The organism is Sphingomonas sp. BGYR3 (assembly GCF_025153455.1).
In the GTDB taxonomy this organism is placed as follows: domain Bacteria; phylum Pseudomonadota; class Alphaproteobacteria; order Sphingomonadales; family Sphingomonadaceae; genus Sphingomonas.
Genome location: NZ_JANZNT010000001.1, coordinates 1,673,305 through 1,730,975, shown reverse-complemented (window position 1 = coordinate 1,730,975; position 57,671 = coordinate 1,673,305). Strand labels below are relative to the sequence as shown.

Annotated in this window: 49 protein-coding genes and 1 tRNA gene (2 of these 50 only partly in view); 27 read left to right on the top strand and 23 right to left on the bottom strand. The window is 64.0% G+C overall.

The window, feature by feature from the left end; translation table 11 throughout:
• A protein-coding gene (locus NYR55_RS08135; protein ID WP_260020713.1) for an ABC transporter ATP-binding protein/permease crosses the window boundary here: on the bottom strand, positions 1 to 159 show its 5' end (the start). It extends 1,656 nt beyond the left edge of the window; the window shows 159 of its 1,815 coding nt (coding positions 1-159); its start codon is at positions 157 to 159; the stop codon falls past the left edge of the window.
• A 97-nt stretch (positions 160 to 256) separates the two neighbouring features.
• Here NYR55_RS08135 and NYR55_RS08130 point away from each other — a divergent pair, with 97 nt between their 5' ends.
• Together NYR55_RS08130 and NYR55_RS08125 are read left to right on the top strand one after the other, a co-directional pair.
• Complete coding sequence (locus NYR55_RS08130) at positions 257 to 493, top strand: hypothetical protein (protein WP_260020712.1); 237 nt, start codon at positions 257 to 259, stop codon at positions 491 to 493.
• Between the two features lie 61 nt (positions 494 to 554).
• The gene (locus NYR55_RS08125; protein WP_260020711.1) at positions 555 to 941 is read left to right on the top strand and encodes a hypothetical protein; all 387 of its coding nucleotides are present in this window, start codon (positions 555 to 557) and stop codon (positions 939 to 941) included.
• 10 nt (positions 942 to 951) lie between these two features.
• Here the strand turns inward: NYR55_RS08125 and NYR55_RS08120 are convergent, their stop codons facing one another.
• From NYR55_RS08120 to crtY, 4 genes are all read right to left on the bottom strand, one after another.
• A complete protein-coding gene (locus NYR55_RS08120) occupies positions 952 to 1,887 on the bottom strand; it encodes a phytoene/squalene synthase family protein (RefSeq protein ID WP_260021600.1) in 936 nt (311 codons plus the stop codon).
• A gap of 14 nt (positions 1,888 to 1,901) precedes the next feature.
• Positions 1,902 to 2,483: a TIGR00730 family Rossman fold protein gene (locus NYR55_RS08115; protein ID WP_260021598.1), complete on the bottom strand. Its 582-nt coding sequence runs from the start codon at positions 2,481 to 2,483 to the stop codon at positions 1,902 to 1,904.
• Between the two features lie 73 nt (positions 2,484 to 2,556).
• Positions 2,557 to 4,035, bottom strand: coding sequence for a phytoene desaturase (locus tag NYR55_RS08110; protein ID WP_260020710.1), 1,479 nt, complete (start codon positions 4,033 to 4,035; stop codon positions 2,557 to 2,559).
• A 5-nt stretch (positions 4,036 to 4,040) separates the two neighbouring features.
• Positions 4,041 to 5,228, bottom strand: a complete 1,188-nt coding sequence (gene crtY / locus NYR55_RS08105) for a lycopene beta-cyclase CrtY (protein WP_260020709.1) — start codon at positions 5,226 to 5,228, stop codon at positions 4,041 to 4,043.
• A 207-nt stretch (positions 5,229 to 5,435) separates the two neighbouring features.
• Between crtY and NYR55_RS08100 the strand changes: the two genes are divergently transcribed.
• The 7 genes from NYR55_RS08100 to NYR55_RS08070 all read left to right on the top strand — a co-directional run bounded on the left by NYR55_RS08100 (position 5,436) and on the right by NYR55_RS08070 (position 14,484).
• A complete protein-coding gene (locus NYR55_RS08100) occupies positions 5,436 to 5,981 on the top strand; it encodes a hypothetical protein (RefSeq protein ID WP_260020708.1) in 546 nt (181 codons plus the stop codon).
• Positions 5,982 to 6,042: 61 nt separating this feature from the next.
• On the top strand, positions 6,043 to 7,821 hold the full coding sequence (gene recQ / locus NYR55_RS08095; RefSeq protein ID WP_260020707.1) for a DNA helicase RecQ: 1,779 nt from the start codon (positions 6,043 to 6,045) through the stop codon (positions 7,819 to 7,821).
• A gap of 12 nt (positions 7,822 to 7,833) precedes the next feature.
• The gene (locus NYR55_RS08090) at positions 7,834 to 8,268 is read left to right on the top strand and encodes a TIGR01244 family sulfur transferase (RefSeq protein ID WP_260020706.1); all 435 of its coding nucleotides are present in this window, start codon (positions 7,834 to 7,836) and stop codon (positions 8,266 to 8,268) included.
• On the top strand, positions 8,265 to 8,630 hold the full coding sequence (locus NYR55_RS08085; protein ID WP_260020705.1) for a hypothetical protein: 366 nt from the start codon (positions 8,265 to 8,267) through the stop codon (positions 8,628 to 8,630). Before NYR55_RS08090 ends, NYR55_RS08085 begins: the two co-directional genes overlap by 4 nt.
• A 31-nt stretch (positions 8,631 to 8,661) precedes the next feature.
• Positions 8,662 to 9,642, top strand: a complete 981-nt coding sequence (locus NYR55_RS08080; RefSeq protein WP_260020704.1) for a sterol desaturase family protein — start codon at positions 8,662 to 8,664, stop codon at positions 9,640 to 9,642.
• The gene (locus NYR55_RS08075) at positions 9,576 to 11,171 is read left to right on the top strand and encodes a GMC family oxidoreductase N-terminal domain-containing protein (RefSeq protein ID WP_260020703.1); all 1,596 of its coding nucleotides are present in this window, start codon (positions 9,576 to 9,578) and stop codon (positions 11,169 to 11,171) included. The genes NYR55_RS08080 and NYR55_RS08075 overlap by 67 nt, the downstream gene beginning before the upstream one ends.
• Positions 11,172 to 11,397: 226 nt before the next feature.
• Positions 11,398 to 14,484: an autotransporter outer membrane beta-barrel domain-containing protein gene (locus tag NYR55_RS08070; protein ID WP_260020702.1), complete on the top strand. Its 3,087-nt coding sequence runs from the start codon at positions 11,398 to 11,400 to the stop codon at positions 14,482 to 14,484.
• 452 nt (positions 14,485 to 14,936) lie between these two features.
• Here the strand turns inward: NYR55_RS08070 and NYR55_RS08065 are convergent, their stop codons facing one another.
• The 6 genes from NYR55_RS08065 to NYR55_RS08040 all read right to left on the bottom strand — a co-directional run bounded on the left by NYR55_RS08065 (position 14,937) and on the right by NYR55_RS08040 (position 19,104).
• Positions 14,937 to 16,340: an ammonium transporter gene (locus tag NYR55_RS08065; RefSeq protein ID WP_260020701.1), complete on the bottom strand. Its 1,404-nt coding sequence runs from the start codon at positions 16,338 to 16,340 to the stop codon at positions 14,937 to 14,939.
• 14 nt (positions 16,341 to 16,354) lie between these two features.
• Complete coding sequence (locus NYR55_RS08060; RefSeq protein WP_260020700.1) at positions 16,355 to 16,693, bottom strand: P-II family nitrogen regulator; 339 nt, start codon at positions 16,691 to 16,693, stop codon at positions 16,355 to 16,357.
• A gap of 157 nt (positions 16,694 to 16,850) precedes the next feature.
• Positions 16,851 to 17,054, bottom strand: coding sequence for a DUF2007 domain-containing protein (locus NYR55_RS08055; protein ID WP_260020699.1), 204 nt, complete (start codon positions 17,052 to 17,054; stop codon positions 16,851 to 16,853).
• The gene (gene tldD / locus NYR55_RS08050; protein ID WP_260020698.1) at positions 17,054 to 18,484 is read right to left on the bottom strand and encodes a metalloprotease TldD; all 1,431 of its coding nucleotides are present in this window, start codon (positions 18,482 to 18,484) and stop codon (positions 17,054 to 17,056) included. The genes NYR55_RS08055 and tldD overlap by 1 nt, the downstream gene beginning before the upstream one ends.
• Before the next feature lie 19 nt (positions 18,485 to 18,503).
• Complete coding sequence (locus NYR55_RS08045) at positions 18,504 to 18,734, bottom strand: zinc-finger domain-containing protein (RefSeq protein WP_260020697.1); 231 nt, start codon at positions 18,732 to 18,734, stop codon at positions 18,504 to 18,506.
• Positions 18,735 to 18,795: 61 nt separating this feature from the next.
• Entirely contained in the window at positions 18,796 to 19,104 is a 309-nt protein-coding gene (locus NYR55_RS08040) for a hypothetical protein (RefSeq protein WP_260020696.1), read from the bottom strand.
• A gap of 122 nt (positions 19,105 to 19,226) precedes the next feature.
• Here NYR55_RS08040 and NYR55_RS08035 point away from each other — a divergent pair, with 122 nt between their 5' ends.
• Positions 19,227 to 20,144 carry an ABC transporter ATP-binding protein gene (locus NYR55_RS08035; RefSeq protein ID WP_260020694.1) on the top strand — a complete coding sequence of 306 codons (918 nt, stop codon included), beginning with the start codon at positions 19,227 to 19,229 and terminating at the stop codon, positions 20,142 to 20,144.
• A 19-nt stretch (positions 20,145 to 20,163) separates the two neighbouring features.
• Here the strand turns inward: NYR55_RS08035 and NYR55_RS08030 are convergent, their stop codons facing one another.
• Positions 20,164 to 21,060 (bottom strand): polyhydroxybutyrate depolymerase, encoded by an 897-nt coding sequence (locus NYR55_RS08030; protein WP_260020693.1) that lies wholly within the window; start codon positions 21,058 to 21,060, stop codon positions 20,164 to 20,166.
• Between the two features lie 86 nt (positions 21,061 to 21,146).
• On the opposite strand from NYR55_RS08030, the gene nadB reads away from it, so the two are divergent.
• The 4 genes from nadB to NYR55_RS08010 all read left to right on the top strand — a co-directional run bounded on the left by nadB (position 21,147) and on the right by NYR55_RS08010 (position 28,391).
• Positions 21,147 to 22,736, top strand: coding sequence for an L-aspartate oxidase (gene nadB / locus NYR55_RS08025; RefSeq protein WP_260020692.1), 1,590 nt, complete (start codon positions 21,147 to 21,149; stop codon positions 22,734 to 22,736).
• Positions 22,737 to 22,844: 108 nt separating this feature from the next.
• Positions 22,845 to 24,017, top strand: a complete 1,173-nt coding sequence (locus NYR55_RS08020) for a serine hydrolase (RefSeq protein ID WP_260020691.1) — start codon at positions 22,845 to 22,847, stop codon at positions 24,015 to 24,017.
• 47 nt (positions 24,018 to 24,064) lie between these two features.
• A complete protein-coding gene (gene polA, locus NYR55_RS08015; protein WP_260020690.1) occupies positions 24,065 to 26,878 on the top strand; it encodes a DNA polymerase I in 2,814 nt (937 codons plus the stop codon).
• A gap of 10 nt (positions 26,879 to 26,888) precedes the next feature.
• A complete protein-coding gene (locus NYR55_RS08010; protein WP_260020689.1) occupies positions 26,889 to 28,391 on the top strand; it encodes a lipopolysaccharide biosynthesis protein in 1,503 nt (500 codons plus the stop codon).
• Positions 28,392 to 28,418: 27 nt separating this feature from the next.
• Here the strand turns inward: NYR55_RS08010 and NYR55_RS08005 are convergent, their stop codons facing one another.
• Entirely contained in the window at positions 28,419 to 29,429 is a 1,011-nt protein-coding gene (locus NYR55_RS08005) for a sugar kinase (RefSeq protein WP_260020688.1), read from the bottom strand.
• Between the two features lie 278 nt (positions 29,430 to 29,707).
• On the opposite strand from NYR55_RS08005, the gene NYR55_RS08000 reads away from it, so the two are divergent.
• Genes NYR55_RS08000 through NYR55_RS07990 form a run of 3 tightly spaced genes read left to right on the top strand, consistent with a single transcriptional unit; the run spans position 29,708 to position 33,602 of the window.
• Positions 29,708 to 31,309 carry a DUF4173 domain-containing protein gene (locus NYR55_RS08000; protein ID WP_260020687.1) on the top strand — a complete coding sequence of 534 codons (1,602 nt, stop codon included), beginning with the start codon at positions 29,708 to 29,710 and terminating at the stop codon, positions 31,307 to 31,309.
• An 11-nt stretch (positions 31,310 to 31,320) separates the two neighbouring features.
• Positions 31,321 to 32,025, top strand: coding sequence for a response regulator transcription factor (locus tag NYR55_RS07995; protein ID WP_260020686.1), 705 nt, complete (start codon positions 31,321 to 31,323; stop codon positions 32,023 to 32,025).
• Positions 32,004 to 33,602, top strand: a complete 1,599-nt coding sequence (locus NYR55_RS07990) for a HAMP domain-containing sensor histidine kinase (RefSeq protein WP_260020685.1) — start codon at positions 32,004 to 32,006, stop codon at positions 33,600 to 33,602. Before NYR55_RS07995 ends, NYR55_RS07990 begins: the two co-directional genes overlap by 22 nt.
• A gap of 233 nt (positions 33,603 to 33,835) precedes the next feature.
• Here the strand turns inward: NYR55_RS07990 and NYR55_RS07985 are convergent, their stop codons facing one another.
• Positions 33,836 to 35,182: an O-antigen ligase family protein gene (locus NYR55_RS07985; RefSeq protein ID WP_260020683.1), complete on the bottom strand. Its 1,347-nt coding sequence runs from the start codon at positions 35,180 to 35,182 to the stop codon at positions 33,836 to 33,838.
• Between the two features lie 140 nt (positions 35,183 to 35,322).
• Positions 35,323 to 36,909, bottom strand: coding sequence for an exopolysaccharide biosynthesis polyprenyl glycosylphosphotransferase (locus NYR55_RS07980; RefSeq protein WP_260020682.1), 1,587 nt, complete (start codon positions 36,907 to 36,909; stop codon positions 35,323 to 35,325).
• Between the two features lie 118 nt (positions 36,910 to 37,027).
• Between NYR55_RS07980 and NYR55_RS07975 the strand changes: the two genes are divergently transcribed.
• The 7 genes from NYR55_RS07975 (at position 37,028) to NYR55_RS07945 (ending at position 47,336) form a co-directional block, all read left to right on the top strand.
• The gene (locus tag NYR55_RS07975; protein WP_260020681.1) at positions 37,028 to 38,230 is read left to right on the top strand and encodes a glycosyltransferase family 1 protein; all 1,203 of its coding nucleotides are present in this window, start codon (positions 37,028 to 37,030) and stop codon (positions 38,228 to 38,230) included.
• Positions 38,231 to 38,242: 12 nt separating this feature from the next.
• Positions 38,243 to 39,469, top strand: a complete 1,227-nt coding sequence (locus NYR55_RS07970) for a hypothetical protein (protein WP_260020680.1) — start codon at positions 38,243 to 38,245, stop codon at positions 39,467 to 39,469.
• Positions 39,470 to 40,609 carry an SDR family NAD(P)-dependent oxidoreductase gene (locus NYR55_RS07965; RefSeq protein WP_260020679.1) on the top strand — a complete coding sequence of 380 codons (1,140 nt, stop codon included), beginning with the start codon at positions 39,470 to 39,472 and terminating at the stop codon, positions 40,607 to 40,609.
• A 10-nt stretch (positions 40,610 to 40,619) separates the two neighbouring features.
• Positions 40,620 to 42,425 (top strand): acyltransferase, encoded by a 1,806-nt coding sequence (locus NYR55_RS07960; protein WP_260020678.1) that lies wholly within the window; start codon positions 40,620 to 40,622, stop codon positions 42,423 to 42,425.
• A gap of 190 nt (positions 42,426 to 42,615) precedes the next feature.
• Positions 42,616 to 43,899, top strand: a complete 1,284-nt coding sequence (locus tag NYR55_RS07955; protein WP_260020677.1) for a hypothetical protein — start codon at positions 42,616 to 42,618, stop codon at positions 43,897 to 43,899.
• Between the two features lie 97 nt (positions 43,900 to 43,996).
• Positions 43,997 to 46,246: a DUF5696 domain-containing protein gene (locus tag NYR55_RS07950; RefSeq protein WP_260020675.1), complete on the top strand. Its 2,250-nt coding sequence runs from the start codon at positions 43,997 to 43,999 to the stop codon at positions 46,244 to 46,246.
• A 118-nt stretch (positions 46,247 to 46,364) separates the two neighbouring features.
• A complete protein-coding gene (locus NYR55_RS07945; RefSeq protein ID WP_260020674.1) occupies positions 46,365 to 47,336 on the top strand; it encodes a hypothetical protein in 972 nt (323 codons plus the stop codon).
• 223 nt (positions 47,337 to 47,559) lie between these two features.
• On the opposite strand, the gene NYR55_RS07940 is transcribed toward NYR55_RS07945, so the two are convergent.
• The 3 genes from NYR55_RS07940 to NYR55_RS07930 are packed head-to-tail and all read right to left on the bottom strand — an operon-like array spanning position 47,560 to position 51,748.
• A complete protein-coding gene (locus NYR55_RS07940) occupies positions 47,560 to 48,777 on the bottom strand; it encodes a hypothetical protein (RefSeq protein ID WP_260020673.1) in 1,218 nt (405 codons plus the stop codon).
• 8 nt (positions 48,778 to 48,785) lie between these two features.
• Positions 48,786 to 51,005: a polysaccharide biosynthesis tyrosine autokinase gene (locus NYR55_RS07935; protein WP_260020672.1), complete on the bottom strand. Its 2,220-nt coding sequence runs from the start codon at positions 51,003 to 51,005 to the stop codon at positions 48,786 to 48,788.
• A gap of 26 nt (positions 51,006 to 51,031) precedes the next feature.
• Positions 51,032 to 51,748: a polysaccharide biosynthesis/export family protein gene (locus NYR55_RS07930; protein WP_260020671.1), complete on the bottom strand. Its 717-nt coding sequence runs from the start codon at positions 51,746 to 51,748 to the stop codon at positions 51,032 to 51,034.
• Between the two features lie 405 nt (positions 51,749 to 52,153).
• Here NYR55_RS07930 and NYR55_RS07925 point away from each other — a divergent pair, with 405 nt between their 5' ends.
• Positions 52,154 to 52,570 (top strand): hypothetical protein, encoded by a 417-nt coding sequence (locus tag NYR55_RS07925; RefSeq protein WP_260020670.1) that lies wholly within the window; start codon positions 52,154 to 52,156, stop codon positions 52,568 to 52,570.
• On the top strand, positions 52,567 to 52,941 hold the full coding sequence (locus tag NYR55_RS07920) for a hypothetical protein (protein WP_260020668.1): 375 nt from the start codon (positions 52,567 to 52,569) through the stop codon (positions 52,939 to 52,941). Before NYR55_RS07925 ends, NYR55_RS07920 begins: the two co-directional genes overlap by 4 nt.
• 20 nt (positions 52,942 to 52,961) lie before the next feature.
• Here the strand turns inward: NYR55_RS07920 and rfbA are convergent, their stop codons facing one another.
• From rfbA to NYR55_RS07895, 5 genes are all read right to left on the bottom strand, one after another.
• Positions 52,962 to 53,831, bottom strand: a complete 870-nt coding sequence (rfbA, locus tag NYR55_RS07915; protein ID WP_260020666.1) for a glucose-1-phosphate thymidylyltransferase RfbA — start codon at positions 53,829 to 53,831, stop codon at positions 52,962 to 52,964.
• The gene (gene rfbD, locus NYR55_RS07910) at positions 53,828 to 54,715 is read right to left on the bottom strand and encodes a dTDP-4-dehydrorhamnose reductase (RefSeq protein WP_260020664.1); all 888 of its coding nucleotides are present in this window, start codon (positions 54,713 to 54,715) and stop codon (positions 53,828 to 53,830) included. Before rfbD ends, rfbA begins: the two co-directional genes overlap by 4 nt.
• Positions 54,715 to 55,767, bottom strand: coding sequence for a dTDP-glucose 4,6-dehydratase (gene rfbB / locus NYR55_RS07905; protein ID WP_260020663.1), 1,053 nt, complete (start codon positions 55,765 to 55,767; stop codon positions 54,715 to 54,717). The genes rfbD and rfbB overlap by 1 nt, the downstream gene beginning before the upstream one ends.
• Before the next feature lie 11 nt (positions 55,768 to 55,778).
• Complete coding sequence (gene rfbC / locus NYR55_RS07900) at positions 55,779 to 56,348, bottom strand: dTDP-4-dehydrorhamnose 3,5-epimerase (protein ID WP_260020661.1); 570 nt, start codon at positions 56,346 to 56,348, stop codon at positions 55,779 to 55,781.
• Positions 56,349 to 56,795: 447 nt separating this feature from the next.
• Positions 56,796 to 56,882, bottom strand: a tRNA-Leu gene (locus NYR55_RS07895).
• Between the two features lie 177 nt (positions 56,883 to 57,059).
• Here NYR55_RS07895 and NYR55_RS07890 point away from each other — a divergent pair.
• Positions 57,060 to 57,671 carry the 5' portion of a complex I NDUFA9 subunit family protein gene (locus NYR55_RS07890; RefSeq protein WP_260020660.1) on the top strand. 321 nt of this gene lie beyond the right edge of the window, so 612 of the gene's 933 nt are visible here — the first part of the coding sequence; the start codon lies at positions 57,060 to 57,062; its stop codon lies beyond the right edge, outside the window.

The following is a 57,671-nucleotide window of genomic DNA, read 5'->3' as shown; positions in this document are numbered from 1 at the left end:
ATAGACCTGAACCAGCTTGGACAGCAGGACGAACGCCATCGCCCCGACGATGCGCAGCTTCAGTCCCGGCGCATCGGCCGGCCACAGATAGGGCAGAAACCGGCGGATGGTCGGCCAGAGCGGCCGATCGGCGCTGGAGGATTCGGATACGGGTGGCATGGTCAAGCGCCCATGTGGGACAGCCGCCGCAAGGATGCAACGGCCCGGCGGAACCGTTTGCCGCTTCGCTGCATTGATGCGGCAGGAGGACGGGACGATGGACCAGCTGATCTACGTCATGGCGATCCTGGGCTGTGCCGATGACGGCAGCCAGTGCCAGCGCCAGCGGATTGCCCCGACAGGGTATCAGACGGCAGCGTCGTGTCAGGCGCAGCTGGAGCCGGTGCTCGCCCGGTCCGGCGACATTCCCTATCCGACCATCGAAGTGCGGTGCGAGGCGATGAGCATCCGCGACGCCAGCCGCGCCATCGGCAAAATGCCCGTCATGGGCTGATCGACTCCCGGTCGTGCGCCCTTCCTGCTAGAATGGCGGCGGTTCAAGGGGGGGACAGGGGATGGTCAGGCGAATCCTGGGGGTCATTGTCGGCATCATATTGTTCGGCGTGGGCACGACGATCGTTCAGCTGATCGGCAATGCAATGTTTCCACCGGCGGTGCCGATCGACATGACCGACCCGGCGGCGGTCGCCGCAGCGGTCACCGCGATCCCGCTGGGTGCAAAGCTGTTCGTGGTGCTGGCCTATTTCGCCGGCGCCCTGCTGGGCGGCTGGGTCGGGATCCGTATCGGCCAGTGGCGGGCCATCGCCTGGTGGGTACTGGGCAGTGCGTGGATCGGCAATGTGCTCAACATCATGGCGATCCCGCATCCCGTGTGGATGATCGTCGCCTCGTTCCTGTCGCCGCTGATCGGCGCGCTGCTTGCCCTGCGCCTGAGCCGTTGAGGGCGCGGCCCTAGCGCGGGCGGGTCCATAGCTGGGCCGGGCGCGGCGTGCCGGCATACAGCGCCTCGCGCCGGGCCGCCTGACCCGCAGACCGCGCGATCCAGCCCAGTTTCTGAAGCCCGCTGGTCGTCACCCGGTGATCCCAGGCGTGATCCCCCCGTGCCGCGACCTGCCGCGCAATGTCGCCATAGATGCCGGCCGCTGCCAGCACGGCCCAGGCCGAGCGAAAGGACAGCGCAGGCGTGCCGCCGCGGGCGCTGGCCTCGTAACTTTCCGCCATCGTCGCAAGCCGCCGGGCCAGCACGGTCAGGCGCGGGCGAAAAGGGGGCTTCATGTGCTGACCGGGCGGGATGTCCATTTCGACCAGCCATTCGACCGGCAGGTAACAGCGCGCCGCACGGTCATCCTCCTCGATATCCCGCGCGATATTGGCCAGCTGAAACGCCAGGCCCAGGTCGCAGGCGCGATCGAGGGTCGCGTGATCATCGGGCCGCACGCCCATGATGACCGCCATCATGCAGCCGACGACCCCGGCCACATGATAGCAATATTGCATCAGGTCGTCGGTGGTGCGCGGGCGCCATTCCTCTGCATCCAGCGCGAATCCGGCAATCAGATCGCGGGCAAAGCGGTGCGGCATCGCGGTTTCGCCCGCCACGATGCGCAGCGCATCGAATGCCGGATCGCCCACCACTTCGCCGGCCAGCGCCTGTTCGGTGCGCCGGGTGATCAGCGCCAGCCGGTCGGCGGCATCGTCCACCACCTTCATGCCATGGCCCAGTTCCTGCCCGTCGGCCAGATCGTCGCACGCCCGGCACCAGGCATAGAGCAGCCAGGCTCGCTCCCGTGTGCGCCGGTCGAACAGCGTGCTGGCCGCGGCAAAGCTTTTCGATCCCTGTCCGATGATCTCGCCGGCGGTCGCAACGATCGCAGCGCGGGCGGGCATCGGGTGGGACAGGGTCACAGGTCCTCGCGGCGCATCTGGATGATCGGCGTCGCACCCTGCCATGCCGCCATCCGGTCCAGCAAGCCGTCCAGTTCGGTATCGACGATCAACAGGCCCTGATGCTGCGGCCGGACGAACCCGACATCGCCCATCTTGTGCCAGAATTCGATCAGCCCGTCATAATAGCCCGCGACGTTCAACAGGCCGACGGGATCGCTGTGATAGCCAAGCTGGGCCCAGCTCAGCGCCTCCCACAATTCGTCCATCGTGCCGGTGCCGCCGGGAATGGTGACGAACCCGTCGACCAGATCGGTGAACAGCGCCTTTCGTTCGTGCATGGTGCGCACGACGTGCAGTTCGGTCAGCCCCTTGTGCGCCACCTCGGCATTGACCAGTGCATCGGGGATCACGCCGATCACCTCGCCGCCCGCTGCCAGCGCGCTGTCGGCCACCGCACCCATCAGGCCCAGCTTGCCGCCGCCATAGACGAGGCCAATGCCACGTTCCGCCAATCTGCGCCCGACATCGCGGGCGCATTGCAGATATACGGGGTCGGCGGGGCTGGCGGACCCGCAATAAACGGCCAGTCGCTTCATCGTCATGCCGCCCCGATAGGCGGGAATGCCGGGGCTGGCTAGGGCCGGGACACGCGGGTCCCGGCCCGCCGGATCAGTCGCCCGTGCCCAGCATCAGCCGCGCCGTCGCCTTTGCGCTGCCGACGACGCCGGGGATGCCCGCGCCCGGATGCGTGCCCGCGCCTACGAAATACAGGTTCGGGATATGATCGTCGCGGTTGTGCGCCCGGAAATATGCGCTCTGCGTCAACAGCGGCTCCAGGCTGAACGCGCTGCCCAGATGGGCGTTCAGGTCCTGAACGAAGTCGCTGGGCATATAGCTGAACTTGGTGACGATCCGCTCGTGAATGTCCGGGATCAGGCGACGGCCCACCTCGTCCAGGATCCGCTTTTCCAGAATGGGGCCGACCTCGTCCCAGTTTGCCGGGAACTTGCCCTGATGCGGCACGGGGCACAGGGCGTAGAAGGTCGAATGACCCTCTGGCGCCATTGCGGGATCGGTGACCGTCGGATGGTGCAGATACAGGCTGAAATCCTCGGCCAGCACGCCATGGTCGTAAATGTCGGCCAGCAGGCCCTTATAGCGCGGGCCGAACAGGATCATGTGGTGCGGGATGCCGGGCCAGGTCCCTTTCAGTCCGAAATGCACCACGAACAGGCTGGGCGAAAACCGCTTCTTTTCCAGCGATCCCGCCGTCCGCCGTGCCGAACGCGATCCGGACAGCAGGTCCTTGTAGCTGTGCATCAGGTCGGCATTGCTCGCCACCGCGTCGCAATCGACGTGAAAGCCGCTTTCGGTCGTCACGCCGGTCACCCGGTCGCCCAGCGTGTCGATGGATGCGACGGGATCGGACAGGCGCAGCTTGCCGCCCAGCCGCTCGAACAGCGCAACCATGCCTGCCACCAGACGGTTGGTCCCGCCCTTGGCAAACCATACCCCGCCGTCGCGCTCCAGCTTGTGGATGAGCGCATAGATGGCGCTGGTCTTCATCGGATCGCCGCCGACCAGCAGCGTGTGGAACGACAGCGCCTGGCGCAGCTTCTCGTTCTTAACAAAGCTCGACACCATCGAATAGACGGAACGCCACGCCTGATATTTCATAAGCGCGGGCGCGGCCTTGACCATCGAGGCAAAGTCGAGAAAGGCGACATCGCCCAGCTTGACATACCCCTCTTCGTAAACGCCCTTCGAATATTCGAGGAACCGGGCGTATCCCGCGATATCGCCCGGATCGAGCTTGGCGATTTCCGCGCGCAGCACGGTGTCGTCATTGGTGTAATCGAAATTGGTGCCGTCCGGCCAGTTGAGGCGATAGAAGGGGCTGACCGGAACCAGCTCGACATCGTCGGCCATCCGGTTGCCCGACAGCGACCACAGCTCCTCCAGCGCCTCGGGCGCGGTGATGACCGTCGGCCCGGCGTCAAAGGTGAAGCCGTCCTTCACCCAGTGATAGGCGCGGCCACCCGGCTTGTCCCGCGCCTCCAGGATGGTGGTGTCGACGCCGGCCGATTGCAGGCGGATCGCCAGCGCCAGTCCGCCAAAGCCCGATCCGATCACCACTGCGGTTTTCACTTCATTCACTCCCTGATGGCGGCAATGGCCCGGCCGATGGGCACCGGCGGCTTGCCGGTCAAGATGCGAGCCTTGTCGAACAATGTCGATTGGCCCGCATAGAAGCGGCCAATCAATACCGGATTCAGCCGGTAGAAGCGTTCCATGACGCGGTATCGGTCGCCGGGATCGGCGGCTCGGAACAGCATCTTGGTCAGCATTCGGTAAAATCCGCGCGATTTCCACACGGACCGGGCGTAATTCAGGGTCAGGTCGTGCAGCCCAGCGCCGGACAGGTCGCCCGTGCGCGCCAGCAGCGCCGCCAGCCGGACGCTGTCGGGCAGGGAATAACCGGTCAGCGGATGGAACAGCCCGGCGCGCATCCCGCCCTTTGCCACGCCGATGCCGCCGGAACGCCAATAGCCATCGAAATCGCCGTCCATCGCCACGGGCAGCGCGCCCATCTCGGTCCGTGCAACGCGCTCCACCTGCCACCCCTGCGCCGCCGCATAATCGGCGATGCGCGGCATCAGCGGGTCGCCATTCGCCCCCGGCCGGTGGTCGAGCGGTGTCAGGTCAAGATCGGGCGTGTCGCTGTAATAGGTGTCCTCGACAAACATCGTGGTGGGCGAAAAGGGCAGGCAATAGACAAAGCGGTATCCGTCGATCTGCGGCACCGTGGCGTCCATGATGACCGGATCGGGCTGATCGTGCGGGGCGGCCAGCTCCAGTTCCTGTCCGATGAACTTCTGCCAGCCGAGGTCGAGCAGGCCGGTATCGCCCGGTCCGCGGCAATCGATCACGCCGCCCGCCTCGATCCGGTCACCATTGGCCAGTTCGACATGGGTTGGCGCGACTTCTGCCACCGGTGTGCCCGTCAGGATCCGGTACGCGGGCAACCGTTCCTGCACGATCCGGTCCAGCCGCGCCGATTCGATGCTGTGATATCCCTGACCGATCATGCGGCGGTGGGCGGGAAAGCGGACCGCGTGCTGTTGCCAATGATGGACGATCAGCGGATCGACCATCCACCGGTCGGCAGCATCGATGTCGCCGGTAAAGAACGACCAGAGGTGATTGCCGCCAAGCCGTGGCCCGGCCTCGATCAGCCGTAATTCCAGGTCCGGCCGTGCGCGATGCAACGCCAGCGCGATCAGCGAACCCGCAAGGCCGCCGCCGACGACGGCCAGATCGCACCGGATGATGTTCGCCATATCGATGGCCTAGCCGATCGCCCGACACAGGGGAAGGGCGCGCAGCCTGTCGCGCTGTGCTGCAATGCACAAAATAAAGAATGACGTCATGGCCGCGTTTTTCTGGACAGCCGCAGAACAGTTTTATCGATTACGCACATTTACCAATTTCTATTTGTCGAAAATCTACAATAGGGTAATAAATGTGAAACAGGAGAGGTGGTCGCAATGCGGATGCGGGTCGCAAAGGCTGATGCCGTGCACGGACAGGGGTTTCTGTCCATGGTAAAGCGGCTGTTTCTCGGTCGTCAGCCGACCGAAAGCATCGCCGACCTCTATCCTGCCACCAGTGTTACCGCGACCTGGCCGATGACGCCGCCGGTCCGCCCGGTCGCCGCGGCGCTGGACGATATTCTCTCGGCCCGCATCGCGCTCGACCTGTTTGACCTGCTGGCCGATCTGCCTGGCGGTGCCGATGCGGCAACGCTGGCGGCACGCATCAATGCGGGCGGTGAAATGGCGGTCAGCGCCGTCGAGGTTCAGGCCACGCTGGAACAGTTGTTCGATCAGGGGCAGGTTGCCGGATACGGCCCGATCTTCTGCCTGCCGGAACGCGTGACGGCGCTGCGCACGCAATGGCTGCTGCGCGCCTCGCTGGTCATGCCCGATGCCCGGCGCGACCCTGCCGCCGAACGGCGCAAGAACGAAGCGATGGGCCGGCTGTGCCAGTGGAATGGCTGGAACATGCCGATCGCGCGCGGGCTGACCAACTGATCCCGATCGGTTGATCCTGGTGCCGGTTGCCGTGGGGGTGCCTGCGGCCTAAGGGCAGGCGATGCCCGCCGATCCCATTGCCGTCCTGCAATCGCTGTTCGGCTATCCCGCCTTTCGCGGCGTCCAGCGCGATGTGATCGACCGGGTGCTGTCCGGGCGCCGGACGCTGGCCGTGATGCCGACGGGAGCCGGCAAATCGCTGACCTATCAGCTGCCATCGGTGATGCTCGACGGCACCGCGCTGGTGATTTCGCCGCTGATCGCCCTGATGCACGATCAGTTGCGCGCGGCAGAGGCGGTGGGCATCCGCGCTGCGACGCTGACCAGCGTGGATGACAACCGCGCCGAAACCATCGCCCGGTTCCGGGCGGGCGAGCTGGACCTGCTGTACGCCGCACCGGAACGGGCATCGTCCCAATCCTTTCGCGATCTGCTGGGGCAGGGCCGCATCGCCCTGTTCGCGATCGACGAGGCGCATTGCGTCAGCGAATGGGGCCATGATTTCCGCCCGGATTACCGGCTGCTCCGGCCGCTGCTGGATGCCTTTCCGTCCGTCCCGCGCCTTGCGCTGACGGCGACGGCCGATGCGCATACCCGTGCCGATATCCTGGAACAGCTCGGGATCCCCGCCGACGGGATGATCGTTGCCGGGTTCGACCGGCCCAACATCCGCTACAGCATTGCCCCGCGCGATCAGGGGACGCGTCAGATCCTGCGGGTGATCGAGGATAATCCCGGCCCCGGCATCGTCTATGCCCCCACCCGCGCCGCTGCCGAACGGCTGGCGGACAGTCTGGCGGCGTCGGGGCGGCCGACCCGTGCCTATCATGCCGGGCTGGACCCGTCGGTGCGCGCCGCCATTCAGGCCGCGTTCGTCGCCAGCGAGGACATGGTCATCTGTGCCACCGTCGCGTTCGGCATGGGCATCGACAAACCCGATGTCCGCTTTGTCGCCCATGCCGCGCTGCCCAAATCGATCGAGGGCTATTATCAGGAAACCGGCCGCGCCGGTCGTGACGGCGATCCGGCAACGGCGCATCTGTTCTGGGGCGCGGACGATTTCGCCCGTGCGCGCCAGCGGATCGGCGAGATGGATCAGGGTCGCCATGCGGGCGAGCGGGCACGGCTGGGGGCGCTTGGCGCGCTGGTGGAAACCGCAGGATGCCGGCGTCAGCTGCTGCTTGCCCATTTTGGCGAAACGCTGGCCAGCCCCTGTGGAAATTGCGACAACTGCATCGATCCGCCCCAGGCGATCGACGCAACGGTGGCGGCGCAGAAATATCTGTCCGCCGTCTATCGCACCGGCCAGAGTTTCGGCGCGGGCTATATCGAAAGCGTGCTGACCGGCAAATCGACCGAGCGTAGCCTGATGAACGGGCATGAACGGCTGTCCGTCTGGGGCATTGCCGATGCGACCGACGCGGCGCTGATGAAACCGGTGCAGCGCGCCCTGCTGGTCCGCGACGCGCTGCGCCCGACCGAGCATGGCGGCCTGATGCTCGGCCCGGCGGCCCGGCCGCTGCTGAAGGGGGAATCGGACCTGCGCCTGATCGTCCCGCCAAAGGCCGAACGGCGGTCGCGGCGCGGCGGCGGGTCCGGCGGCGGCGCGAACCCCATCGGCAATCCGCTGTTCGAGGCATTGCGCGCCCTTCGCCGCGAGATCGCCCAGGAAACCGGCCTGCCGCCCTATGTCATCTTTCACGACGCCGTGCTGCGCGACTTGGCGCTGATCCGGCCGGGCAACCGGGCGGCGATGGCGGAAATCCCGGGCATCGGCGCGCGCAAGCTGGATGCCTATGGCGATGCGTTCCTGAAGGTCATAAAGGACCACCGGGATTAAGGGAGACTGTCCATGCCGACCATCCGCCGCATCAATGACCGGATCAGCGTGGCGCCGCAGATCGACGCCGCCGATATCGCTGCCCTGAAACAGGCGGGATTTGTCGCCATCGTGAATAACCGCCCCGATGACGAGGAAACCGGCCAGCCCGCCGGAGACGCCATCCGGGCGGCGGCAGAGGCGGCGGGCATGGCCTATACCGCCATTCCGGTCACGCATGCCGGATTTTCCCTGCCGCAGGTGGAGGCGATGGCCGGCGCGCTGGCGGCGGCCGACGGCCCGGTGCTCGCCTATTGCCGGTCGGGCACGCGCAGCTGCAACCTGTGGGCACTGGCCGAAGCGCGCGGCGGAGGCGATGCCGATGCGATCATCGATGCAGGCGCAGGCGCGGGCTATGACCTGTCCGCCATCCGCCCGCTGCTGGATCAGCTGTCGCATCAGGGATGAGCTGGGCGGTCCTGGCCGGGTCGCTGGTCGCCATCCTGGCGCTGGCCGGGGTTGCCCGGCTGCTCGGCCTTGGCATCGCCCAACCGCTGACCGGGGATCAGGCGTGCCGGATCGCCGCTGAACGCGTGATCGGATTCACCGGCGACCGGGCGTTCGTCGGGGATGCCGGGCGCACCGCGCTGGTGCTGGGGCAGGGGACGGCGGTAGCCATCCGCCAGCATGGCATGGGCGTGATTGTCGTGCCGCTTGCGCTGCCGCTGGTGATGACGGGGGAACCGGACGCCATCCGTCTGGACACTGGCGATCCCCGGATCGGCACCATGTCGCTGCCCCGCGATCCGGCCTTACTGACATACTTGTAAGTTTCGCTGGAGCGATTAGGCTGATGGGGTCATGGAGAGGCTGCCTGATCCCGTCACGCTTGCGATCCCTGGGTTCGTCCTGCTGGTGCTGGCCGAAATGCTGGTCGCCCGGATGCGGGACCGGGGGCGATATTGCCCGCGCGATACGCTGACCTCGCTGATGCTCGGGCTGGGCAGCACGGTCGCATCCGCCCTGGCGGCGGGCACGGTGTTCGCCATCGCGGTCTGGGTGCATCAGTTCCGGATGTTTGACATTGGCTGGCAGTGGTACTGGTTTGTCGCGGCGTTCGTGCTGGACGACCTTGCCTATTATGCCTTTCACCGCAGCGCCCACCGCGTCCGCTGGTTCTGGGCCAGCCATGTGATCCATCACAGCAGCCAGCATTACAATCTGTCGACCGCGCTGCGTCAGAGCTGGACCGGTTTTTTCAGCCTGGCGTTCCTGTTCCGGCTGCCGCTGTTCCTGATCGGTTTTCCCCCCGCCATGGTGTTCTTCTGCGCCGGGCTGAACCTGATCTATCAGTTCTGGATTCATACGGAGATGATCGAGCGGATGCCGCGCTGGTTCGAAGCGGTGATGAACACGCCATCGCATCACCGCGTGCATCATGCGACCAATCCCCGCTATCTCGACACCAACTATGCCGGCGTGTTCATCGTGTGGGACCGGATGTTCGGCACGTTCACGCCCGAACGCGATGACGATCGCCCGCGCTATGGCATCGTCCACGATCTGGGGCGGTTCGACATTTTGTGGGCGGCGTTTCACGAATGGATCGCCATTGCCCGCGATCTGATCCGCGCGCCCGGCTGGGCCGACCGCTGGCGCTATATCGCGCGCGAACCCGGCTGGACGCATGACGCCACTCGCGAGACAAGCGGACAAATCCGTGCCCGCTGGCTGGCCGCGCAAGTCGGGCCCGATGCAACAGAAAGGGATCGCCCATGGACGAAGCCGATATCGTCGTCGTCGGGGGCGGATCCGGGGGCTGTGCCGCCACAGGCCGCCTGAGCGAGGATCCGGCGCTGACCGTCTGTCTGCTGGAGGCGGGCGGCCGTGCCGATGGCTGGCGCACGCGGATGCCCGGCATGATGCCGTTTCAGAAGCGGACGGTGAACTGGCGGTTCGAAACCGTGCCTCAGCCGGGGCTGGATGGCCGGTGCGGCTATCAGCCGCGGGGGCGGGGGCTGGGCGGGTCCAGCGCGATCAACGCCATGCTCTATGTCCGGGGTCATCCCTGGGATTATGACCATTGGGCCTCGCTTGGCTGTACCGGCTGGGGCTGGGACGATGTGCTCCCCTGGTTTCGCCGGGCAGAGGGCAATGCCCGCGGCGCCGATGCCTGGCACGGGGCCGACGGCCCGCTGCGGGTCAGCGACCAAAGCCATGCCCATCCGGCGTGCGAAGGCTTTATCCGCGCCGCCGAACGGATGCAGATCCCCCGCAACGATGATTTCAACGGCGCGCGACAGGATGGCGCCGGGCTGTATCAGGTGACGCAGCATGGCGGCGAACGCTGGAGCGCGGCGCGCGCCTATCTCGATCCCGCTCGGGGCCGGGCCAGCGTCTCGGTGCAGACGGAGACGCTGGCCGAACGCATCCTGTTTCAGGACGGACGCGCCGTCGGCGTCCGCTATCGGCAGGGTGGGCGGGTGCACACGGTCCGTGCGCGACGCGGCGTCGTGCTGGCCGGGGGCGTGTTCGGTACGCCGCAGCTGCTGATGCTGTCCGGCATCGGGCCGGCGGACCATCTGGCCGGGCACGGCATCCCCGTGCTGATCGACCGCGCGCAGGTTGGCGGCAATCTGCAGGACCATCTTGATTACACCGCCTGTTTTTCCACCCCCGGCACCGGGTTTCTGGGGCGGTCGCTGATCGGGTCGGTCAAGGGGCTGCGCGACATGGCCCGCTGGTTCGTCGCCCGCACCGGCCCTATGACGACCCCCTATGCCGAGGCGGGGGCGTTTTTCCGCACGGATCCGGCGTTGCCCGCGCCGGATATCCAGCTGCATTTCCTGATCGCGATCGTCGAGGATCATGGCCGGACCGCAGTGCCGGGCCATGGGTTCAGCTGTCATGCCTGTGTCCTGCGCCCCGAAAGCCGGGGGACGGTGCGGCTGCAATCGGGCGATCCGGCCACCCCGCCGCTGATCGACCCGGCCTTTCTGTCCGACGGGCGCGATCTCGATCGCCTGATCGCCGGGGTCCGCACCATGTACCGGATGCTGGATGCGCCGGAGGTGCGCGCCTGGGGCGGTGTGGATCGCCATCCGGTGGACCTTGAGGATGGCGCGGCGCTGGCCGCGATGATCCGGGCGCGGGCCGATACCATCTATCATCCTGTCGGCACCGCGCGCATGGGATCGGATGCCGACGCGGTCTGCGATCCTGGCCTCGCGGTGCGCGGCATGGACGGGCTGTGGATTGCCGATGCGTCGATCATGCCGACGCTGATCGGGGGCAACACCAATGCGCCCAGCGTGATGATCGGCGAGCGGTGCGCATCCTTTGTCGCGGACCATCTGCGCCGCGCCCGTTAAGGCCCCCGCGCCCCGTCGCGCAAACGTCGATTGCGCCTTGCCCGCGCCGCAATCCGTGCCTAGACCCGGCGCTTAGGCGGCACCGGCCCGCTCCTGCACCCGGCTACCCAGCGGCAGTATCTCATGGGTGGCCGGGTGGAAGAGCGGGCCGGTGCCGCTTCCGTATGGACAAACCGTGCCTTGCGGCCTGTGCCTTTGTTGCCGTGCGTATCGTGAGAGGGGAATTATGCGTTTGTTGCTCGCCTCGGCCAGTGTGGCCGCAATCGCCGTGGTCTTTGCCACTGGCGAGGCTCAGGCCCAGCGCCAGATCACGACCGCCATCACCACACCGGTGACGACGGGCTCTGCGGCCGACAATGGCGCCCCCGCCGACATTACCATCACCAGCGCGGGCAGCATCCGGCCGACGACCAGCGGCGCCGCCGTCACGGTGAACAGCGACAATGACGTCACCAATCAGGGGACGATCGGGTACAACAACGTCAACAATGCCGACGGCATCCTGATCACGACGGGCGGCACCGGGACGATCACCAATTCCGGCGCGATCACGCTGCTGGAGGATTATACGCCGACCGACACCGACACCGACGGCGATATCGACGGCGCCTTTGCCCAGGGGCAGAACCGGTTCGGCATCCGCACGACGGGCGCGTTCGTCGGCTCCATCGTCAACAGCGGCACGATCACGGTCGAGGGCAATGATTCGGGCGGCATCCGCCTGGCCGGCCCGATGACGGGTTCGCTGAACAGCAGCGGCACGATCAATGTGCTGGGCGATCGCACCATCGGCATCCGCACGGATGACGTGTCCGGCAATGTCACCGTGCGCGGCGCCGTGACGGCACAGGGGCGCGATGCCGTGGGCGTTGCGATCGACGGCGATGTCGGCGGCGCGCTGGTGTTTCAAGGGACGGTCAACGCCACCGGATACCGGTCGATCAATCGCCCCGCGATTGTCACCACGCTGGATGCCGACGACCTACTCATCGGCGGCCCGGCCATCCGCATTGCGGGCAATGTTGCGGGCGGCGTCCTGTTCGACGTCCCGCCGGTGGAAAGCAACGCCAACAGCACTGACGACGACAATGACGGCATCGCCGATGCTCAGGAAGGGACGGCGGCCATCGCCTCCTATGGCTCTGCCCCGGCGCTGGCTGTCGGTTCTGCCGACAATATCGTGATCGGCGGGGTGGCGGGCGATACCGACTCACATGGCATCGTCGTGCGCGGCTCGATCCTGGCCGCCGGTGTCTATGACAATGTCGATGCGGTCGCGATCCGGATCGGCGGTCAGGGCGGGACGGTCGACCTGACCGGCGGCATTCGTCTGGCTGGCACCGTATCGGCCACCGGCACGCGCGATGCGACGGCGGTGCAGCTTGCCTCTGGCGCGCTGGTCGACCGGGTGACGATTTCGAACCAGCTGGGCGTACAGGTGGGCGGCACCGGCACGGCGCGCGGCGTCCTGATCGAACAGGGCGCGGTGGTGCCGGTGCTGGCCAACAGCGGCGCGATCGGGGTTGCCGCCGGCGACAAGGGCAATGCCATCGCCATTCAGGATCAGTCCGGCACGCTGGCACTGGTCACCAATACCGGCCGTATCGCCGTCGGCGCGACCACCGGCACGCTGACCAACGGCACGGCCATCGATCTGGCGGCGAACACCGGCGGCGCGACGATCCGGCAACAGGCCAGCACGGCCAATGCCTCGCCCGCGATCCTGGGCAATATCCGCATGGGCAGCGGTGCCGACCTGCTGGATGTGCAGGCGGGTTCGGTCATCGGTAATGTCGATTTCGGCGGCGGAGCGGACCGACTGGTGATCGCCAACAACGCGATCCTGATCGGCAGCCTGACCAACGCCGCCGGATTGAACGCCAATCTTGCCGGGCGGCTGGAATTTGGCAGCGGTTCGGCGGCGTCCATCGGATCGCTGTCGGTCGCATCGACCGGCGTGCTGGGCATCACCATCGACGAAACCAGCACCAATGCCTCGCGCCTGAATGTCGCGGGCAACGCATCCTTTGCGCAGGGCGCGACGCTGGCCGTCAATCTGCGCAGCGTGTCGACGGCGCAGGGCAGCTATTCGATCCTCGATGCCGGCACGCTGACCGGCGGGCAGAATCTGGCACTCGGCACGGCCGGCTTGCCGTTCCTGTTCGACGGCACGCTGGTTGTCGACAATGCCAATGCCGCCATCACGCTGAACGTCGATCGCAAGACGGCGGGCGAGCTTGGTTTCAACCGCTCGCTCAGCAGCGCCTATGACGCCGTGTTCGCGGTGATCGACCGGGATGACGATATCCGCGACGTGTTCCTGGCCGCACCCGATGCGGAAACGGTGCGCGAACGGTTCGGCAGCTTTCTGCCCGAACATACCGGCGGCGTGTTCCAGAACGTCACGCTGGCCACGCGCACGGCCGCGCGCTCGCTGGAAACCGTGCCGACCGATGCCATCGCGTCGCGCGGGACGGGGGTGTTCTTCAACACCATGGTCTGGGGCACTAGCAAGGATGAAGGCGATACCCAGGCGTATCGCGTCAACGGATGGGGCGTGCAGGGCGGCGGCGAATTGTCGCTGGGTGATGCCGGCCGCATCGGCGCCTCGCTTGCCCTGTATCTGGGCCTCAACGAAACGCGCGGCAATTTCAACTCGGTTGAAACCAGCCAGTATGAAGCTGCCGTCCACTGGCGTCGCAAGGCGGGCGCCCTGACCACCTTTGCACGCGGCGCCTATTCGCTGATCGGGTTTCAAAGCCAGCGCCGGTTCGACGTCGTTTCCGAAAGCGTCAATTTCAGCCGGGTCGCCACTGCCGATTATGGTGGCGGCCTGATTTCCGGCATTGCCGGCGCGACCTATGAAGCGCGGCTGAGCGACCGGTTCCGCGTGCGCCCGCGCGTGGCGGTCGATTATTTCCGCCTGACCGAAAACGGCTTTACCGAAGAAGGCGGCGGCAACGCATTCAACCTGATTGTCGACAAGCGCGTCAGCGACGAAGCGGCGGTCGAAGGTACGGTTACGATCGGCTATGAGCTGGGCAGCCTGGACAATGCCGGCACGCCGGTGCGGGCCGAGGTCGAGGGCGGCTATCGCAAGATCGTCGGCGGATCGGTGGACAACACCACCGCCCGCTTCACCGATGGCCAGCCCTTTACGCTGGAGCCGCAGCGCCGCGTTGACGGCTGGGTCGGCCGTGGCCGCATGCTCGGCGGGTCCGAAGGGTTCCAGTTTGGGGCCGAAGGCAGTGCAGAGGATCAGGCCGGTGCGCTGAACCTTGGCCTGCGCCTGGGCGTCCAGATCGGCTGGTAACGCGCCGACGCTCCGCCGGGCCGTCTTCGGTCGGCCCGGTGCAGCGCGTGGATATTGCGGGCGCCGCCTCCGTCGGTCTTGCTGCCGATTGACGTCGGACCGCCTGCCCGATCGCGGCGACTTGCGGCGATCGTCACGGACAGCCGACCGGCCCGGACACCGGGCTGGGCTGGGGTGCTGAACCCCATCCGCGCGCCGGATTACCGGGCAGTGGTCACGCGATCGTCCGGCCCTGAACCGTACCCGTATCCGGCCTGACTGCACCCGGTGCCAGCGAACCGCTCACCCGGCCGCGCAAGCATAACTGCCTGCACCTCGCTTTCCCCGCCGTCCGGCGCATCGACCGGGCGGGGGCAAAAAAAGGGGCCGGTGGTCGAAACCACCGGCCCTTAGGGGTCCGCAGGAGGAACCTCTTGGGGGCGGGCGCTTCTGACGGCGCCCGCCCGATTGAATCACAGGTTGTAGGCGCGCTCCCCGTGCTCGCTGATGTCGAGGCCGTCATGCTCGACTTCGGCGGTGGGACGCAGGCCGATGGTGTATTTCAGCGCCAGGAAGAGCACGGTGCTGACCACGCCGGTCCATACGATGGTGGTGCCGACGGCCCAGATCTGGGTCATGATCTGCGTTGCCATGTCATAGGCGCCTGCCTTGGCGACCGGTGCGGTGTAATCGATCCAGCCCTGACCACCGAAGTCCGGGTTGGCGACGATGCCGGTGCCGATGGCGCCGATGATGCCGCCCACGGCGTGGATGCCGAACACGTCCAGCGAGTCGTCATAGTTCAGCTTGTTCTTCACCGTGGTGACGAAGAAGAAGCAGACGAGCGAGGCAACCGCGCCCAGCAGGATCGCCGTACCCGGATGGGCAAAGCCGGCGGCCGGGGTGATCGCCACCAGACCGGCGACGACGCCCGACGCCCCGCCCAGCAGCGACGGCTTCTTGTGAACGATCTGTTCGATGATCGCCCAGGTCGCACCGGCAGCGGCGGTTGCGGTGAAGGTGTTGATGAAGGCCAGCGCGCCGAACGCATTGGCTTCCAGGCCAGAGCCCGCGTTGAACCCGAACCAGCCGATCCAGAGCAGCGAGGCGCCGATCATGGTCATCACCAGGCTGTGCGGCGGCATGGGCTCGCTCTTGTAGCCGATGCGCGGGCCGATCACGATGCAGCCGATCAGACCGGCGACACCTGCATTGATGTGGACCACGGTACCGCCGGCAAAGTCCAGCGCGCCCCAGCCCCACAGGAGGCCGCTGTCATCGGGCGCGGCGTGCAGGAAGTCCGGGCCAGCCCAGTACCACACCATGTGCGCGATCGGGAAATAGGCGAGCGTCAGCCACAGCACGGTAAAGATGATCAGCGGCGTGAACTTCACGCGCTCGGCAAACGCGCCGACGATCAGCGCGGGCGTGATGCAGGCGAACGTCATTTGGAAAATGACAAACACATATTCGGGCAGGTAGACGCCGTTGGAAAACGTTGCCGCCAGCGTGGTCGGATCGACGCCCGCCAGGAACATCTTGGAAAAGCCGCCGACAAATTTGTTGAGGTCGCCGCCGCTGGTGAATGCCATGGAATAGCCCCAGGCGAACCAGACCAGCGCCGCGACGCAGACGATCGTCAGCACCTGCATCAGCACCGACAGCATGTTCTTGGCACGCACCAGGCCGCCATAGAACAGCGCCAGCGCGGGCACCGACATCATCAAAACCAGTGCAGACGAAATCAGCATCCAGGCGACATCGCCCTTGTTGACCATTTCCCCCGTCGGCGTGAACGGCGCAGGGGCCGCCATGGCGGGCAGGGCTGCGAACAGCCCCAGGCCGGCCGTCGCGGCCAGCTTGAACATGTGCTTCATCGATTCCCCCTTGCTCACAGCGCGGTCTCGTCGGTCTCGCCGGTGCGGATCCGCACGGCCTGACCCAGGTCGAGAACGAAGATCTTGCCATCGCCGATGGCGCCGGTGTTGGCCGCGGCCTGAACCGCCTCGACGACGCGGCCCGCCAGGTCGGATGCGCACGCAACCTCGACCTTCAGCTTGGGCACCATGTTCGTGCTGTATTCGGCGCCGCGATAGATTTCGGTCTGGCCCTTTTGCCGACCGAATCCCTTGACCTCGGTAACGGTCATGCCCGTCACCCCCAGTTCGGTCAGGGCTTCGCGGACTTCATCAAGCTTGAACGGCTTGATGATGGCGATGACTAGTTTCATTGCGCCCCCTTTGCGATTGTTCCGGGGGCATCGATGCAATCACCGTGCCAAAGGGGCGTTCCACCGTTTTGCGGCAGTTTCGCGACATGAAATGTTACGAAGCGGTAAAAATTTGTGCAGAAGCGACACGGTGCCTAAAAATCAGGCAGCAGACGTGTCAGACAGCGTCGGTCATCAGCGCGCGTGCGGCATCCAGATCGTCATCGTCCACCATGACGCGCACGGGGATCAGCAGGAAGCTGCCATCGGCAATGCTGGAATCCCCGTCAAACGCCACCGCGCCGATGCCATGCGATTCCAGCATGCCGACGATCAGATGCGCCTCCATCCGGTCAAATCGGCCAAGTTCAGCCAGCGCCATCAGACAGCGGTTCCGCCCACCGTCAGCCCCTCGATCAGCAGGGTCGGCTGACCGACGCCGGCGGGCACGCTCTGTCCGCCCTTGCCGCACATGCCGATCCCTTCGTCCAGGGCGAAGTCATTGCCGATACCGCGCACCTTGGTCAGGCAGCTGGGGCCATCGCCGATCAGCGTTGCGCCCTTGATCGGCGCGCCGAGCCGGCCGTCCTCGATCCGGTACGCCTCGGTACAGCTGAACACGAATTTGCCGGACACGATATCCACCTGTCCGCCACCGAAGGATTTGGCGAAAATGCCGCGTTTGACCCGCGACAGCAGTTCCGCCGGATCGTCCTTGCCGCCCCGCATGAAGGTGTTGGTCATGCGCGGCATGGGCGAATGGGCGAAACTTTCGCGCCGGCCGTTGCCGGTGGGCGCGACGCCCATCAGGCGGGCGTTCATCCGGTCCTGAATATAGCCGCGCAGGATGCCGTCCTCGATCAGGATATTTTCCTGCGTCGGCGTGCCTTCGTCATCGATGGACAGCGACCCGCGCCGCCCGCCGATCGATCCGTCATCGACCACGGTGACGCCCGGTGCGGCGACGCGGGTGCCGATGCGGCCCGAAAAGGCGCTCGTGCCCTTGCGGTTGAAATCGCCCTCCAGCCCGTGGCCGACCGCCTCGTGCAGCAGGACGCCGGGCCAGCCGGGGCCAAGCAGCACGGTCATCTCACCCGCAGGCGCATCCACGGCCTCCAGATTGACCAGCGCCTGGGCCAGCGCCTCGTCAATCGCGCGGTTCCACGTTTCCGGCGCGATCAGCCGGTCGTACAGCTCGCGCCCGCCAATGCCGAAACTGCCGGATTCGCGACGACCGTTCTGCTCGACGACGATGCTGACATTCAGCCGGGTCAGTGGCCGGATATCGGTGGCGACAAACCCGTCCGGCCGGACGATCTCGACCACGCTCCACGCGCCGGTCAGCGATACCGACACCTGCACCACGCGCGGGTCGCGCGCGCGGGCGGCCGCATCGATCGTCTGGCACAGGTTCACCTTCACATCGAAGGGGACAAGGTCGATCGGGTCGGCATCGGTATAGAGGTGCCGGTTGTTGCCGCGCGGGGCCGCCGCCTTTGGCCCCGTGGCCGGATCGATCAGGGCCAGCGTATCGCCGGCACGGGCGATGGCGGCGGCGCTGATTTCGCTGGCATGGGCGAATGCGGTCTGTTCACCCGACACGGCGCGCAGGCCGAACCCGGCATCGGTGTTGTAGCTGGCCGTTTTCAGCCGCCCGTCATCGAATCCGAACGCCTCGGTCTTTCGATATTGCAGGTACAGCTCGCCATCCTCTGCCCTGGCCAGCAGGCGCTCGGTCAGCGATCGTGCCTCGTCGGGCTCCAGCCCATGGCCATACAGAAACGAGCGGGGATCGGCAGCGGCAATCGTCATGCCACCGAATATAGGGCCCTCAGGCGCTGGCGCCAGACGCGATGTCGGGCAGGGTGGCCGGATCGACGCCATCGGCCGGTCCACCGATCAGGATGAAGCGCCGGTCGCAATAGCCGCAATCGACATAGCCATGCTCGTCGATTTCCAGGAACACGCGCGGATGGCCCAGCGCGGCGGGAATACCGTCATAGGCACCGTCACACGAAACGCGGGCGGTCGAGGTGCGGGTGATGGTCGGCGGCGTCATCATGATGTCCCCGCCGTTAGCAGCGCGCCGGGATCGCTGCAATCGCCCGCGTAACCGGCCCGCTTCATTCGAACAGCGCCTTGACCTCTGCCTCCATCCGGTTGCTGCATCCGACGCTGGCATCCGCGGCCTGTTCCGCGGTCATTTCGGCATCGATCCGTTCGAACAGCTGTTTGGTTTCGGCACCGCGGCGGGCATGAAGCTTGCCGACGAAATACATCCCGGCGGTTTCGAACCCGCCCTGCGCATCGGGTTCCACGATTTCGATCATCTTCATCAGCGCCACGGCACAGGTCGCATCGGCACGCTCTGCCTCTGCCTCTGCCTGAGCGGACACGACCATCAGGGCAGCGAGCGCGAATCCGGCGATCATTCAGTTTCTCCGACACGGGACGGAACGTCCGGTCATTGGCTGAACCGAAATTGCCGGGTTCGCAAGCGTTGGCGGGACGGCGGGGCTTGCACTGACGCGCCATGCGCCGCACATCGCGGCACATGACCGACGCCGCGATCCGCATCGACAGCCTGGCCAAGACGTACAAGGGCGGCAAGCGCGCGCTTGACGGCGTGACGTTCGACGTCCCGCGGGGCCAGATATTCGGCCTGCTGGGGCCGAACGGCGCCGGCAAATCCACGCTGATCAACATTCTGGCGGGTCTGGTGAACAAGACCGGCGGCACGGCCGAAATCTGGGGTTTCGACATCGACCGGCAACCGCGCAATGCCAAGGCGTCGATCGGCATCGTGAATCAGGAGATCATTTTCGACCCCTTTTTCACGCCTGCCGAGACGCTGGAGATCCAGGCCGGCCTGTTCGGCGTGGCCCGGGGCGAGCGGCGGACGATGGAGCTGCTGCGCGCCATGGGGCTGGAGGACAAGGCCAACGCCTATTCCCGCACCCTGTCGGGCGGCATGAAGCGGCGATTGATGGTGGCCAAGGCAATGGTGCATTCGCCGCCCGTACTGGTGCTGGACGAACCGACGGCGGGCGTGGACATTCAGCTGCGCCAGCAATTGTGGGAGTATGTGCGCGGCCTCAATGCGCGCGGCGTCACCATCGTGCTGACAACGCATTATCTGGAGGAGGCGGAGCAGCTGTGCGACCGCATCGCCATCATCAATCACGGCCGGCTGATCGCCAATGAACCGACCCGCGCGCTGGTCGGCATGGCTCAGGAAAAGCTGGTCGAGGTGACGGTGGACCGCGATCTGGCCACTCTGCCCCAGGCGCCGTGTTTCCAGAAGGTCGAGCAAAAGGGCGACCGCATCCTCGACATCACCTATCGCAAGGATCAGGCGAATGCCGGCGACGTGCTGGGCGCAGTGCAGGCAGCGGGATACGGCATCGTCGATGTCAGCACGCGTGAGGCGGATCTGGAGGACGTGTTCCTGAACCTGACGGCCGCGGCCTGACCGTCGACCCCGGCCGGCGCTATCGCCGCCGGTGGCGGGACAGGAACGCCCACAGCGCATCATTGTCCGGCGTCCAGACATGGCCAGCGCCCCGCGTGACCCGGCCGATCACGCGCGCCCCGTCCCGGCAGTCGCCATATCCCTGTTCGACGACGCCGGGTGCTGCCTCGCGCGCGGCCAGCATGGTGCGACAGCCATTGATGTCGGCCCATCGGGCCATCGCCCGCGCCATGCCATATTGCCAATAACCCGCACCGCCGCCCGCCACCGGGTTCACCGTGTCGGCATCCCCGGCAAAGGCGATGACGGGTACCGGGCGTTCCGGCGCACAGGTCGCCGGATCGGGAAAGCCGGAACCATCGCTGCGCGGGTTGCCCGCACGAAGGCCGACGACCGGCGCGATCGCCGCGATGCGATCCGACGCCACGCAGCCCAGCCATGAGGTCATTCGCCCTCCACCCGAAAAGCCGGTGGCATAGACACGCTGCCGGTCGATGCAGCCTCTTGCCGCCAGCCAGTCGATCGCGGCGCCGATGAACGCGACATCGTCGGCATCCTGTGCCGTGGGCATGGCCCCGGTCACGGTGGGCACGCCGGGGATGTTCCACACGAACCCCTGGCCCGCCGTGATGCCGCCATCGGGCGCGATCAGCAGAAATCCGTGCCGGTCGCTGGTATCCTCCAACCCCGATTCCTTCAGGATGGCCGTTCCCGATCCGCCGCTGCCATGCAGGGCGAACAGCACGGGCAGGCGACCCCGTTCATGGTTCGCGGGACGATGGATCCATGCCGACCGCCCGGTCTGGCCGATGGCCACGCGGCCGGTGGTGCCGGGGTCGGGCAGGCGGCAATCCTGCGCAGCGGCGGGGGAGACAAGCCAACCAAGGGCGATGAGCAACGCGAACAGATACCGCATGGGGCACAGCCTAGGCCGCTCTGCCTGCAACCGAAAGGTTGAACTTTCCGGCGCTTGCCCATAGCGCGAGGAAAAGGGAGTTCCGCTTGTCCAACGATCCCCATAGCGCAGACATCCTGGTCATCGGTTCCGGCGCCGCCGGGCTGACGGCCGCGCTCAACCTGGCCGACCGGTTCCGCGTCACCGTGCTGGCCAAGGGCGGGCTGGCCGAAGGGTCGACGGCCTGGGCGCAGGGCGGCATCGCGGCGGTGCTGGAGGAAGGCGACACCTTCGAAAGCCATATCGAGGATACGATGGTCGCGGGCGCCGGCCTGAATGACCGGGCGACCGTCGAGTTCGTGGTCGAGGGCGCGCCAGCGGCCATCCGGCGGCTGGAGGAACTGGGTGTGCCGTTCAACATGGACGGCAACACCCTTCACCTGACGCGCGAAGGGGGCCACAGCCACCGGCGCATCGTCCATGTCAACGACGCGACCGGATGGGCGGTGCAGGAGGCGCTGCTGAACGCGGCGCGCGCGCATCGCAACATCACGCTGGTGCCCGACATGGTGGTCATCGACCTGGCGACCAGCCGCCACGAAACCCGCTATTCCGGTGCGGGGCAGGTCTGGGGCGTCTATGCGCTCAACCGCGCCACCGGCCGGGTGGAGCTGTTCACCGCGCGGGCGACGGTGCTGGCCACGGGCGGGGCGGGCAGAACTTATCAGTTCAGCACGGCACCGCGCGGCGCGACGGGCGACGGCATCGCCATGGCCTGGCGGGCGGGCGCGCGGGTGTCGAACATGGAATTCATGCAGTTCCACCCGACCTGCCTGTTCAACCTCGACGTCAAGAATTTCCTGATCACAGAGGCGGTGCGGGGCGAGGGCGGGCATCTGCTGATCCCCGACACCGGATACCGGTTCATGCCGGATTTCGACCCCCGGCTTGAGCTGGCGCCGCGCGACGTCGTGGCCCGCGCGATCGACCATGAGATCAAGCGGCTGGGCCTGGATTATGTCCATCTGGACATCAGCCATCGCGGCCCGGAGTTCGTGAAGGAACATTTCCCGACCATCCATGCCAAGCTGCTGACGCTGGGCATCGACATGACGGTCGATCCGATCCCGGTGGTGCCGGCCCAGCATTATACCTGTGGCGGGGTGGTGATCGACCGCGACGGGCGCACCGACCTGCCCGGCCTGTATGCCGCGGGCGAGGTGACGCAGTCCGGCCTGCATGGCGCGAACCGGCTGGCCAGCAACAGCCTGCTGGAATGTTTCGTGTTCGGCGAGGCGGCGGCCCGGCACATCGATGCCAACTGGGACGAATTCCGCCCTGTGCCCGCCATCCGCCCCTGGGACGAAAGCCGGGTGACGGACAGCGACGAGGAAGTGATCATCAAGCAGAACTGGACCGAGATCCGACGGTTCATGTGGAATTATGTCGGCATCGTGCGCACCACCAAAAGGCTGGAACGCGCCGCGCACCGCATCAAGCTGCTGACCGAGGAGGTGGAGGATTATTACGGCCATTTCCGCGTCACGCCCGACCTCATCGAACTGCGTAACCTGTTGCAATCGGCCGATCTGATCGTCCGGTCGGCGCTGCACCGCAAGGAAAGCCGGGGCCTGCACTACACGCTGGATTATCCCGACCTGCTGCCACAGGCGGTGGACACCGTGCTGGTTCCGTAACCGGATTCGATTCATCGCCGCACTGCAACAGTCCGTCGCATCCCGGCATGGTTGTTGTTGGGCTGTTCAGCCGGCTGGTGTCATGAATCCGGGCATGAGCATCGGGGCATGATCGGGACGGAGCGGGATCCGCGGCAACATCCGCTGTCGAGCATCGGCGCGCTTGCGCTGCTGCTGGTCGGCTGTGTCGCGCCGTCCAGTCCGCAGGCATCCGTGCGACCCGCCATCGGCGTGCCCCAGGCGCGGGCGCAGACGACCAGCGGGCAGCGGACGATGCAGCCGTCCGTCCGCCCGGTCTATACCCCGCCGCCCATGCCCGTCCGGCGCCCCGCGCCGCCCCCGCCGCCCGTCGCGCCCGCCGCCCTGTCGGCGACGATCGACCGGCTGGGCCGCGATTTCGGCGGCAAGCTGGGCATTGCCGTGGTCAGCACCGATCAGTGTTGGTCGACGGCGTTCAACGGCGATGTGCCCATGCCGCAGCAAAGCGTCAGCAAGCTGTGGGTTGCCATCACGCTGATGGACCTGCGCGATCAGGGTCGGTTGACGCTGGACGATCCGATCACCGTCCGGCCAGAGGATATCACGCTGTTCCATTCGCCGGTATCGGCGCTGGTCAAGGGGGACGGCTATCGCACCACGGTGCGCGACCTGCTCGCCCGCGCCATGATGTCCAGCGACAATACCGCCAATGACCGGCTGCTCAATTATGTCGGCGGCCCCGAAGCGGTGCGCCGGATGGTCGCGCAAAAGGGGCTTGGATCGATCAAGTTCGGCCCTGGCGAACGATTGCTGCAATCCCAGACCGCGGGCCTCGCCTGGCGTCAGGAATATGCCGGCCGGGCATTCTATACCGCGCGGGCCAACCTGCCGCTGGTCACCCGGCAAAAGGCATTCGATGCCTATGTCGCCAATCCGATGGACGGCGCGGCGGCCAGTGCGATCGCCCATGCGCTGGTGCGGCTGCACAAGGGCGAATTGCTGTCCGAAGGATCGACGGCGCATCTGATGGGCCTGATGGAAGGATCGCGGACCGGCAAGGAACGGCTGCGCGGCGGCGTGCCCGTCGGCTGGCGGTTCGGGCACAAGACGGGCACGGGCCAGGATCTGATGGGCCGGACGGCGGGTTATAACGATGTCGGCATCCTGATCGCGCCGGACGGGCGCAGCTATGGCCTGGCCGTGCTGATCGGCGACACCCGCCGCCCGATCCGCGAACGACAGGCGCTGATGCAGGCGGTGGTGCAGGCCATCGTCGCCAGTCACGCCGCGCCGCTCGGCTGACGTCGCAGCCGCTCGCCATCCCCGTCCGCCGCTGCTAAGCCGCCGCCATGGCGAACCATCTGTATCTGGTCGACGGATCGAGCTTCATCTTCCGCGCCTATCACGTGCTGCCCAAGCTGACGAACCAGCATGGCGAGCCGGCGGGCGCGGTCTATGGCTATACCACCATGTTGTGGAAACTGGCCAAGGACCTGCACGATGCCGATGGACCCACCCATCTGGCGGTGATCCTCGACAAGTCGGAAACGACGTTTCGCAACGCATTGTACGATCAGTACAAGGCGCATCGCCCGCCTGCACCAGAGGATTTGCGGCCGCAATTCCCGATGATCCGCGATGCCACCCGGGCATTCAGCCTGCCCTGCATCGAAGAGGCGGGGTGGGAGGCGGACGACCTGATCGCCAGCTATGCCCGTGCCGCGACCGCGCGCGGATGGCAGGTGACGATCGTCAGTTCCGACAAGGATCTGATGCAGCTGCTCGATCATCCGGGCGTCGATATGCTCGACACCATGAAGGACCGGCGCATGGGGCCGGAGGCGGTGGTCGAAAAATTCGGCGTCGGCCCGGAAAAGCTGGGCGAGGTGCTGGCGCTGATGGGCGACAGCGTGGACAATGTGCCGGGCGTTCCCGGCGTGGGGCCGAAAACGGCGGCCAAGCTGATCCTGGAACATGGCGATGTGGAGGGGGTGCTGGCCGCTGCGCCGTCGATGAAGCCGGGCAAGCTGCGCGACAATCTGATCGAACATGCCGATATGGCGCGCCTGTCGCGCAAGCTGGTCGCGCTGTCCGAGGATGTGCCCCTGCCAGAGCCGCTGGACGACATGGCGCTGAACGGGATTCCCGAAGCGCCGCTGCGCAGTTTCCTTGAGCATCATGGGTTCCGTTCGCTGCTGGCCAAGCTGGCCCCGGCGAACGGCGGCGCGGCCGACGGCGCGGCGGATGCGGGTGCGGCCCCCGCCGCCGGCGGCCAGGCTGCGCCACAGCCGGCAATGCCGGTCGTTCCCGCCTATCCGCCCATCGACCGGTCGCGGTATGAAACCGTGACGACGATCGATGCGCTCGACCGCTGGGTTGCCGATGCGCGCCATATCGGCGTGGTTGCGGTCGATACCGAAACCTCGGCGCTGGACTGCATGGCCGCAGAGCTGGTCGGGATCAGCCTGTCCACCGCGCCGGGCAATGGCTGTTACATTCCGCTGGCCCATCGCGGCCATGACCTGTTGTCCGACCGGCCCGATCAGCTTGCGCTGGCCCAGGTGGTCGAACGGCTTGGTCCGCTGCTGGCCGATCCCGGCGTGCTCAAGGTGGGGCACAATCTGAAATACGACCTGATCGTGCTGGCCCGGCACGGCATGACGGTCAGCCCCTATGACGACACCATCGTGATGAGCTTTGCGCTGGATGCTGGTCGCCGCCCCGGCCATGGCATGGACGAGCTGGCGATGGACCATCTTGGCCATCAGTGCATTGCGTTCAAGGAAGTCGTCGGCACCGGCAAGGCGCAGAAAAGCTTTGGCGAGATCGATCTGGCCAGCGCCACCGCCTATGCCGCCGAAGATGCGGAGGTGACGCTGCGGCTGTGGCGCGCCTTTAAGCCGCGCCTGACGTTCGAGGGCGGCACCCGCGTCTATGAAAATGTCGATCGCGGCCTTGTTCAGGTGCTGGCCGACATGGAAATGGCGGGGGTCAAGGTCGACAGCGCCCGCCTGTCCCGGCTCAGCCACGAATTTGGCGAGCAGATGGTGGCGCTGGAGGCGCGGATCCATGACGCCGCCGGTGGCCCCTTTGCCATCGGCAGCCCGAAACAGCTGGGCGAGGTGCTGTTCGACCGGCTTGGCCTGAAGGGCGGGCGAAAGGGCAAGACGGGCACCTATTCCACGGACGTCACCGAACTGGAACGCATCGCTGCGATGAGGGACACGCCGGGGGCAGAGGTCGCCCGGCTGGTGCTCGACTGGCGACAGCTGTCCAAGCTGAAATCCACCTATACCGATGCGCTGCAGCAACAGGTGAACGCCAGCACCGGCCGCGTGCACACCAGCTATTCGCTGACCGGCGCGCAGACAGGGCGCCTGTCGTCCACTGACCCCAACCTGCAGAACATCCCGATCCGCACCGAAACCGGCCGCCAGATCCGCGATGCGTTCGTGGCGGAACCGGGCAATGTCATCCTGGCCGCCGACTATTCGCAGATCGAATTGCGGCTGGCCGCGCACATCGCCGATGTGCCTGCCCTGCGCGAAGCGTTCGCCGCCGGAGAGGATATTCACAACCGGACGGCGATGGAATTGTTCGGAGAGGTCAATCGCGACACGCGCGGCCGGGCAAAGACGATCAACTTCGCCATTCTCTACGGCATTTCCCGCTGGGGCCTGGCCGGGCGGCTGGATGTGACGCCGGACGAGGCGCAATCGATGATCGACCGCTATTTCGACCGGTTTCCGGGGATCAGCCGCTATATCGCCGACACGCTGATGATGGCCAAGGAGACGGGCTATACCGAGACGCTGTTCGGCCGGAAAACCCATTTCCCGCGCCTCAAATCGCCCAACCAGAATGAACGCGCCGGATCGGAACGCGCCGCGATCAATGCGCCCATTCAGGGGACGAGCGCCGACATCATCAAGCGCGCGATGATCCGCATGGGCCCGGCGCTTGCCGAGGCGGGGCTGCCGAACGTGCGGATGCTGATGCAGGTGCATGACGAACTGGTGTTCGAACTGCCCGCCGGCGACGTCGATGCCGCCCGGCCGGTGATCGAACGGGTCATGGCGACGGCGGCCGAACCGGCGGTGACGCTGACGGTGCCGCTGGGCGTCGAAATCGGCGTTGGCGAAAGCTGGGGCGCGGCGCATTGAGCCCAGTGCGATGAGCGCCGCCAACGAAGAAATCGCCGCGCTGGCCAAGGGCGGGCGGACCAATGTGATGGGCTTTGCCCTGCGTCTGCTCGCGCGGCTGCCCTTCCTGTTCATCGCAGGCCGGTTTTACGGGCCGGAAATTGTCGGCCGGTTTGCGGTTGCCGTACTGGTGGTAGAATTTGCGGCGCTGGTCGCGACGCTGGGCCTAAAACGCGGCCTTGCCCAGGCATTGAGCACCACCAGCCGCCCGCACACCCATGTCGTCTGGGATGCGCTGATCGTCGCACTGATCGCGTCGCTGATCGCCAGTGCGCTGCTCATCGCCTTTCCGCAGGCCATGTACCCGAACAGCCGCGTGATCGGGTTTGAACGTCTGTTGCCCTTTGTCGTCTTTGCCATTGCCTGCACCGACATCGCGCTGGCGGCGCTGGCCTATCGCCACAATGTCAAGGCTACGGTGACCGCGCGGGCGATTGTCGAGCCTTGGACGATCTCCATCGCCGCCTTTGTCCTTTATTACGCTTCCTCCCGCGATGGCCTTATACTGTCCTATGTGCTGGCGACGCTGGCAACGCTGGTAGCGGCGCTCGTGCCGTTCCTGAAAAGCTATGGCCTGCCGCGCGGATGGGTGCCGCATCCAACGCCGATGTTCGCGCTGGCCCGGCGCAACATGCCGCTGGCCGGGGCCGACACGATCGAATGGGCGACGCGCAATGTCGACCGCTTCATCCTGGGCCTGTTGTTCGGTCCTGCGGTGGTTGGCGTCTATTACATGGCGCAACAGGTCGCCTCGCTCCCGCAAAAGCTGAAGACCAGTTTCGATCCCGTGCTTGGCCCGGTGGTGACGCAGGCGCTGAAACGGGATGACAGGGCGGCGGTGGCGGCCCAGATCCGGCAGGTCGGTTTCTGGATCATGGCGGCGCAGGCGGCGCTGGCGCTGATCGGCTCCATCCCGGCCGAAGGGGTGATGGGCGTGATCGGCCCGCAATTCGTGGTCGGCGCAGGCGCGCTGTGCTTCCTCCTATGGGCAGAGGTGCTGGCCAGCCCCGGCGCGGTCGCCGAAAGCGGCCTTGTCTATGTCGCGCGTCACCGCAACCTGATGGTGTCGATCCTGATCCTGTCGGTGCAGGTTGCGCTCAGCTTTGCCTTGGTGGCCATCATGCGCCAGCTGGGCTGGCCAGAGGCGTGGCAGGCGGCTGGCCCCGCCGTTGCGCTGGCCGCAACGCTGGTGCTGGGTTCGGCGATCAAGGGGTGGCTGCTCGCCCGGCTGCTCAAGGCGCCGGTATCGCCGCTGCGCTGGGCGTTCGTCTGGGCCGTGCTGGCGACATCGCTGGTCGGATCGGCGATGACGCAGCTGCCCGAATGGGCGGAGCTGACGATCGGCATTCCGGTGATGCTGATCGTCTATGGCGTGATCCTGTGGCGCTTTGCCTTTGGGCCGGAGGATCGGGCGCTGTTTTCGCGCATCCCGGGCAATCAGGAACCGACCCTGCCGATCGACGAGCGGGTCTGACCCCGCCCGCCGCCGCGCAGGTGACCCTTACCGCCGCACGTCGCGCTCGCCCGAACGGTACGCGGCCAGCAGCGCCGGTGCGATGATCGGCATATCGCCGGGGATCGAGTGTTTCAGCACCGTCATCGCCAGGCCGGTTTCGGCAATCGTCTGCGCATCGTCGCCGTTCAGCCACGCGTGCAGGCAACCGGCGGCAAAGGCATCGCCGGTGCCGATCCGGTCGACGATCCCGCCGACCGCCTGTTCATCGGTCTGATGCGCGGCATCGGGCAGGTCGATGCGCGCGGCAATCCGGTTGGTGTCGGCATCGACCACATGGCGTGCTGTCGATGCAATCAGCTTGAGGTTGGGGCAGAGCGCAAAGGCCGCCTCTGCCGCCTCGCGCCGCCGGTCCTCGCCATCGCCGGAAAAGCTGCGCCCGGTGATCAGCGAGATGTCGCGGTGGTTGCCGAACAGGATATCGGCCTGACCGATCAGTTCGGTCAGCACGCTGCGCGGATCGCTGTCCCATGCCTGCCACAGCTGCGCCCGGTAATTGCCGTCGAAACTGACCGCGACACCGGCCGCCCGCGCCTTGCGCACCGCCGTCAGCGCGGCCGCCGCGCCCGCCGGGCCAAGCGCAGGCGTAATGCCCGACAGATGCAGCAGCCGCGCGCCCGACAGCGCGGCGTCGAAATCGAAATCGTCTGGCTGGGCCAGCGCAAAGGCCGAACCGGCGCGGTCATAGGTGATGGCGCTGGCCCGGGCGCCCTGACCCGGTTCCAGAAAATACAGGCCCATCCGGCCCGCCGTCCGGCCGATGGCATCGGTGGCGATCCCGCGCGCCGCCAGCGTGGCCATGGCAAGGTCGCCCAGCGGATTGTCCGCCACCCGGCTGATCATCGCGGTCGAATGGCCCAGCGCCGCCAGCCCGGCCAGCACATTCGCCTCGGCCCCGCCGACCTCGATGTCCAGCGACTGGCTCTGCACGATGAGCCGCTTGCCCGGCGGGGTCAGCCGCAACAGCAATTCGCCAAACCCGATGATCCTGCCCTGCATCATGCCTCCTGTCTCCCATGCCGCCGTGCGAGCGGGTGATTTGAACCCGCCCGGCCCATCGACGGCCGACCTCTATCAACCCGCCGTCCGGGCGAACACCGGCAATTTTCACGCTGCCCGTCCCGGCGTGCGCCGATCGCCCGGCCTGCACCGGATCTGCACGCCGCGTCCGCCGAAACCGGACGGAACCGACCATCCCGTGTCGATGCCGCCGCGCCATGACCCGTCGTCCAATCATGGGAGCCGGCGGAATGAAGATGCGGTGGCAGGGAAGTTTCATGGGCCGATGCGGGGCTGCGGTCCTGCTTGTGGCGCTGGGCGACTGGCTGTTCTGGCAATGGGGCGGGCTGGGGTCGAACATCGGCTGGTTCACCGGCGCGGTGGCGCTCGCGGCGCTGTCGTTCCGGCCGGGCATTGTCCGATCCGCGGCCGCACTCATCCCGGCCCTCGCCGCGCTGATCCTCGCTGCGATCCTCGCCGATCAGCCGAGCCTGCTGGGCTTTGTCCTGTTCATCGGGGCGCTGGGGATTGCCGTGCTGATCGTTCGGTATCGGGGGTTCGACAGTGCATCACGCTGGATGGCCCGGATCGCGGTGCACTGCATCCTGGCCATTGTCGGGCCATGGCGCGACCTGATCCGGCTGAGACGTCGGACCGGGCCGCTGACCGGTGCCGCATTCTGGCGGCTGGTGCCGCTGCCGCTGATCGGCGGCGCGGTGTTCCTTGCCCTGTTCGCCATGGCCAATCCGGTGATCGAGGTCTGGCTTGGCCGCCTGACCGTGCTGAACCTGGACGCGGAACTGATTGCGCGCTCGATCCTCTGGCTGATGCTCGCCACTTTTGTGTGGGGCTATCTGCGCCCGCGCAAATGGACGCTGCCTGCCGCCAAGCAGGGGATGCCGGGGACCGATGAATTGCCCGGGTTCACAACCGGGTCGGTCACGACGGCGCTGGTCACGTTCAACCTGCTGTTCGCGCTTCAGAACGGGCTCGACCTTGCCTTTCTGTGGAGCGGTGCGCCGTTGCCGGATGGCATGACGCTGGCCGAATATGCGCATCGCGGTGCCTATCCCCTGATCGCAACGGCGCTGCTGGCGGGGCTGTTCGTGCTCGTCGCGCTGCGTCCGGGCACGGCGACCGCAACCAATCCGCTGGTCCGCTGGCTGGTCATCCTGTGGACCGGGCAGAACCTGTTCCTCGTCGCGTCCACGATCGAGCGGACGATGGATTATGTCGAGGCCTATTCGCTGACCCGGCTGCGGATCGCGGCCCTGATCTGGATGGCGCTGGTCGCGGTGGGCCTGGTGCTGATCCTGTGGCGCGTGCTGCGCGGCCATGACGCCCGCTGGCTGATCAATGCCAATGCGGCGGTGGCCACCGCCGTGCTGATGACGTGCAGCCTCGTCGATCTGGGCGCGATGGCTGCGACGTGGAATGTGCGCCACGCGGCCGAAGCGGGCGGGCGGGGTGCCGAACTTGACCTGTGCTATCTGGATGAACTGGGCAGCGCGTCGCTGATCCCGCTGGTCGAGCTGGAACTGGCGCGCACCCACGATCCCGTCTTTTTGGATCGCATCGCCTGGGTCCGCAGCACCCTGTTGCGCCAGACACTGCGCCGCCAGACGACGGGCAACTGGACCTGGCGCGATCATCGCCGCATCGAAACGGTCAAGGCGATGACAATTGCCCGCGGGTTGCGGCTGCACGCATCGCCCGATGAAGGCCCGAACGGGCGTGGATGCGACGGCACGCCCAATCCGCCGTCCGTCATGGTTGAGCCGGCGGATACCCGCGCCGCCGCGCCATCCGCTCCGTCCCCCGATGACCGGACCGGCACGATGCCCGCCAATCCTTCATTGACGGCGGAGGCAGTGCAGTGATCATGTGTTCCATGCCCCGCACCATCCTGGTCGTCGATGATGATCCCCATATCCGGCAACTGCTCAGCTTTGCGTTCGGCAAGGCGGGGCTAGACACGATTGAGGCCGAACATGGCGAGGCGGCGTTGCAGATGGTCGCCCGGCATCCCGTCGATCTGGTCGTGCTCGACATCAACATGCCGCATCTGGACGGCCTGGAAACCTGTCGACGGCTGCGCGCGGCGGGCGACCTGCCGATCCTGTTCCTGTCGTCCCGCGATGACGAGATCGACCGGGTGCTGGGGATCGAACTTGGTGCCGACGATTATGTCGTAAAGCCCTTTTCCCCGCGCGAAGTGGTGGCGCGTGCCATGGCGATCCTGCGCCGGACCAGCGTCAAGCCGGTGCCGGTGGATCAGGGGCGGATGCCCACGCATGGCCGCCTGTCGCTGGATCTGGAAGGGTGGCAGAGCCGCTGGGGCGATCAGCCGGTGCAGCTGACCGTGACCGAATTCACGATCCTGCGCACCCTGGCATCAGTGCCGGGCAAGGTGTTCAGCCGCGATGCCATCATCGACCGGCTGCACGGCCCTGGCTTTGCCGTGACCGACCGCACGATCGACAGCCATATCCGCAACCTGCGCGCCAAGTTCGCCCGGCTGGGCGGGACGGACGTGGTCGAAACGCGGCCGGGCATCGGCTATTGCCTGGGACCATGCCTTGGCGGACCGGCTTGATCGGATTGGTGAAGCTGCGGCTCAAGGGCTGGCTGAAACGCCACTGGCCCTCGCTCCGGCTGCGTACCATCCTGTTCGGCACGCTGCTGTTCACCGCTGCCCTGCCGGGCGTCGGCGCGCTGTTCCTGCGCGTGTATGAAAACACTCTGGTCCGGCAGACAGAGGCAGAGTTGATCGCGCAAGGGGCGGCGCTGGGCGCGGTCGCCTCGGCCCTGTGGCCCGGCGCCGCGCCTGCCCCGCCGGTGCCCGGCACGCCGTTCCGGCCCGAGGCGTCGAACATCGACCTTCGCACCTCGCCCATCTTGCCGGAGCGTCCGGCCGCGCGGTCGGTGGCGCTGCCCATGCCCCCCGATGCCGCCGTGCTGGGCGCGCGGCTTGCCCCAATTCTCGACGGGACGCGCCGCACCACCCTTGCCTCGATCCAGGTCGTCGGTGCCGATGGCCGCATCCTGATCGGCTATCAGTCGGGGGGCAGCTATGCCGCCGTGCCGGAAGTGCGCTCGGCGCTTGCCGGGCAGGTGCGCACCGTGCTGCGCAAGAACGGCGCCTATAGCCAGCGTTACGCCTTTGAATGGCTCAGCCGCGCATCGTCGCTGCGCATCCATCATGTCCGCCCGATCCGGGTCAACGGGCAGGTGGTCGGCGCGCTGCTGCTGTCCCGCTCGCCCCGCGCGCTGTTCCGCGGCCTGTATGAAGATCGGGGCAAGATCCTGCTCGGCATCGGGCTGATCTTTGCCACGCTGGTCGGCCTGACCATCTTGTTGTCGCGGGGCATCGCCCGGCCGATCGACCAGCTGGCGCAGACCACGCGTCAGGTTGCGCTCGGCCGGGGTGTGGTGCCGGAACCACCGGTGACGGCGGCGGTCGAGATCCGCGACCTGTTCGACAATTTCCGGATCATGGCCGACGCGATCGACCGCCGCTCACGCTATCTGCGCGATTTCGCCGCAGCGGTCAGCCACGAGTTCAAGACCCCGCTGGCCGGGATATCCGGTGCGGTGGAATTGTTCGAGGATCACGGCAACAGCATGACCGCCGGAGAACGCCAGCGTTTCCTGGGCAATATCAAGGCGGATGCCGCCCGCCTGTCGCAACTCGTGTCCCGGCTGCTCGATCTGGCCCGCGCGGACATGAGCCAGTCGGGCAACCAGCCGACGCCCGACCCCATGGCTGTCGTTCGCCGGATCGCCGACGCCTATCGCGTGGCAGGGTTTCTGGTGGAAGCCGTGCCAGTGGCCCGCGCCGTGGCGGTACGGGTGCCGCCCGAAAGCATCGAGGCGGTGCTGACCACCCTGATCGACAATGCCCGCCAGGCTGGCGCGCGCCGTATCACGATCGATCAACGGGACGATGGCGATATGCTGTGCCTGTCGGTTCAGGATGACGGGCCGGGCATCAACCCTGCGGATGCCGACCGGATCTTCGAACCCTTCTACACCACCCGCCGGTCCAGCGGCGGCACCGGCATGGGCCTGACCATCGCCGCCTCCCTCCTGCGCGCGGCCGGCGGATCAATCCGACTGACCGCACATCCCGGCAACGGCGCGCGATTCGAAATGGCCCTGCCCAAGGCATAGCGGGCGGCTCGTGCACCTGCCTGATTTCCGAGGCGACCGCGGAAATGCCGGCGCGCTTCGTCGGGCCTACCGTAGTTGCGGACCGCTGCGTCCTGCTGTCGCTCGAACCGGCGACGGAGTGGGCTCGGATGGAGGATACCGTCAAACGCGGCGACAAAACCATCGGCTGGGCAACACGGCCGAGGATTCTGCGTGGCCAACAGCGTGTGGGTTTCGCCGTGTCGGCGAACGTCTCAGGCGCTCTTTCGTCCGGTGGTATCGGGATTGTAGGCAAGCCAGCAGCAAAGGATCGTGAAGACCGCTCCCAGTATCGGCGTGCGGAGCGGATAGTCGGCAAGGCTGGCCAGCATCAGGATCAGCGTCGAAAATCCCGATGCCCGCTTCAGGGCACGCCAGGGTCGGGGCGCGGTCGTGGCAATGCTGCGCCAGCATGCCTTCAGCCACCAGATCAGGAAGGCGACGAACGCGGCTATCGCCGGCAGGCCTCCTGTGATCATCAGTTCGATGAGGTCGTTATGCGCCGCGTTGAAATAGGTCGGCTTGAGCAGACTTTCCGGCTCGTAACTCGCGTAGATCGGCACGAACGACCCGAAACCAGTGCCGAACGGGAAGGTCTGGCTGATGATATGAAGCAGGGTCGGCATTGCCGCGAAACGACCCTCGGCGCTCAGGTCGTCTTCGGTGATACGCCCCAGTGTAACGGCGCGATCCGCCGCCAGTGCCAGGCCAAAGATGACTGCAATGCCCAATATCAGCCCACCCACCAGCATCAACCGCTGGCTTCGGGTCAGCTTTCGACCGAACGAAGGCTGGACCAGAAACGCGCCCATCGCCCCGACCAGCGCCAATACGAACCCAGCGCGCGAACCGAGAATGATGGTGTAAAGGATGATGACCGTGCCGGCGGAAAGCGCGACGATGTTCCGTAGGCGGCCGGCCTTCGGGCTGGATGCCGGAAACAGCGTCCATGCGCGCAGCAGAGGGAGCGTCATGGCCAGCAGGGCGCCTTGGTGATTGCGATTCGCAAGAAGGCCAATCATCTGTCCCCGGCCGCTTACCCGGTACCAGTATAATGGCGATGTGCCGCCGGTCGCGATCTGGGCAATGCCCAGCATCATGGTGAACGCAACCACGCCGAGCAAAATCAGCAACGCCAATTTCTTCTGGTCATCGTTCAGCTTAAGAAATCCGATCATCATGCCCAGCGGTACCAGCAGCGCGACCAGGCTGTTCCAGGCGCGATCCGGCGCCAGGGCAAGAGGATGCCACTGCCCTTTCCCGCCAAGCGCCTGCGCGACCGCCAGGTGCTGTTCACGACCGGCAAGGCTCGACCAGAGCGAGGGCGGCAACGGCACGAGTTGAATGGCGATCGTCAGCGCGAAGACGGCCAGCAGGATCGGAAGGGGACGAAGATCCGACCAGGGCAGGCGCTCTGGCAACAGCATGGCGACGATGGACACGACGACGATCGGCCGCAAAATCAGCAGCCAACCGATATCCACCCGCGCCGACCCACCCGTCAAAGCGATGGTGCAGGCCATGATGGCAAAGGCAATCACGGGCAGCGAAAGGCGCGGCATCGTGGTAACCGCCGAGCGGCGTCGATGCCGCTTTCCCGTGCTGACGTTGCTTGAGGACAAATGAGGATCCCGTCTAACTGATACGCAAAAGTCTGTGCCGGTCGCCGGTCAACCACATGCGACGGCAGGTGAATCGACCGTCAGAAGGCATTCCGGTGAACCAGAACGCGAAACGTCTGGAATACGATCGATATGTCACGCCAGATCGACCAGGATTCCAGATAGATCAGATCCGCGTTCAGCCGGTTGATGAGATCGTCACCGGTTTCGGTATTGCCGCGAAAGCCGCGGACCTGGGCAAGGCCGGTCAAGCCGGGCTTGACGGCGTGGCGGCTCCAATATTGCGAACTGACTTCCCAGTATAGCGCGTCGCCAGCCAGCGCACCCGTTGCGTGGGGGCGAGGGCCGACGATGCTCATATCGCCGCGCAATACGTTCAGAAGCTGGGGCAATTCGTCGATGCTGGTCTTGCGGATGATGCTACCGATACGCGTGACACGCGCATCGTTCCGGGCCGTCAGCTTGCTCGCGTTGTGATCCAGCAAGTCGTTTCGCATGCTACGGAATTTGAACATCCGAAACATCCGGTTGCCCTGGCCGATCCTCGGCTGGACGAACAAGATGGAGCCCGGCGAGTCGAGGCGAATGAGGATGGCGACCAGGATCATCAACGGCGAAAGGATGATGAGGGCAGGGATCGTGATCGCCAGGTCGAACAGTCGCTTGATCAGCCGATCGACTGCATTGAGCGGTCCGATTGCGATCGGCGTCGTTGCGATGCCGCAATAGCGGGTCGCGCTGATCGTCCCGATCGCATCGAGCTCGGGCGTCAGGACTTCGACATTCACGCCTGCGCCTTTCAGCGCGAGCGCCCATTCGGGCCGTCGTTCAGGCTGACACGCAACGATCACCCGATCGGTTTCGTGGATCACCTGGCCCAGTCGGTCCAACATGACCGGGTCGTTGATGTCCGGTCGAATGCCAAGCGCCGTCAGATCGATCTTCAGAGCAGTACAGCCTTCGGGGGCCTGATAGTTCTCGATCAGCACGACTTCGCTCTCTGGACTGCCGTCCAGCTGGTGGAATGCGTAGCTCGCAAATATCCTGCGAAAGAGCACAAGAAAGCCGCAGCTCACCAACGTTCCACCGATCGCAATTACCCGCGATATAACGTCCGATGACTTGACCGCAAAGGTAAAGCAGATGAACAGCATAAGTGCCGTGAAAATAGACAAACATGCCCGCCGGGCACTACGTCGGGGGCTGATGATCACAACGGGGCGGTAGGTTTTCTGCCGGACCGCAGACAAATAGTACATCGGCACGATCAGAAGTATAAGCGTGGGCAGGCCCGGATGGCCAACGTTGCCCATATATAACCACGCCGTAGCAATCGGTCCAATGCAGATCGCGATAAAATCAATTATCCCTAGCAGCACGACTAGCCGGACGCGGATACCATGCTTTGATGTCGTGTTTTCTGTCACGCGAATGCTGTGGGTGTAACGACTTGAAATTTCCGACGACACGGCACAATTCCACTTGAGTTCAGCACTGTTCGCCACGGCAAACGGTTCATGCAAGATTTGCGCACCATTAGCGACTTTTGGTTGGGTTGAAAACCGAGGATTGGCGGGTTTCGCCGTACCTTCGCCCGGGCTCGAAAAATACCCGTTGCTGTAACAGGGCTGGGCGTGCCGCCAGCGTTGGCTGGCTAGTTCAGCCAACCGCGTCGACGATCCGTGCGTTGGGGGCAAGGGTTTCAGGCTGCTGCATCCACATTGCGCGCCTGCCATGTGATCGGGCAACACGCGGGCGCAATTCAACCGGGATATCGCTGGATTTTTGGACCAGCGTCTTTATAGCGCCGCGCGGTCAGGCCCTTCGTTCTCGCGCTGCGGGACAATCACGCAGAGGCGAAACGTGATCAAAATTCCGCTGTACACCATACGTCATGGGCAGATTGGCGGCACGGAATTCGCAATCTACAATTTGATCCGCGGACTGGCTTCGGTCGGCGCCGACATTCGTTTGTTCTATGGTCACGAGAACGACCTGTCTCCCGATTTCATGCAATGGGCTGCGTCCGATCCGCATGCCCGGCTGTGCAGGAAATGGGGGTTGCCGGGCCCCAAGGGCGTCCGGTTTCTGCAAGAAACTCTGTTCCAGCTCGTCCGCGGCGACCAGGATTGGGCGATTTTTCCGAACTATTTTCGTCCCCCGGCCCTGCCGCTCGCAAAAGGCAGGAGCTGTGTCATTCTTCACGACATTCAGTATCGTCAGTTTCCGCAATATCATTCCGAAAAGCGGCGGAAATGGCTTGATTTCTATCTGCCCAAGATGTTCGTGGCAGCGGATCTGGTGGTGCTGATCTCTCATTCCGAGCTCGAGCTTGTTCGGCAGCATTTCGGTGAAGAGGCCGCTAGGAAATGCGTCGTCGTTTATAATGCGATCGATTTCGAACGGTTTGGCGCTGTACGCGATATGCCACGACCGACGTCTCTGGCTGGACGCTACATCCTGTCGGTATGCCATCATTTTCCGCACAAGAACGTGAAGACGCTGCTGGAAGCCTTTACCCGGTTGGCCGGCAGGGACCCGTCAATCGAACTGGTCCTGGTCGGATCGGCATCGGAAGCGAACTTGGCGTTCGTTCGCGATTCGATGCCCGATCATATCCGCAACCGGGTTCGGATCACGGGGTTCGTCACCGATCTGGAACTCGGGCGATATTATGCTCATGCCAGTCTTTTTGCGCTCCCGTCCCTTTACGAAGGGTTCGGCATGCCGGCGGTAGAGGCGCTGGGGCTGGGCGTCCCCACGCTGGTAAGCAACGCCTATTCGCTGCCGGAGGTTACATTGGGATATGCCGGGCTGATCGACGACACGCTCGATCCGCAGGCTTGGGCGCTTGCCATGGAACGGGCGCTGCTTTCGGGTGAGCGGCCCGGTGCGGATGTGGTGGCGCATATCCGCCGGACCTATGCGCCCGAACAGAGTGCGCGAACGCTGCTGGCGGCGTTGCAATCCTGCGACATGGCCGCCTGAGGGCAGGCAGCCGTGATCTTCGATGCCCTTGCCCTTCTGGTAACGAAGGCCACGTTCATCGGCCTGCGGCTCTTCGTGCTCTATCTGGTCGCCGCTTCGCTCGGATCGGCAGAGTTCGGGCCGATCGCCTTTGCGCTGACCACGGCGGAAATCGTGCGGTTCGCAGCGGACTGGGGCATCGATACGCTGTCGCTGCGTTTCTTTGCCAGCCCTGATCACGCCGCGGCATCCGTGAAATTCCGTTCGGTCGTGCGGATCAAGATCGCCTCCGGCCTGATCGCGCTTGCCGTGTCGGGGGCGATCATCTTGGCGTTCACGGGGGTGGCCTCGTTGCTCACCGCGTTGCTCATCGCGATGACGGCGGTAACCAGCCTGTGGCTCAATCTGGCGATCAACTGGCTGCAGGCCCGCGGGATATTGCGGCCTGCTGCCGTGCGCATGAGCATCCTTGGCGTCTTTGCCGGGGGCGCACAGATTGCAGCGCATCTGGCGGGATGGGGTTATGAAGCCAGCTTCGGGGTGATGGTCGGCTTCGAAGTCGCGATGGCGGCGCTGATGCTGAAGCTGGCGTTTGGCGATCTGTCCACGCGCTCGGGCGAGAAGGATCCGGATACGACCGCAATGTGGCTGCGGGCATCGACACCGATCGCGCTCGCAAACATTCTCGCCCTATCCTACGCGCGGTTCGACCAGATCTATATCCGCGTGCTGTTTTCGTCGGCGATCCTTGGCCAGCTGGCGCTGGCGGCGCGCCTGACCGAGCCGCTGCTGTTCGTCGCCGCGTCGATGACGTCGACCATCTATGCGCGCGCATCGACCATCGTCTGGCAGGACGACGGGATCGCGCCGCTGAAGCGGATGATCCGCAAATGGATTACCGCAGCGCTGGTGGTTTCGACCGGTACGGCGATCGTGCTGGCGGTCGCGGGCAATTACGGCCTGCGGGCGTTCTTCCCCACCTACAGCTACACGCCAACCTTCCTGTGGATCGCGCTGGCGGCGCTGCCGTTCCGATCCGTGAATCTGTGCCTGACCGTATTCATCCAGGCACTCGGCGAGTTTCGGCGAATGCTGGCGATCAACCTTGCCAACTTCGCGATCATCGCCGTACTGGTCGTGCTTGGCGGCTATGCCTATGGTTTCATTGGCGCGGCGATCGCCGTATTGATCGGCGAAATGCTCAATTCTTTCATACAGGCACGCACGCTCGTGACCTTGCTTCGGAAAAGGACGGTCTGAATGCACGTACTCATCACTGGTGGCGCCGGCTTCATCGGGTCGCGCCTCGCGCGCAAGCTGTCGGAGGGCGGCGCGCAGGTCACGGTTCTCGACAACCTCAGCGAACAGATTCACGGCGTTGGCGCCGCCTTCCCCGAAGGACTGGAGGCGGTGGCCCGCTGCATTCACGGTGACGTCCGTGACAGGGCGGTCATGCAGCAAGCGATCGACGGGCAGGAAGTCATCGTCCATCTGGCGGCGGAAACCGGCACCGGCCAGTCGATGTACCAGGTTTCGCATTATTCCGACGTCAACCTTCAGGGTACTTCCGTCCTGCTCGACCTGTTGGTCAACGAGCGCCCGGCGACGCTGCGCAAGCTGGTGGTCGCATCTTCGCGTGCGATTTATGGCGAGGGCCAGTATCACTGCGCCGAACATGGCAGCGTCTATCCCGCGGCCCGCACCGAAGCGGACATGGGCGCCGGACGGTTCGACCCGGTCTGCCCGGTGTGCGGCGGTGCGGTGACCGTCGAACCGACCGCGGAGGCCACGCCCTATGGTCCCTCGTCCTTCTACGGACTGACCAAGCAGGTTCAGGAGCAGATGGTACTGATGTTCGCATCGGCGCTGGGGATCGACGGGTTCGCCATGCGTTATCAGAATGTCTATGGTCCGGGGCAGAGCCTGTCCAACCCCTATACCGGCATCCTCGCGGTGTTCTCCAACCTCGTCCGTCAGGGCAAGGGGCTCAACATCTTCGAGGACGGAGAGGAAAGCCGCGATTTCGTGTTCGTCGACGACGTCGTCGATGCCACAGCCGCCGTCTGCCAGCCCGACGTCCATGGCGTGACCGCGCTGAACGTCGGGGCGGGCCAGCGGACCACCGTGATGGAAGTCGCGCGCGCCGTCATCGACCACTATGGCGCGGACGTGCCGGTCGAGGTGACGGGAGCATACCGCGTGGGCGACATCCGCCACAACATGGCCGACATCGCCCGCATTCAGGCGCTGACAGGCTTCACCCCGAAATGGGCGTTCCGGGACGGTCTCAAGGCGTTTCTCGACTGGGCCAGCACGCACGAGGCCGCCGATTCCGGCTTTGACAAGTCGCTGCAAGAGCTGAGCGACCGGCAACTGCTGCGCACCGGCAAGAACGTGTAAAGACCCAGCAATGAGCTTGAAGTATAGGCGAGAGATCGACGGCTTAAGAGCGATTGCGGTTCTGCCGGTAGTCCTGAACCATGCCAAGATTCCCCCGTTCTCAGGGGGATTTATCGGCGTGGACATATTTTTCGTCATCAGCGGTTTTCTGATTTCGAAAATTATTTATGATCAGGCGACATCGGGCGGTTTCAGCATAGTAGACTTCTACGAACGCCGTGCGCGACGTATCGTGCCTGCCCTGTTGGTCGTAGTTCTAGCCAGCTTCCTCGCCGCTTATCTGACTATGCTTCCGGATGACTTTGAGAACTTTTCTCAAAGCGTTGTCGCAGCGATGTTTTTCAGCAACAATATATTGTTAACTCTGACAAGTGGATATTGGGAGCTTTCATCCGAATTCAAGCCGCTACTACACACGTGGAGCTTAGCAGTAGAAGAGCAATTTTACCTATTTTATCCGATTGCTGTGATTTTTATATTTAATGCAGCAAAGAGGTACTTTGTAGGGTTTTTGGTTATTATCGCCACATTCAGCTTTGGATTGAGCGCTGCGCTGACTGATCACTATCCCAACGCTTCCTTCTACCTGATCCATACCCGTGCCTGGGAGCTATTATTCGGTGCCATCGCCGCGGTCTATTCGGACCGGATCAACCTGTCGCAGGCGACGCGAAACGTCCTGTCGATGGCTGGGTTCGCGGCTATTCTAATTGCAATGTTCAGTTATACTGATGCGACTCCGTTCCCGTCCTTCTATGCGGCTCTGCCATGTGTCGGGACGGCGCTGGTCCTATTGTTTGCGACCAACGGCACAATGGTCAATTCGATCCTGTCAATGAGGCCTTTCGTCGGCGTCGGCATTATAAGTTACAGCGTCTATCTCTGGCATCAGCCGGTATTTTCATTCGCACGCATACTGAGTATTAATCCGCCTTCCACCATATTGATGGCATCGTTGGTCGTTGGGACGCTTTTTGTTTCCTACTTTAGCTGGAAATATGTTGAGCAACCGTTCCGCAATCGCACCAGGATATCGCGCAACTTTGTGTTTGGAACGACGATTGTCGGATCGGGTGTGGTTGCGGCATTGGGGCTGGTCGTTTTCAAGCTTTCGGGGATGCCAGCGCGTGTGCCCGGCATGGGATTGGAAGAAGGCAGCTATATCGCCTATAATGAGCGTGCCTTTGTCTACCGGAAGAATGCATTCGTCGAAAATGGCAAGCCGCGCCTGCTTGTGATCGGGAACAGCACAGCGCGTGACTTTATCAACGTCATGATCGAAAGCGGTAGGTTCAGCGGGTACGATATCCTTTATCGCGACGACGCCTCCGTTTGCGACGATAATATCCGGGATTCGGTGTTGCAGGAACTGGTGAGGCAGTCCGACGCAGTTATCGCCGTCGCAAACTTTCAGTATGACGGGGAATGCCGTTCCATCGATTGGCGCAACGCAATTTTCTCGAGCAAGCCGCTGGTTGTCGTAGGGCCGAAACATTTTGGGTATAATCTGAATGCCTATATCCATGTCGATTCATGGCAGCGACCGCGCGTTCGCGCGTCCACGATTCCCGCAACCCTGTTGGTCGAGAGTAAGTACAAGGCAATGGTTCCTAGCGACCAATATGTTGATCTGCTCGTAACGATGGATCGTCGTTTTGGTGGGGTACCGATTTTTGACGAGAATGGACGCATTCTGTCGGTCGATCGAGTTCATTTGACCCAGGCTGGCGCGAAATTCTTTGCCTCGTTTACGTTTGACGATGCTGCCTGGACCCCGATCTTCGCGCTAGGTCGGGCTGAGGGACCGCGACACTAACGAGGGCGGTTGATGCAGCATATACCTACGAGCAGAAATCAATACCGCCCGGCGTACAACCTGGCTATGTTGGGGGTGTGCCCAGGTCGTATCCGGTGACCGGAATGTCACTAATAAGGGGCCTGCCAAGCGATTTTTCGTCGAACGTAAGCGGGATTCGTTTTCAGTGACATTTATAGCCGTATTCGCGTTGTCCATTCAGCTTCTTGCCCCTTACCTTGTTTGGCGGAGCCGCTGGAATATTCCGGCCCATCTGGCGATCGGATTCTGTATCACCGCTTATGTCATACCAGGCCTCCTGACGGACGTATGGAGCGGATATGCCGATGAGACAGTCACGACGTTCATCCTTATCAACCTACTTGGAGGCTTGTCACTGTGTGCCGGTGTACTGTTTGCGAAACATGCCCGCAGAACCTTCGGCCCAATGTATGTTACAAACTACTTTAACCGTGATCTTGGCTACTCAATAATCACAAAGAGAATAGTAATTGTATTTTCGATTTGTGTGGCCGGCATATATCTCGCCTATGCAATTATGGGTTTTATGCCGATATTTGCTGATGATCCTTATTCTGCTCGACAGTTTAAGGGTATGTATCGAGATATGTACTATAAAGCTGCCTATCTTTATCGTTTTTCATTTTCTATCATTCACATGACCATGCCGGTACTACTGCTGCTTGCTTGGTACAAACGTTCAAAATACCTTGTAGTTATTGCCACGCTAGCAGTGCTCTCATTGATCGCTTCTCTGTCGCGTGGACCGATGGCGGCCGGTATGTTGTTGTTTCTCGGCGTATTGGCGGCGCAACAGCGCGCAGGTATGCGCTGGTATATCCCGCTTGTTGCCATCATCTTTCCATTCGGTAGCGTGTTCTTCTTCTGGCTGGGCAGTGCATTCGAACTTCAGGGGATGACCGATGCCTATGCAGGAGAGTCCTTTTCGGAATTCGTCTCTGCAGGGGCACCTGACATCAACGACCAGTTGAGGTGGCTGCATGGTTTCCTTAACGGAGAATATTATTCTTATGGCCGCACGATTATCGGAGGCCTAATTCCCGGAAACTATCAATGGAACCCGAGTATTTGGACCCTAACCTTTGATGATGTCGGAGCAGACACATCGGAATTGGTGACGGGCGGTTTGCGGCTGACCAATGCAGAATGGGGGTTTGCGAACTTCGGATGGCTTGGTGTTGTCATCATGCCGTTTTTGTCGGGCGTCATTAATGGATTTATACTTTTATACATGAAGCATGCCACTAAATGGATGCGTCCAGTTCAGATCGGAACCGCCCTAGTCGTTTACAATACCCTTGGGTTGCAAATGGTTCAGTATTATTTTTTAAGTATCCACAGCATTCCTGCTATCGCGGCTGCGCTCTTCTTTTGGAACGCCAACTCTAGACGTGCAAAGTATTATTCTCCGGTGTTGTCGATGGCGTCGACGAAAATACAGAAAGTCGATTAGATGTACGGTAAAAGCTTTATTGACTGTATTATCGAGTAGTTTAGCGATTAGAATTAAAATGATTCCTCTCCGAACATTATACGTTATTGGCATTGGATTGAGCGCTGCAATGCTGGGAATTAACTTGCAGCCCCCGCCAATTGACGCGTGGATTTTGCCGGCTGTTGTCAAGTCAGCCAGCGCTCGTGACCTCATAAACGACGAAGCTAGTGGTACGATTACGGCGCGAACACAGAAGGGCGCAGTGCACTATCGCTGGAAACCCGACATACGTGCCGGCCGAGGGGCGGGCATTTTGTCGGTTGTTGCGTCAGTGGACGTCGCCCCCATTGAAATCCGCTACGCGCCGCAGTGGGCCGGGCAGCGGGTAAGTGTAATATCGACTGACTTGCGGTCCGTCGACAACGAGATAAGGCTGATTCAACAGGTCGACGTTGATGGGGAAAGGGTGAAGCTTGCCCTTGTCGCCCGGATCGCGAGTGGGGCGCTAAATCTAGAAATGACTTGCGACAAGCCATTGGTTTCGGCGCTTCGGATCAACGCGCCGGTCGCCGCTGCGCTTAACCGGATAGCTCTACCTTATAGTCCGGTTCCATTTTATCGTATCAGCAACAACGGGCTGTTCATTTCTTCATACCTCGACTGGTCAACAAGTGCCTCTACGCGGTACGATGGGAGCGGGGCACTGTATGAACCCAAGACCGATGGTCGACGGAATCTTCTCCATGAACGGTTGATTGTCCGCGTGTCTGGGCAGTTGAAAGATGTCCTGCCCAAAAACAGCTGGTCACGCTCGCGATACTATGATCGTGTTGGGGGGCGGCTAGTCATTGATGTCACCGAAACCCTGCCGTTTGCCAATATAGAGGCAGGGATTGATCATCTTATTGCTGCCGGGCTGTCGGATTGCATCCTGATCGTCCATGTATGGCAGAAGATGGGCTATGATAATGGTTTGCCTGTTGTGCTGCCGGCTAATGCATTTTTGGGTGGGGCGGAGGTTCTAAGGTCGATTGGTCGCAAGGTGAAATCCGTCGGGTGTGAATTTGCGCTGCACCAGAATTACATCGATCAGTACCCTAATTCAGGTGAGTTTGATCCGACCAGTATTGCTGTAGACAGTAATCGTTCAATGTTGAAAGCGTGGTTGAACACGTCGGTTGGCCAACAATCTTATTCGCTTCGGCCAGACATGTTTGTGTTAATGGCACAACGTTATTCGCCAGCGATTAAGCAGACGCTGGGAACAACGGCAGCGTTCGTCGATGTCAATTCGAGCTTTCTGCCTTGGGAGCGGGTCGATATGGAGGCGAGCCGACCCGGTGCAGGCCGCTTCAGCGCCTTTCTGGCCGGCTCCAAGGCGATGTTCGAGGCGCTGCAATCCGTCGAAAAGGGGCCGGTTTTTGGAGAGGGGCATCAGCATTTCTACTGGACCGGCGCGCTGGACGGCGTCGAGGCGGAAATGACGGTGGGCTATGCCGGGGACATCCGCGACGCGCCGCTGTGGGTCGATTTCGATCTGCTCCGGATCCATCCGTACCAGCATAATTTCGGCATGGGTTTCTATAATCGATACGCGCCGGCAACGGCTGCCTCGCGCGATCCAATGACTGAGGAACGCACTCGCGATCTCTATCGGACGCAGCAACTGGCTTTTGCCCATCTGCCGTATCGCTCGCAGACGCTGTGGGCCGATCCGCGGTTGTTCGTGCAGGAAGCGGCGCTGTCGGTGCCAGTGGCAAAAGGTTATCGCCGCGCAGCTGCTACCGAGATCCGCTACCCGGTCGATGGCCAGTGGCAACCGATCGAGGCTGCATTGCCGCGGGCTGCAGGACGGGCGGTGCGGGTGCGCTATGACAACGGCCTCGTCATTACGGCCAATACCGGGACTGCCCCGGTCACCGACGGCAAAGGGCGACAGGTCGCAAGCGCCGGTTGGTCGGCATATGGCGCCGGAATAGAGGGCTGGTCGACGACAATGGCCGATGGTCGCAGTGACTTCATGCGCGATGCCGCAAGCATTTATGCCGACCCACGGGGCGTCGCTGGCAATTGGGGCCGCCGGGGAACCGGGCCGGCGGCGCTCGTCGATTTTGGCGTGCTTCGCACCAACGGGCAGACTTGGCTGCGTTGTGCCGGTGGGCGCTGGACGATCCTCGGCTTCGCTGATCGAGGCACGGTGGATATTGAGGTAGAACGATCCGCCGTTGCTGCGCCGTCGTCCCTGAGGAGCGAGAGGACCGCGGCCGACGCCCGGGTCGAGCCCGGCAGCGTTCCGGGTTGGTGGCGGGCGCGCCTCCTATCGGGTCAGCGCTATACCACGTCGGTGGCATGCAGCGCCGGGTGATGCCGTACCGCCGGACGAGCACAACTTCGCCATGGAGCCGGTTGGCATAACCGGCTAGAGGCACGGGTCAGAGACAGCGTGCGGGACCGGCACCGGGTGCCGGAGGACAATAGGGGCTATGGACACTCTTTTGATATCGGCCGATTTCTTCGGGTATCCGCAGGAAATCGTGAAAGTGCTGGAAGCGCGCGGTCGATCGGTCTTATGGTGTAACGATCGCCCGGCGAACGATACCAAGACCAAGGCGCTTGTCCGGCTGTCGCCCAAACTGGTCGAGCGAAAGAGCGCGGAGTATTTCGAGCGGATTTTCCGCCAGGCCGCCGAACATGACATTCGCGACGTCGTCATCATCAAGGGCGAAGCCCTCTCGGTGGAAACGATCCGACGGATGCGTACCCTGCTGCCAAAGGCACGGCATACGCTGTATTTCTGGGACAGCTATCGCAACATGCCCAAGGGGTCGTCGGACAAGGTTGACCTGTTCGACCGCGCGTTCAGCTTTGATATCGAGGATGTCAGTGCGGACCCCCGGCTGACCTATCGCCCGTTGTTCTACATCGAACAATATGCCGATGTCGGCGATGTCGAGCAGGACATCGATCTGCTGTTCATCGGCACGGCCCATAGTGACCGGGTCAATGTCCTGCAGCGTATATCGGCGGCGATGCCGGCGGGCTTCGAGCTTCGCAAGATTCTATTCGCGCGCAGCCATCTGCTTCACCGGATTCAGAACATCGTCAGCGCACCGTATCGCCAGACGCCCGAGCAGGATTTCATCTTCAAGCCGTTACCAAAGGCCGAAGTGCAGACGCTGATTGCGCGGGCAAAGGTCGTTCTGGACATCGAACGCAATGTGCAGACCGGCTTCACCATGCGCACGATCGAGATGCTCGGTGCGGGCCGCAAGCTCATCACGACGAACCCTTCGATCAAGCGCGCCGATTTCCATCATCCGCAGAATCAGTATCTGATCGATCGCGACAATCCCGTCATCGACCCGGCGTTCCTGCAAACGCCGTGGTATCCGATGGATCGGGCCCTGCTCGATCGGTACAGCCTTTCGAAATGGGTATCTGACGTTTTCGACTGATCCGGCGGTCAAATCGGACGTATTGAAAATCCAGAACGCGGCGTCATCGCTGACCGCCGCCTGCGATGGTGGCGGGGAATTCCTGTTGCTCTGTCGCGAGCGGCATGGCGGTCACCGGCAGCGGCTACCGTGGCCTTTCGGCCAACCCAAGGTCGCCTGCCGTTTTTCCAGTCATTGCAAGGATCGGTGACGGACCGCCGTCTCCTTCAGACCTGAACCGATGTCAGGGCCGCTCCGGCGTGATCTTGATCGTGTCGAGCCAAACATGGGTATCGCCGACTGGCGCCGTCGCGATGCCAACCCATTGTGTTGGGCAACCAGCGGGTGGGACGACGAAGCGGAACCGGAACGGCGCCCCAGATTCGGGTGCGGTGGGCAGGGTGAACCGCGCCATGGGCTTTGCGTTACCACACGCGATGGTGATTTCCGGCCGGTTGATCGGGTCGGCGGGAACGTCGCCGACGATACCGGATAATAGATACGTCCCTGCGGGCAGGCCGACGAGCTGCTGTGCCGCTCCCCCGGTCGTATCGCTGCTCGTCTCGATCCGCAGGCCCAGCGTGCCGTTCGGGACGGTGTCGCGATAGGCGCGGATATTGGATTCGTCACGCATCCACCAGGCAAACGGCAGAATGCCCTCGGGCGCGTCGAAGTCGCCGCCGCGAAGCGACCGGTTCGACCCCTTGATCCCTTCCAGCGCGTTCGCCGCGCGAACGGCCCCGAGTTCGCCATTGGTCGCAATCATTCGGCGCAGGACGTTTTCCGTCAACACGCGCTCATCCGATCGGGCGATGTTCGGGCGAACATTTGCCAGCACCGTTTCGATGACCTGCGGATCGCTGCCGTCCTCTCCGAGGAACTGCAGGTAATCCTTCCACCACAACGGCCGCTGGCGAAGAATGGGAACGAGAGCGCTCAGGATATCCGGCGAGGATGCCGCGCTGTTCATGACGGGTAGCAACTGGGGCCGCAGATCGATCGAGACCCGCATTGCGTGATCGTAATGGGTCAGCGCCTCACCGATCTGGTTGCGGGAGACCGCATCCTCGATCAGCCACATTTCGGTCAGACGGTTACGGCGCGAGGCCGCTTCCGACAGCTTGAACAACGCGCGTGCCCGATCAGCATTGCCGCGCAGATCGTCCAGCCCGGCCAGCGTGCCGAGCACCTGTGTGTTGACCGGCTCGCGCAGTGCTGCTTCGCGCAGGGTCGCCCGCATCCGGTCCATGGTTTCTGCCGAAGGTTGTGATTGACCGAGGAGTAGATCGCGACCCTGAGCGACCTTTGCATTCACGCCGGACGGCCAGATCGAGCGCACGCCGTCCGGCATCTCGCGCGCAATCGTGAAGTTGGCGGTGACACCGATGGAGATCCACAGGACGAAGGCGCCGGCGACGAGGATCGCCGCCGCACGCAACATCATCGAACTGCGAAGCACCATCAGCCCGCCTATCTTGCAGAGCCGGAGGTCGCGCTTTCGCCGTACCCATAGCCATAGCCATAGTCATAGCCATAGCCGGTGAAGGCGCGCTTGGAATCGAACTTGGTCACGACGGCGCCGAAGATAGTCGTGTCGCCGTTGCGCAGGCGGGCGATCGCGGTGCGGGCGCTGGACTTGTTCGTGCCATGCGCTTCGATGACGAAGCAGACGCCTTCGACATTGTTGGCGATCAGCGGTGCATCGGCAAACCCCATGACCGGCGGCGCATCGATGATGACATGGTCAAAGGTTTCGAGCAGCTTTTCGAGGATCGACGCAAACTGGGTGCCTGCGAGCAGTTCGGCCGCGCTTGGCGGCGTCGTGCCGGCGGCGATGATCGACAGATTGGCAATGTCCGTGGCTTGAGCCGCGTCCTGCACCGTCGCGCCGCCCGTCAGTATCGTGCTGAAGCCTGGCAACTGATTGAGGCCCAGCATATGATGGATGCTGGGCGAGCGCATATCGCCGTCGACCAGCACAACCTTGCGGCCCCGCGCCGCCAGCGTCTTGGCCAACGCGAACGACGTCAACGACTTGCCCTCGTTCGGCCGCGAGCTGGTGACGACCAGTGCGCGCGGGAAGCCGTGCGTCGTCGCCAGCGCCAGCGAGGTCTGGACGGAGAAATAAGCCTCGTTGAGTGCCGATTTGGAGTCGCGCATTGCCGCAAGCGGTTCTTCGCTGATCTTTGGAACGACGCCGATAAGCGGGATCCGGAGCAGCTCCGGAACCTCTGCCGGATCGGACAGCGAGTCTTCCAGCTGGTCGAGCGCAAAGGCAAGCGCCACACCGGCCAGCAGGCCACCCAGCAGGGCAAAGGCGAGATTGAGCCACAGGCGCGGGCTCGACGGCTTGTCCGGCAGGTCGCCAGCATCGACAACCGCGATGTTGTTGACCCCAACGCCGCCAGCGACACCAATTTCCTTGTAGCGCTGCAAGAGTGCATCGTACAACTGGCGGTTGGTATCCACCTCGCGCATCAGGATATTGTACTGGGTGCTGCGGCGCCGCAGGTCGAACAGGTTGGACTTCAGCTTGTCGACCCGGCTCACAAGGGCTGCTTCGCGCTGCTGGGCCGCCTGATAGGTTTCCTGAAGCGTCGACCGCACCCGGCCCTCTTCGCGAGCGATCGACCGGTCGAGCGTGTCGAGTTGCGCCTTGATCGCCATCGCCGGCCGGTACGCCGGATCGAAGCGCTGCATCATGTCGGCATATTGCGCGGCAAGGTCGGCACGGCGGGCCCGCATCTGCGAAATGGCGGTGTTGTCCAATGCCTCTTCGACATCACCGCCGCTTGCACCAAGGCGGCTTTGCGCCGCGATCCGCTGGGCCGTGGCGGTAGCCAGTTCCTTGTTCAGGATCACCAGATCCTCGGCAACCAGCGACCGCTCCGGGGGCGCGCTTGCGCCTGGCTGGGTCGGTGCCTCGCTGGGCAGGTTCACGATGCCCTGCTGCGCTGCATAATCGACCAGCTGGCGTTCGGCCTGATCGATCCGGGTCCGCAGTTGGCCGAGACGATCCTCCAGGAACTTGCGAGCATACGCCGTCGCCGCATAGCGCCGGTCGAGTGTCGCCTGGACGAAGTGCGACGCCCAGGAGTCGACGATCCTCTTCGAGAAGGCAACGTCCGGGCTGGTGAAGCTGATGGTCGCCAGACGGGACTGGCGTTGGATCGAGATCCGGAGATGGTCCAGCAGGATGTCGCTGGCTTCGCGAACCCGCTCGTCACGGGTGGATGCGCCCGGGATCAGTCGCTGGTCGTCAAACCAGCTTTTGGCTTTGCGCGATCCGAACATCTCGAAGAATTGCGCATTGTCCTGCAACCGCGCATCCGTCGCGACGCTGCCGGCGAGCGCAACCGAGCGGAGCAGCCCGGCCTGCGTCTCGTAAAATTCCGGGTCGACGGTGCTCGACGTCTTGGAATCTACGCCGTCGACATTGGTGAAGTTGCGCGTCTCTCGCTGAATCTCGACGACCGCGCTCGACGTGTATTGCGGCGTCATCAGGAGCGTGATGACCAGCCCCAGCAGTACCGCGGCGACCACGAAGCCCGCGATCAGCCATTTGCGCTTCTTGAGCACACCCAAAACATGCGCCAACGAGAAATTCGTCCCTGACGATGCAGGACCAGCTTCTCTGATCAGTACACTGTCGGGATCGCGCGGTCCGTCAGCGGCTCGTTGGTACTGCATGGCGTATATCTAACTCTGGCAGACGATTACTGGGTGATCAGGAAGATCAGAGGCGTAGTGATGAGCGGCGCGGCACTGATCAGATCGCGGAAGAGGCGACGTGCCTGATCGTCACCGACGTAGATGACGTCGTTCGAAAATATTTCCGGATCTTCATACATCCCCTGCCGGATCGCGCGCAGATCGTAGAGCGCGGCATAGCGCTTGCCCTCGACGTTGCGGAACACGACGATGTAATTCTCGCGGGCGAATTCGGTCGTGCCGGACGCGCGTGCGACCGCGCGCATCAGCGACATGCGACCAACCAGCGGATAGATCCCCGGCGTCGTCACCGATCCGTCGACCGTAAAGATCTGGCTTGCGGCGGTCACGATATTGACCGTCACCTGCGGGTCGCGAACATGCGCCTGACGGAATCGGGTGACGAGGTCGGCGGTCAGCTCGTCAGCGGTCATTCCCGATGCCTTGAGCGAGCCGACGAGCGGTAACGCGATCTGGCCGGTCAGGTCGACCGTTACATTCTTGCTGAGTTCGTCGATCCCGAAAACGTCGACGGTAAGCTGATCCGACGGGCCGATTACATAGGGCCGCGAAGGAATGACAAGGTCCTGTCGGACTGGTTCTGGAAGCGGCTTGTTGTCGAAAACCGTAAGGTCCGGTCGTCCTTCGAAACGGGGTGAAGCACACGCGGAAACGGTCAACGCAATCATCAACACGCCGCAGGAAAACAGTCTGTTTTTCATTGAGACCTTGCCAAATGCAGGCCCATCCGGGCCATTCCCGGTTAGCGGCGGCCTTTCCGTTATGCAACCCTTCCCGATTTTTCAGCGCGCTGGAGGCGATCAATGACACAGGGCGCCGCCCTGTACCGGGTATCGGTCGGGGTCTGCATCCGTCGCCCGGCCCCCGCTGCGACGGAACGGTAGTTGGGAAAGGTATATCGCGGTAGGTCCAGCATCCAGGGCTGGCATTGCGATGGACACGGCGCAGATCGGAGTGCAAAAGATCGCGATGAATTTCTCGCGCGAGTTGATTGCATACGGGATCATCGGCCTTGTCCTCGTACTCGGCATTCCATGGCTTTTGATGGTGCTTCGCCGTCGCCGTCGGCGGCGACTTCGTGAGCGTGGAATCAAACGGTATGGACATTGAAAAAGGTCTTCAGTTCCCTTTTTGCTGATCCTAAAGGACGCGTGATGCTTCGTCTGTCATTCCCGCCCGTCGCCTTCTTGCTCGTCTCTGGCTGTGCGCAAGCCGCGTTCGCGCCGGGTACGCTGCCCAAGGGCGCTACCAGCGGCATCTATACGAGCGCCAATACGCAGACCGTCGCATCGTGTATCGCATCGCGGATCGGCAGCACCGTTCAGCCGGCGGGCGACCGGCTTGTCGTCGCCTCGGTCCGTCATCGGGGATTGAGCTACAGCGTCGGTCCGAACGATCCCGATAGCATCTATCCGACCCAGATCGCGATCACTGACGCCGGCGGCCGCGTCGGCACGGTTGTTGATGGTCAGGAATCCCGCGACATCGATCATTGTGCGACATCATGGGAAACCACGCAGTGAGCCGCCATGCGGTGGTTGCCGGTATGATGTTGGCAGCCATCGAGCTGGCGGGGACGGCGGCGGCGGCCCAGACGGTGCCGCCAACGCTTGCCTATTGCTCGGCTCCAAGCACCAGTCCGCGGGGCCCCGGCCTCATCATCACGGGTATTTTCACCACCCGGTCCGACATGACGTTCGCCAAGAACACTTTCACGAACTTCCTCCGGACGACCTACGCGCCATATGGAAATGGGTGGGTTTTCAAGGAGGCTCAGGTGTCTTGCGTCAACTTTCTTAATCGTCGCAAGGCTGAAATACAGCGCAGCCTCGATATCTCGCGCGTTCCGCAACCCGTGCAGTCAGTCTTTCATGTCACCTTTCAGGTGGGCTGACCGACGGGTCGCGTTTCTGTTTAATCTCCCTCCACCGCCTTCAGGATCGCGCGGCCATAGGCGGTTTTCTTGAACCGTTCGCCGGCGGCGCGGGCCTTGTCGGCGTCGATGAAGCCCATTTCGAAGGCGATTTCCTCGAGGCAGGCGATCTGGATGCCCTGGCGGTGCTGGAGCGTGCGGACGAACTCGCCCGCTTCGAGCAGACTGTCGTGTGTGCCCGTGTCGAGCCAGGCATAGCCGCGGCCCATCTGTTCGACGAACAGGTCGCCGGCCTCCAGATACAGGCGGTTGAGGTCGGTGATCTCAAGCTCGCCGCGCGCGGAGGGTTTCAGGTTTCGGGCCATTTCGACAACGCGGTTGTCGTAGAAATAAAGGCCGGTGACCGCGTGGTTCGATTTCGGCCGCTCGGGCTTTTCCTCAAGGCTGATCGCCTTGCCGCCCTCGCCGAACTCGACGACGCCGTACCGCTCCGGGTCCTCGACGCGGTAGCTGAACACCGTTGCGCCGGTCGGCCGGGCGACGGCACTGGCCAGCAGGTCGGTAAGGTGCGCGCCGAAGAAGATGTTGTCGCCCAGCACCAGCGCCACATGGTCGTCGCCGATAAAGTCCGCGCCGATCGTGAACGCCTGGGCCAGCCCGTCGGGGCTCGGCTGCTCGGCATATTGAATGTCGAGGCCAAAGGCAGAGCCGTCCTGGAACAGCCGCCGGTAATTGTCGAGATATTCGGGGCTGGAGATGATCAGGATCTCCCGGATCCCCGCCAGCATCAGCACGCTCAGCGGGTAATAGATCATCGGCTTGTCATAGACCGGCAGCAGCTGCTTGTTGACCGCGAGGGTCGCGGGATGCAGCCGGGTGCCCGATCCGCCGGCGAGGATGATGCCCTTCATTTCGGTACTCCGATGAGTTCGTCGAGGATGTCGCCAAGCGCCGCCTGCCACGGTCGCGGTTCGATGCCATATGCGGCGCGGATCGCGTCGTGGCTGAGCAGCGAGTTGGCGGGCCGGCGGGCTGGCGTCGGATAATCGGCGGTGGCGATCGGCTTGACCGCGGCAACCGCGCCGCCCCGCGCGCCGCTCTGCGCGAAGATTTCGCTCGCAAAGCCGGCCCAGCTGACCGCGCCCGCATTGCTGAAGTGGAAGGTGCCGGTGGGTGCCCCCTCGTCCTCGATCAGGCGGATCGCGATGGTGAGGAGCGCGGCGGCAAGATCGGCGGCGCTGGTCGGGCTGCCGCGCTGGTCATCGACAACGCCCAGTTCGTTGCGGGTCGCGCCCACGCGCAGCATCGTCTTGACGAAGTTATTGCCATGCGCGGACACGACCCACGCCGTCCGCACGATCGCATGGCGCGCGCCCGACGTCCGCACCGCCAGCTCGCCGCCAAGCTTGGACGCGCCATAGACGCCCAGCGGGGCGACGGGATCGTCCACGTCCCAGGCACCGGCCTTGTCGCCGGCAAAGACGTAATCGGTCGAAACCTGCACGATCGGTATGCTTGCTGCGGCGCAGCCTTGCGCAAACGCGGCCGGTGCCATGGCGTTGACCGCCCAGGCCGTCACCTGATCGCTCTCCGCCTTGTCGACCGCGGTATAGGCCGCCCCGTTGATGACGGCGGCCCAGGGGCGCTCGGCCACCTTGGCGGCGATCGCGGCCGTATCGGTCAGGTCGAGCGTGTCGACATCGACCGCATGGATCGCATAGCCCGCCGGCAGCGCCGCGCGGCGAAGCTCGGTGCCGAGCTGCCCGCCCGCGCCGGTGACGAGGATTTCGCGCATCAGGCCGCGACACCGCGGCGTTCGGCCGCCTTGGCCGCGACCAGCGGGCGCCACCAATCCTCGTTGGCGAGATACCATTCGACCGTCTTGCGGATGCCCGTCTCGAACGTCTCCGCCGGCGTCCAGCCCAGCTCTTCGCCGATACGGCTCGCATCGATGGCATAGCGCTTGTCGTGGCCGGGGCGGTCGGCGACCTCTGTCATCTGTTCGGCATAGGGGCGGCCATCGGCGCGGGGGCGCAGTTCGTCGAGGATGCTGCAAAGCGTCTTCACCACCTCGATATTCTGCCGCTCGTTATGCCCACCGACATTATAGGTGCGGCCCGGCGTGCCCCGCTCGAACACCGCCTGCAGCGCGCGGACGTGATCCTCGACATACAGCCAGTCGCGGACCTGATCGCCCTTGCCGTAAATGGGCAGCGGCTCGCCATCCAGCGCCTTTGCGATCATCAGCGGGATCAGCTTTTCGGGGAAGTGATACGGCCCATAATTGTTCGAACAGTTGGTGATCAGCACCGGCAGGCCGAACGTGTGCCCCCACGCGCTGACCAGATGGTCAGACCCCGCCTTCGACGCCGAATAGGGCGAGCGCGGGTCATAGGAGGTTTCTTCGGTGAAAAGGCCGGTGTCGCCCAGCGTCCCGTACACCTCGTCGGTCGAGATGTGGTGGAACCGGAACGCCGCCTTCGCCTCCGGGTCAAGGCTCAGCCAATAGGCGCGCGCCTCGGCCAGCATCGTATAGGTGCCGACGACGTTGGTCTGGATGAACGCGCCCGGCCCGTCGATGGAGCGGTCGACATGGCTTTCCGCCGCCAGATGGGTCACGACGTCAGGCTTGAACTCGTCGATTGCGGCGCGAACCGCCTCTGCATCGCAAATATCGCCCTGAACGAAGCGATAGCGATTCGAATTCGCCACCCGCTCGACCGTCGACAGCGTGCCCGCATAGGTCAGCTTGTCGAAGTTCAGAACTTCGTGGGTGGTGTTCTCGATCAGGTGGCGAACCAGCGCCGAACCGATGAAGCCGGCGCCGCCGGTGACGAAAATGCGCATGGAAATGTCCTTCAGGCGAGCGGCGCCAGCGGGCGGCCGTCATAGGCAAAGGGGCTGTCGAACTCGGCAAGCGTCGGCTGCACCTTGTCCTTGGGGCTGAGTTCGGGGGTGGTCCCCGCAGGCATCGGCCAGTCGATGCCGACGCTGTCCCACCGGATGCCGCCGTCGTTCGCCGGGGCATAGGTGTCAGAGCATTTGTAGGTGACTTCGCAATCGGGCTCCAGCGTCAGGAAACCGTGCGCGAAACCGATCGGGATGAACAGCTGATGGCCATTTTCGGCGGAAAGTTCGGCACCGACCCACTGGCCATAGGTGGGCGACCCGCGCCGCACATCGACCGCGACATCGAAAATCCGCCCGCGGATGCATCGGACAAGCTTGTCCTGCCCCCGGTCCGGTGTCTGGAAATGCAGACCGCGCAGGGTGAAGGCCGGGACCGAAAGCGAGTGATTGTCCTGCACGAACGTGCAGGGAATACCCAGCGCGGCAAAGGCGGGCACCGAATAGACTTCGGTGAACCAGCCACGGTCGTCGCCGAAGCGCTTGGGACGGATAAGCTGGACGGGCGGAGTGTCAGTCATGGCGGGTGCCTAACCGGATCGGGTACGACCTGCAACTTGCTGCCGTACGACTGTCTTATTTTCCTCGCGTTACCGCAAACGTCGTCTTGAGGGCTTGGTAAAGCAGATCCCTCATTTCATGATCCTGTTAACGCCCATTATCGGACGCTAAGGCGGGCGTTGCGGATCGATAGGCAGACAACGCTCGCCGCCTTGCCCAGCGGCACAGCATCATGCAGGCGCCGACGAAGCACGGCCTTTCGCGTCGCGACTTCGATGTTTCGCGTGATTCTTTGAAGGTAAGTCTTCTCAACAGAAGCGATTTCACGGTCGCCAAAGCCGCCCCTTGCGTAGCCCTGGATGGCCACTGATTGGACGCGAAGGATTGTGGGCACACCGGGGCGGCGATCTGCACAAACTCTTCGGTTTCGAGGGTGCTCATTCGCGAGATGCTCGGCGAATGGAAAATGGTGCCCAGAAGAGGACTCGAACCTCCACGACCTTGCGATCGCCAGCACCTGAAGCTGGTGCGTCTACCAATTCCGCCATCTGGGCACGGGGTAGGCGGCGGCGTCTAGGGGGAGAGCGGGGCGCTTGTCAACAGGGGAAGTTGCCGGATCGGAAACAGGGACCGTTGCGGCGCATCGCGGCGGCTTGGTCTTGCCGTTTGTGGTCACAAAAGGCATTGGGGCGCCGACCCATGGATCGTGTGATCCCAAGCATGAGGCAGTGATGCAGGACCGGCTGATTACCCTGTTCGGTGGCGGCGGATTTCTGGGCCGGTATATCGCCCAGGAATTGCTGGCTGCGGGCGCGCGCGTTCGCATTGCACAGCGCGATCCGCGCAAGGCGTTCTATTTGAAGCCGCTCGGCGGCCTTGGTCAGGTTCAGTTCGTGGCGGCCGATATCACCCGGCCGGACAGCGTGGCCCGCGCGATTGCCGGGTCGGATGCGGTCGTGAATCTGGTCGGCATCCTGAACGGCAAGTTCGATGCGGTGCACGCCGTCGGCGCGGGCAATGTGGCGCGGGCGGCGGCCGATGCCGGCGTGTCGGCGCTGGTCCAGATTTCCGCGCTGGGTGCCGATGCCGGTTCGCCCAGCGCCTATGGCCGGTCAAAGGCGGCGGGCGAGGCCGCGGTGCTGTCGGCGTTTCCGGCGGCCACCATCCTGCGTCCATCCATCGTGTTCGGCCGCGAGGATCAGTTCGTCAATCGTTTCGCCGCCATGATCGCGGCGGCCCCGGTCGTCCCGGTGCTGAAAGCCGATGCGAAGTTTCAGCCGGTTTATGTCGCCGATGTGGCGCAGGCGGTGGTCTGCGCGATTGCCGATCCCGGCAAACATGGC

Bases quoted from the DNA above. Each gene is read 5' to 3' on its own strand.
- NYR55_RS08130 (WP_260020712.1), top strand. From the start codon at position 257: ATGGACCAGCTGATCTACGTCATGGCGATCCTGGGCTGTGCCGATGAC.
- NYR55_RS08125 (WP_260020711.1), top strand. From the start codon at position 555: ATGGTCAGGCGAATCCTGGGGGTCATTGTCGGCATCATATTGTTCGGC.
- NYR55_RS08120 (WP_260021600.1), bottom strand. From the start codon at position 1,887: ATGCCCGCCCGCGCTGCGATCGTTGCGACCGCCGGCGAGATCATCGGA.
- NYR55_RS08115 (WP_260021598.1), bottom strand. From the start codon at position 2,483: ATGAAGCGACTGGCCGTTTATTGCGGGTCCGCCAGCCCCGCCGACCCC.
- crtY (WP_260020709.1), bottom strand. From the start codon at position 5,228: ATGGCGAACATCATCCGGTGCGATCTGGCCGTCGTCGGCGGCGGCCTT.
- NYR55_RS08100 (WP_260020708.1), top strand. From the start codon at position 5,436: ATGCGGATGCGGGTCGCAAAGGCTGATGCCGTGCACGGACAGGGGTTT.
- recQ (WP_260020707.1), top strand. From the start codon at position 6,043: ATGCCCGCCGATCCCATTGCCGTCCTGCAATCGCTGTTCGGCTATCCC.
- NYR55_RS08090 (WP_260020706.1), top strand. From the start codon at position 7,834: ATGCCGACCATCCGCCGCATCAATGACCGGATCAGCGTGGCGCCGCAG.
- NYR55_RS08085 (WP_260020705.1), top strand. From the start codon at position 8,265: ATGAGCTGGGCGGTCCTGGCCGGGTCGCTGGTCGCCATCCTGGCGCTG.
- NYR55_RS08080 (WP_260020704.1), top strand. From the start codon at position 8,662: ATGGAGAGGCTGCCTGATCCCGTCACGCTTGCGATCCCTGGGTTCGTC.
- NYR55_RS08075 (WP_260020703.1), top strand. From the start codon at position 9,576: ATGGACGAAGCCGATATCGTCGTCGTCGGGGGCGGATCCGGGGGCTGT.
- NYR55_RS08070 (WP_260020702.1), top strand. From the start codon at position 11,398: ATGCGTTTGTTGCTCGCCTCGGCCAGTGTGGCCGCAATCGCCGTGGTC.
- NYR55_RS08065 (WP_260020701.1), bottom strand. From the start codon at position 16,340: ATGAAGCACATGTTCAAGCTGGCCGCGACGGCCGGCCTGGGGCTGTTC.
- NYR55_RS08060 (WP_260020700.1), bottom strand. From the start codon at position 16,693: ATGAAACTAGTCATCGCCATCATCAAGCCGTTCAAGCTTGATGAAGTC.
- NYR55_RS08055 (WP_260020699.1), bottom strand. From the start codon at position 17,054: ATGGCGCTGGCTGAACTTGGCCGATTTGACCGGATGGAGGCGCATCTG.
- tldD (WP_260020698.1), bottom strand. From the start codon at position 18,484: ATGACGATTGCCGCTGCCGATCCCCGCTCGTTTCTGTATGGCCATGGG.
- NYR55_RS08045 (WP_260020697.1), bottom strand. From the start codon at position 18,734: ATGATGACGCCGCCGACCATCACCCGCACCTCGACCGCCCGCGTTTCG.
- NYR55_RS08040 (WP_260020696.1), bottom strand. From the start codon at position 19,104: ATGATCGCCGGATTCGCGCTCGCTGCCCTGATGGTCGTGTCCGCTCAG.
- NYR55_RS08035 (WP_260020694.1), top strand. From the start codon at position 19,227: ATGACCGACGCCGCGATCCGCATCGACAGCCTGGCCAAGACGTACAAG.
- NYR55_RS08030 (WP_260020693.1), bottom strand. From the start codon at position 21,060: ATGCGGTATCTGTTCGCGTTGCTCATCGCCCTTGGTTGGCTTGTCTCC.
- NYR55_RS08020 (WP_260020691.1), top strand. From the start codon at position 22,845: ATGATCGGGACGGAGCGGGATCCGCGGCAACATCCGCTGTCGAGCATC.
- polA (WP_260020690.1), top strand. From the start codon at position 24,065: ATGGCGAACCATCTGTATCTGGTCGACGGATCGAGCTTCATCTTCCGC.
- NYR55_RS08010 (WP_260020689.1), top strand. From the start codon at position 26,889: ATGAGCGCCGCCAACGAAGAAATCGCCGCGCTGGCCAAGGGCGGGCGG.
- NYR55_RS08005 (WP_260020688.1), bottom strand. From the start codon at position 29,429: ATGCAGGGCAGGATCATCGGGTTTGGCGAATTGCTGTTGCGGCTGACC.
- NYR55_RS08000 (WP_260020687.1), top strand. From the start codon at position 29,708: ATGGGCCGATGCGGGGCTGCGGTCCTGCTTGTGGCGCTGGGCGACTGG.
- NYR55_RS07995 (WP_260020686.1), top strand. From the start codon at position 31,321: ATGCCCCGCACCATCCTGGTCGTCGATGATGATCCCCATATCCGGCAA.
- NYR55_RS07990 (WP_260020685.1), top strand. From the start codon at position 32,004: ATGCCTTGGCGGACCGGCTTGATCGGATTGGTGAAGCTGCGGCTCAAG.
- NYR55_RS07985 (WP_260020683.1), bottom strand. From the start codon at position 35,182: ATGCCGCGCCTTTCGCTGCCCGTGATTGCCTTTGCCATCATGGCCTGC.
- NYR55_RS07965 (WP_260020679.1), top strand. From the start codon at position 39,470: ATGCACGTACTCATCACTGGTGGCGCCGGCTTCATCGGGTCGCGCCTC.
- NYR55_RS07960 (WP_260020678.1), top strand. From the start codon at position 40,620: ATGAGCTTGAAGTATAGGCGAGAGATCGACGGCTTAAGAGCGATTGCG.
- NYR55_RS07945 (WP_260020674.1), top strand. From the start codon at position 46,365: ATGGACACTCTTTTGATATCGGCCGATTTCTTCGGGTATCCGCAGGAA.
- NYR55_RS07940 (WP_260020673.1), bottom strand. From the start codon at position 48,777: ATGGTGCTTCGCAGTTCGATGATGTTGCGTGCGGCGGCGATCCTCGTC.
- NYR55_RS07935 (WP_260020672.1), bottom strand. From the start codon at position 51,005: ATGCAGTACCAACGAGCCGCTGACGGACCGCGCGATCCCGACAGTGTA.
- NYR55_RS07930 (WP_260020671.1), bottom strand. From the start codon at position 51,748: ATGAAAAACAGACTGTTTTCCTGCGGCGTGTTGATGATTGCGTTGACC.
- rfbA (WP_260020666.1), bottom strand. From the start codon at position 53,831: ATGAAGGGCATCATCCTCGCCGGCGGATCGGGCACCCGGCTGCATCCC.
- rfbD (WP_260020664.1), bottom strand. From the start codon at position 54,715: ATGCGCGAAATCCTCGTCACCGGCGCGGGCGGGCAGCTCGGCACCGAG.
- rfbB (WP_260020663.1), bottom strand. From the start codon at position 55,767: ATGCGCATTTTCGTCACCGGCGGCGCCGGCTTCATCGGTTCGGCGCTG.
- rfbC (WP_260020661.1), bottom strand. From the start codon at position 56,348: ATGACTGACACTCCGCCCGTCCAGCTTATCCGTCCCAAGCGCTTCGGC.